Annotated in this window: 64 protein-coding genes (2 of these 64 only partly in view); 39 read left to right on the top strand and 25 right to left on the bottom strand. The window is 64.7% G+C overall.

Annotated features, from left to right (window positions below; all coding sequences use genetic code 11):
• Positions 1-1,509, bottom strand: partial view of a monovalent cation:proton antiporter family protein gene (locus ACODRW_RS03275; RefSeq protein ID WP_107798249.1) — the 5' portion only. It extends 465 nt beyond the left edge of the window; 1,509 of the gene's 1,974 nt are visible here — the first part of the coding sequence; its start codon is at positions 1,507-1,509; its stop codon lies beyond the left edge, outside the window.
• Positions 1,510-1,628: 119 nt separating this feature from the next.
• Here ACODRW_RS03275 and ACODRW_RS03270 point away from each other — a divergent pair, with 119 nt between their 5' ends.
• From ACODRW_RS03270 to ACODRW_RS03200, 15 genes are all read left to right on the top strand, one after another.
• Entirely contained in the window at positions 1,629-2,609 is a 981-nt protein-coding gene (locus tag ACODRW_RS03270) for a KpsF/GutQ family sugar-phosphate isomerase (RefSeq protein WP_227107058.1), read from the top strand.
• Positions 2,610-2,634: 25 nt separating this feature from the next.
• Complete coding sequence (locus tag ACODRW_RS03265; RefSeq protein WP_107798247.1) at positions 2,635-3,159, top strand: KdsC family phosphatase; 525 nt, start codon at positions 2,635-2,637, stop codon at positions 3,157-3,159.
• The gene (gene lptC / locus ACODRW_RS03260; protein ID WP_107798246.1) at positions 3,156-3,725 is read left to right on the top strand and encodes an LPS export ABC transporter periplasmic protein LptC; all 570 of its coding nucleotides are present in this window, start codon (positions 3,156-3,158) and stop codon (positions 3,723-3,725) included. The genes ACODRW_RS03265 and lptC overlap by 4 nt, the downstream gene beginning before the upstream one ends.
• Entirely contained in the window at positions 3,715-4,269 is a 555-nt protein-coding gene (lptA, locus tag ACODRW_RS03255) for a lipopolysaccharide transport periplasmic protein LptA (protein WP_107798245.1), read from the top strand. The genes lptC and lptA overlap by 11 nt, the downstream gene beginning before the upstream one ends.
• Positions 4,266-4,994, top strand: a complete 729-nt coding sequence (gene lptB, locus ACODRW_RS03250) for an LPS export ABC transporter ATP-binding protein (RefSeq protein WP_227107056.1) — start codon at positions 4,266-4,268, stop codon at positions 4,992-4,994. The genes lptA and lptB overlap by 4 nt, the downstream gene beginning before the upstream one ends.
• 3 nt (positions 4,995-4,997) lie before the next feature.
• Positions 4,998-6,419, top strand: a complete 1,422-nt coding sequence (locus tag ACODRW_RS03245) for an RNA polymerase factor sigma-54 (protein WP_235084266.1) — start codon at positions 4,998-5,000, stop codon at positions 6,417-6,419.
• Between the two features lie 67 nt (positions 6,420-6,486).
• Positions 6,487-6,801: a ribosome hibernation-promoting factor, HPF/YfiA family gene (gene hpf, locus ACODRW_RS03240; protein WP_019104259.1), complete on the top strand. Its 315-nt coding sequence runs from the start codon at positions 6,487-6,489 to the stop codon at positions 6,799-6,801.
• Positions 6,802-6,922: 121 nt separating this feature from the next.
• Positions 6,923-7,384: a PTS IIA-like nitrogen regulatory protein PtsN gene (ptsN, locus tag ACODRW_RS03235; RefSeq protein ID WP_107798242.1), complete on the top strand. Its 462-nt coding sequence runs from the start codon at positions 6,923-6,925 to the stop codon at positions 7,382-7,384.
• A complete protein-coding gene (hprK, locus tag ACODRW_RS03230; RefSeq protein ID WP_019104261.1) occupies positions 7,377-8,333 on the top strand; it encodes an HPr(Ser) kinase/phosphatase in 957 nt (318 codons plus the stop codon). The genes ptsN and hprK overlap by 8 nt, the downstream gene beginning before the upstream one ends.
• A complete protein-coding gene (rapZ, locus tag ACODRW_RS03225; RefSeq protein WP_107798241.1) occupies positions 8,314-9,156 on the top strand; it encodes an RNase adapter RapZ in 843 nt (280 codons plus the stop codon). Before hprK ends, rapZ begins: the two co-directional genes overlap by 20 nt.
• A gap of 34 nt (positions 9,157-9,190) precedes the next feature.
• Positions 9,191-9,826 carry a flavin prenyltransferase UbiX gene (locus ACODRW_RS03220; protein WP_107798240.1) on the top strand — a complete coding sequence of 212 codons (636 nt, stop codon included), beginning with the start codon at positions 9,191-9,193 and terminating at the stop codon, positions 9,824-9,826.
• Between the two features lie 45 nt (positions 9,827-9,871).
• On the top strand, positions 9,872-11,362 hold the full coding sequence (locus ACODRW_RS03215; protein WP_488905155.1) for an NAD(P)H-hydrate dehydratase: 1,491 nt from the start codon (positions 9,872-9,874) through the stop codon (positions 11,360-11,362).
• A 115-nt stretch (positions 11,363-11,477) separates the two neighbouring features.
• Entirely contained in the window at positions 11,478-12,395 is a 918-nt protein-coding gene (locus tag ACODRW_RS03210) for a DMT family transporter (protein WP_107798238.1), read from the top strand.
• Between the two features lie 77 nt (positions 12,396-12,472).
• Complete coding sequence (locus ACODRW_RS03205; RefSeq protein ID WP_488905154.1) at positions 12,473-14,017, top strand: sensor histidine kinase; 1,545 nt, start codon at positions 12,473-12,475, stop codon at positions 14,015-14,017.
• Positions 14,014-15,612, top strand: coding sequence for a DUF3369 domain-containing protein (locus ACODRW_RS03200; protein WP_107798236.1), 1,599 nt, complete (start codon positions 14,014-14,016; stop codon positions 15,610-15,612). Before ACODRW_RS03205 ends, ACODRW_RS03200 begins: the two co-directional genes overlap by 4 nt.
• Before the next feature lie 108 nt (positions 15,613-15,720).
• Here the strand turns inward: ACODRW_RS03200 and trhA are convergent, their stop codons facing one another.
• The 7 genes from trhA to ACODRW_RS03165 all read right to left on the bottom strand — a co-directional run bounded on the left by trhA (position 15,721) and on the right by ACODRW_RS03165 (position 20,244).
• The gene (gene trhA, locus ACODRW_RS03195) at positions 15,721-16,338 is read right to left on the bottom strand and encodes a PAQR family membrane homeostasis protein TrhA (protein WP_019100472.1); all 618 of its coding nucleotides are present in this window, start codon (positions 16,336-16,338) and stop codon (positions 15,721-15,723) included.
• A gap of 179 nt (positions 16,339-16,517) precedes the next feature.
• A complete protein-coding gene (adk, locus tag ACODRW_RS03190) occupies positions 16,518-17,174 on the bottom strand; it encodes an adenylate kinase (RefSeq protein WP_107798235.1) in 657 nt (218 codons plus the stop codon).
• 70 nt (positions 17,175-17,244) lie between these two features.
• Complete coding sequence (gene kdsB, locus ACODRW_RS03185) at positions 17,245-18,018, bottom strand: 3-deoxy-manno-octulosonate cytidylyltransferase (protein WP_486636578.1); 774 nt, start codon at positions 18,016-18,018, stop codon at positions 17,245-17,247.
• Complete coding sequence (locus tag ACODRW_RS03180; protein ID WP_048408720.1) at positions 18,015-18,197, bottom strand: Trm112 family protein; 183 nt, start codon at positions 18,195-18,197, stop codon at positions 18,015-18,017. The genes kdsB and ACODRW_RS03180 overlap by 4 nt, the downstream gene beginning before the upstream one ends.
• On the bottom strand, positions 18,187-19,209 hold the full coding sequence (gene lpxK / locus ACODRW_RS03175) for a tetraacyldisaccharide 4'-kinase (protein WP_488905153.1): 1,023 nt from the start codon (positions 19,207-19,209) through the stop codon (positions 18,187-18,189). The genes ACODRW_RS03180 and lpxK overlap by 11 nt, the downstream gene beginning before the upstream one ends.
• 4 nt (positions 19,210-19,213) lie before the next feature.
• Entirely contained in the window at positions 19,214-19,627 is a 414-nt protein-coding gene (locus ACODRW_RS03170; RefSeq protein ID WP_107798232.1) for an ExbD/TolR family protein, read from the bottom strand.
• A 2-nt stretch (positions 19,628-19,629) separates the two neighbouring features.
• Positions 19,630-20,244, bottom strand: a complete 615-nt coding sequence (locus tag ACODRW_RS03165; protein ID WP_107798231.1) for a MotA/TolQ/ExbB proton channel family protein — start codon at positions 20,242-20,244, stop codon at positions 19,630-19,632.
• On the opposite strand from ACODRW_RS03165, the gene ACODRW_RS03160 reads away from it, so the two are divergent.
• Complete coding sequence (locus ACODRW_RS03160) at positions 20,231-20,542, top strand: hypothetical protein (protein ID WP_488905152.1); 312 nt, start codon at positions 20,231-20,233, stop codon at positions 20,540-20,542. The two genes, ACODRW_RS03165 and ACODRW_RS03160, sit on opposite strands and share 14 nt — an antisense overlap.
• An 89-nt stretch (positions 20,543-20,631) precedes the next feature.
• Here the strand turns inward: ACODRW_RS03160 and ACODRW_RS03155 are convergent, their stop codons facing one another.
• Genes ACODRW_RS03155 through ACODRW_RS03145 form a run of 3 tightly spaced genes read right to left on the bottom strand, consistent with a single transcriptional unit; the run spans position 20,632 to position 23,097 of the window.
• Entirely contained in the window at positions 20,632-21,321 is a 690-nt protein-coding gene (locus ACODRW_RS03155; protein ID WP_488905151.1) for a histidinol-phosphatase, read from the bottom strand.
• Entirely contained in the window at positions 21,318-21,992 is a 675-nt protein-coding gene (gene hda / locus ACODRW_RS03150; protein WP_043591991.1) for a DnaA regulatory inactivator Hda, read from the bottom strand. Before hda ends, ACODRW_RS03155 begins: the two co-directional genes overlap by 4 nt.
• 10 nt (positions 21,993-22,002) lie before the next feature.
• Positions 22,003-23,097: an AI-2E family transporter gene (locus tag ACODRW_RS03145; RefSeq protein WP_488905150.1), complete on the bottom strand. Its 1,095-nt coding sequence runs from the start codon at positions 23,095-23,097 to the stop codon at positions 22,003-22,005.
• Between the two features lie 86 nt (positions 23,098-23,183).
• On the opposite strand from ACODRW_RS03145, the gene purM reads away from it, so the two are divergent.
• The 11 genes from purM (at position 23,184) to ACODRW_RS03090 (ending at position 32,891) form a co-directional block, all read left to right on the top strand.
• Positions 23,184-24,221 carry a phosphoribosylformylglycinamidine cyclo-ligase gene (gene purM / locus ACODRW_RS03140; protein ID WP_488905149.1) on the top strand — a complete coding sequence of 346 codons (1,038 nt, stop codon included), beginning with the start codon at positions 23,184-23,186 and terminating at the stop codon, positions 24,219-24,221.
• Positions 24,190-24,417: a hypothetical protein gene (locus tag ACODRW_RS03135; RefSeq protein WP_146176566.1), complete on the top strand. Its 228-nt coding sequence runs from the start codon at positions 24,190-24,192 to the stop codon at positions 24,415-24,417. The genes purM and ACODRW_RS03135 overlap by 32 nt, the downstream gene beginning before the upstream one ends.
• Entirely contained in the window at positions 24,414-25,043 is a 630-nt protein-coding gene (purN, locus tag ACODRW_RS03130; RefSeq protein ID WP_107798226.1) for a phosphoribosylglycinamide formyltransferase, read from the top strand. The genes ACODRW_RS03135 and purN overlap by 4 nt, the downstream gene beginning before the upstream one ends.
• Positions 25,044-25,047: 4 nt before the next feature.
• A complete protein-coding gene (locus ACODRW_RS03125) occupies positions 25,048-26,217 on the top strand; it encodes a DUF3108 domain-containing protein (RefSeq protein ID WP_488905148.1) in 1,170 nt (389 codons plus the stop codon).
• On the top strand, positions 26,213-27,463 hold the full coding sequence (locus ACODRW_RS03120) for an RsmB/NOP family class I SAM-dependent RNA methyltransferase (RefSeq protein WP_370445212.1): 1,251 nt from the start codon (positions 26,213-26,215) through the stop codon (positions 27,461-27,463). Before ACODRW_RS03125 ends, ACODRW_RS03120 begins: the two co-directional genes overlap by 5 nt.
• Positions 27,464-27,574: 111 nt before the next feature.
• Positions 27,575-28,957, top strand: a complete 1,383-nt coding sequence (locus ACODRW_RS03115; protein ID WP_107798223.1) for a chloride channel protein — start codon at positions 27,575-27,577, stop codon at positions 28,955-28,957.
• A gap of 79 nt (positions 28,958-29,036) precedes the next feature.
• Positions 29,037-29,348, top strand: coding sequence for a Grx4 family monothiol glutaredoxin (gene grxD / locus ACODRW_RS03110; RefSeq protein ID WP_107798222.1), 312 nt, complete (start codon positions 29,037-29,039; stop codon positions 29,346-29,348).
• Positions 29,349-29,472: 124 nt separating this feature from the next.
• Complete coding sequence (locus ACODRW_RS03105; RefSeq protein WP_107798221.1) at positions 29,473-30,285, top strand: EAL domain-containing protein; 813 nt, start codon at positions 29,473-29,475, stop codon at positions 30,283-30,285.
• A gap of 137 nt (positions 30,286-30,422) precedes the next feature.
• Positions 30,423-31,055 (top strand): uracil phosphoribosyltransferase, encoded by a 633-nt coding sequence (gene upp, locus ACODRW_RS03100; protein WP_227107045.1) that lies wholly within the window; start codon positions 30,423-30,425, stop codon positions 31,053-31,055.
• 74 nt (positions 31,056-31,129) lie between these two features.
• The gene (locus ACODRW_RS03095) at positions 31,130-31,642 is read left to right on the top strand and encodes a GNAT family N-acetyltransferase (RefSeq protein WP_488905147.1); all 513 of its coding nucleotides are present in this window, start codon (positions 31,130-31,132) and stop codon (positions 31,640-31,642) included.
• A gap of 4 nt (positions 31,643-31,646) precedes the next feature.
• The gene (locus tag ACODRW_RS03090) at positions 31,647-32,891 is read left to right on the top strand and encodes a uracil-xanthine permease family protein (RefSeq protein ID WP_253313838.1); all 1,245 of its coding nucleotides are present in this window, start codon (positions 31,647-31,649) and stop codon (positions 32,889-32,891) included.
• Between the two features lie 201 nt (positions 32,892-33,092).
• Here ACODRW_RS03090 and ACODRW_RS03085 read toward each other — a convergent pair whose 3' ends face one another.
• Positions 33,093-33,992 (bottom strand): LysR family transcriptional regulator, encoded by a 900-nt coding sequence (locus tag ACODRW_RS03085; protein WP_227107041.1) that lies wholly within the window; start codon positions 33,990-33,992, stop codon positions 33,093-33,095.
• A 194-nt stretch (positions 33,993-34,186) separates the two neighbouring features.
• Here ACODRW_RS03085 and ACODRW_RS03080 point away from each other — a divergent pair, with 194 nt between their 5' ends.
• From ACODRW_RS03080 to ACODRW_RS03065, 4 genes are all read left to right on the top strand, one after another.
• Positions 34,187-34,354, top strand: a complete 168-nt coding sequence (locus ACODRW_RS03080) for a hypothetical protein (protein WP_199225799.1) — start codon at positions 34,187-34,189, stop codon at positions 34,352-34,354.
• A gap of 32 nt (positions 34,355-34,386) precedes the next feature.
• Positions 34,387-34,557, top strand: coding sequence for a hypothetical protein (locus ACODRW_RS03075; protein ID WP_199225798.1), 171 nt, complete (start codon positions 34,387-34,389; stop codon positions 34,555-34,557).
• A gap of 152 nt (positions 34,558-34,709) precedes the next feature.
• Positions 34,710-34,895 carry a hypothetical protein gene (locus ACODRW_RS03070; RefSeq protein WP_227107036.1) on the top strand — a complete coding sequence of 62 codons (186 nt, stop codon included), beginning with the start codon at positions 34,710-34,712 and terminating at the stop codon, positions 34,893-34,895.
• Positions 34,896-35,138: 243 nt separating this feature from the next.
• Positions 35,139-35,303: a hypothetical protein gene (locus tag ACODRW_RS03065; protein WP_199225797.1), complete on the top strand. Its 165-nt coding sequence runs from the start codon at positions 35,139-35,141 to the stop codon at positions 35,301-35,303.
• A gap of 40 nt (positions 35,304-35,343) precedes the next feature.
• Here the strand turns inward: ACODRW_RS03065 and ACODRW_RS03060 are convergent, their stop codons facing one another.
• On the bottom strand, positions 35,344-35,847 hold the full coding sequence (locus ACODRW_RS03060; RefSeq protein ID WP_488905146.1) for a GNAT family N-acetyltransferase: 504 nt from the start codon (positions 35,845-35,847) through the stop codon (positions 35,344-35,346).
• 170 nt (positions 35,848-36,017) lie between these two features.
• Here ACODRW_RS03060 and ACODRW_RS03055 point away from each other — a divergent pair, with 170 nt between their 5' ends.
• Both ACODRW_RS03055 and ACODRW_RS03050 read left to right on the top strand, forming a co-directional pair.
• Entirely contained in the window at positions 36,018-36,569 is a 552-nt protein-coding gene (locus tag ACODRW_RS03055; protein WP_227107033.1) for a hydrolase, read from the top strand.
• 465 nt (positions 36,570-37,034) lie between these two features.
• A complete protein-coding gene (locus tag ACODRW_RS03050) occupies positions 37,035-37,370 on the top strand; it encodes a DUF2322 family protein (protein ID WP_227107032.1) in 336 nt (111 codons plus the stop codon).
• Positions 37,371-37,450: 80 nt separating this feature from the next.
• Here the strand turns inward: ACODRW_RS03050 and rplI are convergent, their stop codons facing one another.
• The 9 genes from rplI to ACODRW_RS03005 all read right to left on the bottom strand — a co-directional run bounded on the left by rplI (position 37,451) and on the right by ACODRW_RS03005 (position 45,626).
• Positions 37,451-37,900, bottom strand: a complete 450-nt coding sequence (gene rplI, locus ACODRW_RS03045; protein ID WP_048410928.1) for a 50S ribosomal protein L9 — start codon at positions 37,898-37,900, stop codon at positions 37,451-37,453.
• Positions 37,901-37,922: 22 nt separating this feature from the next.
• Positions 37,923-38,150 carry a 30S ribosomal protein S18 gene (rpsR, locus tag ACODRW_RS03040; RefSeq protein ID WP_011137185.1) on the bottom strand — a complete coding sequence of 76 codons (228 nt, stop codon included), beginning with the start codon at positions 38,148-38,150 and terminating at the stop codon, positions 37,923-37,925.
• A gap of 5 nt (positions 38,151-38,155) precedes the next feature.
• Positions 38,156-38,455 (bottom strand): primosomal replication protein N, encoded by a 300-nt coding sequence (gene priB, locus ACODRW_RS03035; RefSeq protein WP_048415985.1) that lies wholly within the window; start codon positions 38,453-38,455, stop codon positions 38,156-38,158.
• 17 nt (positions 38,456-38,472) lie between these two features.
• Entirely contained in the window at positions 38,473-38,850 is a 378-nt protein-coding gene (gene rpsF / locus ACODRW_RS03030) for a 30S ribosomal protein S6 (protein WP_048410930.1), read from the bottom strand.
• A gap of 312 nt (positions 38,851-39,162) precedes the next feature.
• Positions 39,163-39,465 (bottom strand): hypothetical protein, encoded by a 303-nt coding sequence (locus ACODRW_RS03025; protein ID WP_048415984.1) that lies wholly within the window; start codon positions 39,463-39,465, stop codon positions 39,163-39,165.
• 25 nt (positions 39,466-39,490) lie between these two features.
• Positions 39,491-39,817: a metal-sensitive transcriptional regulator gene (locus tag ACODRW_RS03020; RefSeq protein WP_043632821.1), complete on the bottom strand. Its 327-nt coding sequence runs from the start codon at positions 39,815-39,817 to the stop codon at positions 39,491-39,493.
• A 91-nt stretch (positions 39,818-39,908) separates the two neighbouring features.
• Entirely contained in the window at positions 39,909-41,411 is a 1,503-nt protein-coding gene (locus ACODRW_RS03015; protein ID WP_488905145.1) for a multicopper oxidase family protein, read from the bottom strand.
• A gap of 178 nt (positions 41,412-41,589) precedes the next feature.
• The gene (gene rlmB, locus ACODRW_RS03010) at positions 41,590-42,345 is read right to left on the bottom strand and encodes a 23S rRNA (guanosine(2251)-2'-O)-methyltransferase RlmB (RefSeq protein WP_107798213.1); all 756 of its coding nucleotides are present in this window, start codon (positions 42,343-42,345) and stop codon (positions 41,590-41,592) included.
• 68 nt (positions 42,346-42,413) lie between these two features.
• On the bottom strand, positions 42,414-45,626 hold the full coding sequence (locus ACODRW_RS03005; RefSeq protein WP_233246642.1) for a sensor domain-containing protein: 3,213 nt from the start codon (positions 45,624-45,626) through the stop codon (positions 42,414-42,416).
• A 363-nt stretch (positions 45,627-45,989) separates the two neighbouring features.
• Here ACODRW_RS03005 and mfd point away from each other — a divergent pair, with 363 nt between their 5' ends.
• Positions 45,990-49,394, top strand: a complete 3,405-nt coding sequence (gene mfd / locus ACODRW_RS03000; RefSeq protein ID WP_235084306.1) for a transcription-repair coupling factor — start codon at positions 45,990-45,992, stop codon at positions 49,392-49,394.
• A gap of 87 nt (positions 49,395-49,481) precedes the next feature.
• On the opposite strand, the gene ACODRW_RS02995 is transcribed toward mfd, so the two are convergent.
• Positions 49,482-49,766: a hypothetical protein gene (locus ACODRW_RS02995; RefSeq protein WP_486636567.1), complete on the bottom strand. Its 285-nt coding sequence runs from the start codon at positions 49,764-49,766 to the stop codon at positions 49,482-49,484.
• 2 nt (positions 49,767-49,768) lie between these two features.
• Here ACODRW_RS02995 and ACODRW_RS02990 point away from each other — a divergent pair, with 2 nt between their 5' ends.
• On the top strand, positions 49,769-49,939 hold the full coding sequence (locus ACODRW_RS02990) for a hypothetical protein (protein ID WP_158274226.1): 171 nt from the start codon (positions 49,769-49,771) through the stop codon (positions 49,937-49,939).
• Positions 49,940-49,944: 5 nt separating this feature from the next.
• A complete protein-coding gene (xseA, locus tag ACODRW_RS02985) occupies positions 49,945-51,297 on the top strand; it encodes an exodeoxyribonuclease VII large subunit (protein ID WP_253313831.1) in 1,353 nt (450 codons plus the stop codon).
• Between the two features lie 64 nt (positions 51,298-51,361).
• On the opposite strand, the gene ACODRW_RS02980 is transcribed toward xseA, so the two are convergent.
• Positions 51,362-51,919 (bottom strand): GNAT family N-acetyltransferase, encoded by a 558-nt coding sequence (locus ACODRW_RS02980; protein ID WP_488905144.1) that lies wholly within the window; start codon positions 51,917-51,919, stop codon positions 51,362-51,364.
• 151 nt (positions 51,920-52,070) lie between these two features.
• On the opposite strand from ACODRW_RS02980, the gene ACODRW_RS02975 reads away from it, so the two are divergent.
• Together ACODRW_RS02975 and ACODRW_RS02970 are read left to right on the top strand one after the other, a co-directional pair.
• Positions 52,071-52,838, top strand: coding sequence for a hypothetical protein (locus ACODRW_RS02975; RefSeq protein WP_227107023.1), 768 nt, complete (start codon positions 52,071-52,073; stop codon positions 52,836-52,838).
• Positions 52,839-52,880: 42 nt separating this feature from the next.
• Complete coding sequence (locus tag ACODRW_RS02970; RefSeq protein ID WP_227107021.1) at positions 52,881-53,222, top strand: hypothetical protein; 342 nt, start codon at positions 52,881-52,883, stop codon at positions 53,220-53,222.
• 88 nt (positions 53,223-53,310) lie between these two features.
• Here the strand turns inward: ACODRW_RS02970 and ACODRW_RS02965 are convergent, their stop codons facing one another.
• Positions 53,311-53,652, bottom strand: coding sequence for a DUF6616 family protein (locus tag ACODRW_RS02965; protein ID WP_227107020.1), 342 nt, complete (start codon positions 53,650-53,652; stop codon positions 53,311-53,313).
• A 420-nt stretch (positions 53,653-54,072) separates the two neighbouring features.
• On the opposite strand from ACODRW_RS02965, the gene ACODRW_RS02960 reads away from it, so the two are divergent.
• Positions 54,073-54,162: the 5' end (the start) of a hypothetical protein gene (locus ACODRW_RS02960; protein ID WP_227107018.1), read on the top strand. The gene runs 354 nt beyond the window's last position; 90 of the gene's 444 nt are visible here — the first part of the coding sequence; it begins with the start codon at positions 54,073-54,075; its stop codon lies beyond the right edge, outside the window.

Below are 54,162 nucleotides of genomic sequence, written 5' to 3'. Positions count from 1 at the left end.
GCGCACAATCACCGGCAGCCCCGGCCGCGCATGCTCCACCGAACTCAAGATGCGCAAGGCCGCGTGGGTGTCGGCGAAAGTCACCACCACCGCCTTGGCGCGCATCAGGCCGGCCGCCACTAGCACTTCGTGCTTGCCGGCGTCGCCGAACACCACCGGATCGCCGGCCTCGCCGGCCTCGCGCACCCGCTCCGGGTCCATGTCCAGCGCGAAGAACGGGATCTCCTCCGCCTCCAGCAAGCGCGCCAGCGCCTGACCGCTGCGGCCGTAGCCGCAGATCACCACGTGGTCGCTCTTGGACATGCTCTCCACCAGCATATGGTGCAGGTCCAGCGCCTGGAACATCCAATCCTGCTTGATCAGACGGCGGGTGATCTTGTCCCCGTACAGGATCAGGAAGGGCGCGATCAGCATCGAGATCAGAATCGCGGCGATCGCCGCCTGAGCGGTGCCGGCCGGCACCAGATGCAGGTTCAAGGCCAGCGCCAGCAGCACAAAGCCGAACTCGCCGCCCTGAGCCAGGGCCAGCGCGGCGCGCATGGATTCATTGGACTTGTGGCGGAAGCCGCGCGCCACGCCGAACACCACCGCCACCTTGATCGGCAGCAACAGGGCCAGCATCAGCAGCACTTCGCCGAAACGCTCGAACAACACCGTCAGTTCCAGCTTCATGCCCACGGTGACAAAGAAGAAGCCCAGCAGGATGTCGCGGAACGGCCGGATGTCCTCCTCCACCTGATAGCGGTATTCGGTTTCCGAAATCAACATGCCGGCGACGAAGGCGCCCAAGGCCAGCGACAGGCCGGACAGCTCGGTCAGCCAGGCCACGCCCAGCGTCACCAGCAGCACATTGATCATGAACAGCTCGCCCGAGCGCTGGCGCGCCACCAGATGGAACCACGGCCGCAGCAGGCGCTGGCCGAAGAACAGCAGCAAGGCCAGCACCACCACCACCTTCAGCGCCGCCAGGCCCAGGTCCATCCACAAGGTGTCGCTGCCGCCGGCGAAGGCCGGGAACAGAATCAGCAAGGGCACCACCGCGATGTCCTGGAACAACAGCACGCCAATGGCCAGCTGGCCATGGGCCTGGTTCAGCTCCAGACGCTCGTTCAGCAATTTGCTGACGATGGCGGTGGACGACATCGCCAGCGCGCCGCCGACGGCGAAACCGGTCAGCGGACTGCCGCTGAGCCAGCCCACCGCCAGGCCCACCAGCAACATGGTGGCCGCCACCTGACCGAAGCCGACGCCGAACACCAGCTGCCGCATCGCGCGCAGCTTGGGCAGGGAAAACTCCAGGCCGATGGAGAACATCATGAAGACAATGCCGATCTCGCCGAGAAAGGCGGTTTCCTCGCCTTGCGGAATCAGATTCATCACGCCGGGGCCGGCCAGAAAGCCCACCACCAGATAACCGAGCATGGCCGGCACTTTCAGGCTGCGGCACAAGGTCACCGACAACACCGCGGCCAGCAGAACCAAGACGATAGGGGCTAGTGACGAATGCATCGCGCGGCGGGGCTCCTGAAGCGAGAGAAAGGAAAAAGACTGCAATTTTTAACACATGCCAAGCAAAAGATGCACCAGCCTGCGTTCAGCGATTATAACCTTTGATATACTTTCGAATTATGGAAAAAGTACAAGCTCCGTCCCGGCTCCAATTGGCCCGGGAAGTCCTGCAGATAGAGTCCGAAGCCCTCACCGCGCTGTCGCGCAGCCTGAACGGCGACTTTCTCGCCGCCGTGGACCTGATCCTGGCCAGCGCCGGCCGTCTGGTGATCACCGGCATGGGCAAGTCCGGCCACGTGGCGCGCAAGATCGCCGCCACGCTGGCCAGCACCGGCACGCCGGCCTTCTTCGTTCACCCGGGCGAGGCCGCCCACGGCGATCTGGGCATGATCACCGCCCAGGACATCGTGCTGGCGCTGTCCAACTCCGGCGAAAGCGACGAAATCATCGCCCTGCTGCCGGCCTTGAAGCGCAAGGGCGTGCGCTTGATCTGCATGACCGGACGCGAAAGCTCCACCATGGCGCAGGAGGCCGACATCCACCTGGACGCCCGCGTGGAGAAGGAAGCCTGCCCGCTGGGCCTGGCCCCCACCACCAGCACCACGGTGCAGATGGCGCTGGGCGACGCGCTGGCGGTCACGCTGATGGACGCGCGCGGCTTCGGCCAGGGCGATTTCGCGCTGTCGCATCCGGGCGGCAGCCTGGGGCGCAAGCTGCTGGTCCACGTGTCCGACATCATGCACAGCGGCGAGGAATTGCCGCGGGTGGCGCCGGGCACGCCGCTGAAGGACGCCTTGCTGGAACTGTCCCGCAAGCGCCTGGGCATGCTGGCCGTCTGCGCCGCCGACGACGCCCTGCTGGGCGTCTACACCGACGGCGACCTGCGCCGCACACTGGAACGTTCCGCCAACCTTTACGATCTGACCATCGATCAGGTGATGAGCCGCTCGCCGCGCACCATCAGCCCCAAAAAGCTGGCCACCGAGGCGGTGTTCCTGATGGAGCAGAACAAGATCACCAGCCTGCTGGTCGTAGATGAAAGCAACAAATTGATAGGCGCGCTGCATCTGCACGATCTATTCAAGGCCGGCGTGATCTGAGTCGCCGGCATTAGCAAGGACAAGCATGCAAAGCATTTTTGAGCAGGCCCGCAAGGTCAAGCTGCTGATCATGGACGTGGACGGCGTGATGACCGACGGCCGCATCTACTACAACGCCCACGGCGAAGAAAGCAAATCCTTCAATGTGCAGGACGGCCTGGGCCTGCGCCTGCTGCAATCCACCGGGGTCCAGCTGGCCATCATCTCCGGCCGCGCCGACCGCTGCGTCGAGCATCGCGCCCAGGCGCTGCACATCGACCACTACTACGGCGGCGTGCACGACAAGAAACTGGCCTTGGGCGAACTGCTGGAACTCACCGGCCTGACGGCCGAGGAATGCGCCTTCATCGGCGACGATCTGATCGACCTGCCCATCATCACCCGCGTCGGCCTGGCCGTCGCGGTGCCGGAAGCGCCGGCCCTGGTGCGCCAGCGCGCCCACTACGTGACCGGCTGCTCCGGCGGCAAGGGCGCGGTGCGCGAGCTGGCCGAGCTGATCATGCAGGCCCAGGGTTCCTTCGACGCCATCCTGGCCAGGTATCTGGCATGATCCGCCTGCTGCGCTCCCACCGCCTGTTCCCGCTGCTGCTGGTGGGCCTGACCGGCCTGTTGACCGTGTGGCTGGACCAGGTCTCGCGCTGGGACAGCAACCGCCGCGAACTGGACCCGGACAAGCCCGAGTACGTGGCCGAACACCTGATCGCCACCCGCTTCGACCCGCAAGGCAAGCTCTACGAGCGGCTGATCGCCTCGCGCATGTGGCAATACCCGGGCAAGGACGACGCCTTCTTCGAAAACCCCGAGCTCTACCAGTACCAGCAAGGCGCGCTGCAATACCAGTTGATCGGCGACGTCGGCCGTTACAACAACAAGACCCAGCAAGCCTATTTCGACAAGAAGGCGACCATGATCCAGCCCGCCGCCGCGGACAAGCCGGAGACCAAGGTCGTCACCAGCGCCATGCATGTCGACACCGGCAAGAAAATCGCCCGCTCCGCCGCGCCCACCGTATTCTTTCAGGGCAAATCGCACGGCAACTCCGTGGGCTTCGTCTACCAGCAACAGACAGGTTTGTTGAACCTGCTGTCTCACACCAAGATCATTTATGAAAAATAAGCTCCGTCTCCTGCTGGCCGGCCTGGCGCTGGCCGCCGCCTCCGTCGCCCACGCCGAACAGGCCGACCGCACCAAGCCGATGGAAATCACCAGCGACAACGGCTGCACCATGGACCAGATCAAGGGCGTCTCCACTTGCGAAGGCAATGTGGTGATCATCCAGGGCACCTTGCGGCTCAACGCCGACAAAGTCGTCGCCACCCAGGACAAGCAAGGCAACCAGACCCTGGTGGCCACCGGCCGCATCGTCACCTTCCGCCAGAAAATGGACGGCAAGAACGAATGGGTGGAAGGCCAGTCCAGCCGCCTCGACTACAGCAGCGCGGCCAACCTCGCGGTGCTGACCGGCAACGCCCGGGTCAAGCGCGAAGGCGACCTGGTGGTGGGCAATGTGATCACCTACAACACCCAGAACGAAACCTACCAAGTGACGGGCGGCACCGCCACCGGCCCCAACAAGGGCCGCGTCACCGTGATCCTGCAGCCCAAGAACACCGCCTCCCAGCCGGCGACGGCCAAACCCGCCAGCGGAGCCGCCAAATGACGCAAAGCGTGCTCAAGGTGGAGCGCCTGCGCAAACGCTTCAAGAAACGCACCGTGGTCAAGGACGTGGCGCTGGAAATCGCCAGCGGCGAAGTGGTGGGCCTGCTCGGCCCCAACGGCGCCGGCAAGACCACCAGCTTCTACATGATCGTCGGCCTGATCGGCGCCGACGACGGCGAGATTCGCCTGGACGATCAGGTGATCACCCACTACCCCATCCACCAGCGCGCGCGCCTGGGCCTCGGCTATCTGCCGCAGGAAGCCTCCATCTTCCGCCGCATGACGGTGGAGGAGAACATCGCCGCCATCCTGGAAGTGTCCGGCCTCAAAGGCAAGGAACTGGACAAGGAACTGGACCTGCTGCTGGACGACCTCAATATCGGCCACCTGCGCGACAGCAGCGCGCTGTCGCTGTCCGGCGGCGAACGCCGCCGCGTGGAGATCGCCCGCGTGCTGGCCACCCGGCCGCGCTTCATCCTGCTGGACGAACCCTTCGCCGGCGTCGATCCGATCGCGGTGATCGACATCCAGAAAATCATCTCCTTCCTGAAGGAACGCGGCATCGGCGTGCTGATCACCGACCACAATGTGCGTGAAACCCTGCGCATCTGCGACCGCGCCTACATCATCAGCGAAGGCTCGGTGCTCGCCTCCGGCGAGCCGGAAGAACTGGTCAACAACGAGAAGGTGCGCGAAGTTTACCTTGGCGAACACTTCCACCTGTAAGCGATGAAACAGACACTTCAGCTCAAGGTATCGCAGCAGCTGACCCTGACGCCGCAGCTGCAGCAATCGATCAAGCTGCTGCAGATGTCCACCCTCGACCTGCAGACCGAAGTCGAGCGCTTCTTGCTGGACAATCCCTTGCTGGAGCGCGGCGACGAAGCGCCGCAGGGCGAGGCGCCGGACGCCGCCGCCCAGGAACCGGAGGCCCCGGCGGAAAGCCGCGACGACGCCTCCGGCGACGACGGCGAACGCGGCGCGGAGACCGGCGAACTGAGCGACTGGGGCAGCGGCGGACGCCGCGGCGACGGCGACGACGAGCTGGACCCGATGCTGAACGTGCCCTGTCCTATCAGCCTGCGCGAGCACCTGCTGGCGCAGTTGGGCGAAGTGGCGCTGCCTACGCGCGATCAGGCCATCGTCCAGCTGCTGATTGAAGAGCTGGACGACGACGGCTATCTGGGCCAGACGCTGGAAGACATCGCCAGCCACCTGCCGCTGGAACTGGAAATCGAGGCCGACGAGCTGATGATAGGCCTGCGCCTGCTGCAGCAGTTCGACCCGCCCGGCGTCGGCGCGCGTTCGCTGCCGGAAGCGCTGGCACTGCAATTGCAGCGGCTGGACCCGGACGAGCCGCAGCGCGGCCTGGCGCTGGCCATCGTTCGCGACCACCTGGCCTTGCTGGGCAACCGCGACTACACCCGGCTGAAAAAACAGCTGGGCGTGGACGACGCCGCGCTGCGCGCCGCCCAGGCGCTGATCGCCCGCCTCAACCCCCGCCCCACCGCCGGTTTCGGCGCCAGCGACACCCAGTACGTGATCCCCGACGTCTCGGTCAGAAAACGCAAGGGACGCTGGGTGGCCGCCCTCAACGGCGGCGCCGTGCCTCGCTTGCGCGTCAACCAGATGTACGCGCGGCTGCTGGCGGAAAACCGCGGCGGCAACGGCGAAATGTCCTCGCGGCTGCAGGAGGCCAAATGGCTGGTGAAGAACATCCAGCAGCGATTTGACACTATCCTGAAAGTGGCGGAAGCTATCGTTGAACGGCAGCAATCGTTCTTTGAACACGGCGAAGTGGCCATGCGCCCGCTGATTCTGCGCGACATCGCGGACGAGCTGGGCCTGCATGAATCCACGGTGTCCCGGGTCACCACCCAGAAATACCTGCTCTGCCCGCGCGGCCTGTTCGAGCTCAAGTATTTCTTCGGCAGCGCGCTGGAAACCGACAGCGGCGGCGAGTGCTCCGCCACCGCGATCAAGGCCCACATCCGCAGCCTGATCGACGCCGAATCGCCGAGCAAACCGCTGTCCGACAGCGCCCTGGTCGAAGCGCTGGCCAAACAGGGAATACAAGTTGCCAGACGCACGATAGCCAAGTATCGTGAAGCCATGCAGATACCGCCGGTCAACCAGCGCAAGACGCTGTGACCCAGGCGGCGGAATACAGCGATCCGGCCGACCCGACCGGACTGTCAACACCAGAAGGAGCTAGGGTATGAACCTCAAAGTAACTGGACTGCATCTGGAAGTAACTCCCGCCCTGCGCGAATACGTTGAAACCAAAATGGAGCGCGTTACTCGACATGTCGACCATGTGATCGACATTTCCGTTACTCTGTCTGTTGATAAACTGGTGCAAAAGGCCGAAGTCAACGTGCATCTGTCCGGCAAGGACATCCACGTGGAAGCCACCGAATCCGATATGTACGCCGCCATCGATCTGCTGATCGACAAGCTGGACCGTCAAGTGCTGAAACACAAGGAAAAGCAGTCTGAACACCGTGCTCCGGCGCCTGAAGCCAGCCTGTAATCCCTTGAATTGGAAGGCGGGGGCCTGCGGGTTCCCGCTTTTCTTTGCACTTGCCCGTTTTCAGTACTATCAAGGCAACGTAGAATTGCCGGGTTTTTCTCAGCCGCATGCATAATCCAATATGAACCTCATCGGCAAAATCCTGACACCCGAACACGTCCTGCTGGATCTGGACGTCGCCAGCAAGAAGCGCGTGTTCGAGCAAGTCGGCCTCTTGGTTGAAAATACCCGGGGCATCGCGCGCAGCGAAATCTTCGATTGCCTGTTCGCCCGCGAAAAGCTCGGCTCCACCGGCCTTGGCCAGGGAGTGGCGATTCCGCACGGCCGCGCGCGCGGCCTCAAGGACGCGATGGGCGTATTCATCCGTCTGAAGACCCCGATTCCCTTCGACGCGCCCGACGGCAAGCCGGTGCAGTGCCTGTTCGTGCTGCTGGTGCCGGAACAGGCCACGGACCTGCACCTGCAAGTGCTGTCCGAACTGGCGCAGCTGTTCTCCAGCCGCCAGATGCGCGAGCAGATGCTGGGCATCCCCCTGCGCGACGAGCTCTATCAGCTGCTCAATAATTGGGTGCCCAATGCCTAGCATCAGCGTCCGCCGGCTGTACCAGGAAAACCAGCAGAAGCTCAACCTGACCTGGGTCGCAGGCACCGGCGGCGCCGACAATATGATAGGCAACGACGAACAGCGCCCCACGCAGGCGCTGGTCGGCCACCTCAATTTCATCCACCCCAACCGGGTCCAGGTGCTGGGTCTCGCCGAGGTGGACTACCTGAACCGGCTGGAGCAGTCCGCCGCCAAGACCGCGCTGGACCAGCTGTTCCACAAGAGCATGTCGGTGGTGATGGTGGCCAACGACCAGCCGGTGCCCAAGCTGCTGCGCGACTACTGCCACACCCACAACGTCCCGCTGATGACCACCAAGCTGGAAAGCCCCTACCTGATGGATGTGCTGCGCATCTATCTGGCGCGGGCGCTGGCGGTGTCCACCGTGCTGCACGGCGTCTTCCTCGACGTGTTCGAGATCGGCGTGCTGATCATGGGCGATTCGGCGATGGGCAAGAGCGAGCTGGCGCTGGAACTGATTTCCCGCGGCCACGGCATGGTGGCCGACGACGCGGTCGAGCTGTACCGCATCGGCCCCGACACGCTGGAAGGCCGCTGCCCGCCCTTGCTGCGCGACTTCCTGGAAGTGCGCGGCCTGGGCATCCTCAACATCCGCACCATCTTCGGCGAAACCGCCGTGCGGCCGAAGAAGGTGCTGCGGCTGATCATCCACCTGGTCAAGGCCAACGACCAGGCGATGCAGGCGCTGGACCGCCTCAACATCCAGTCGGAAACCCAGGACATCATCGGCGTCACCATCCGCAAAGTGGTGCTGCCGGTGGCCGCCGGCCGCAACCTGGCGGTGCTGGTGGAGGCCGCGGTGCGCAACTACATCCTGCAGCTGCGCGGCATAGACAGCACCCGCGAATTCATCGAACGCCACACCAACTTCCTCAGAGACCAGGAAAATGCGCCTGATATTGATTAGCGGCCTGTCCGGTTCCGGCAAGTCGGTGGCGCTGCGCGCGCTGGAAGACGCCGGCTTCTACTGCGTGGACAATCTGCCGGCCACCATGCTGCACGAGGCGATGTCGCTGTACGCCGACTACGGCTACGAACAGATCGCCATCAGCGTGGACACCCGCTCCGGCCCGTCGCTGGGCGCCTTGCCGGCGGAAATGGAAAAGCTGCGGGCTCAGCATGTGGACGTGCGCCTGCTGTTCCTGGAAGCCACGCCCGCCACCCTGGTCAAGCGCTTCTCCGAAACCCGCCGCCGCCACCCGCTGTCCGGCGCCGACGTCACGGTGGAGGAAAGCATTCTGCTGGAACAGGACATGCTGGCCGAGATCATGGAGCTGGGCACCCGCATCGACACCAGCGAACTGTCCGCCAACGCGCTGCGCAGCTGGGTGCGCGAGCTGGTGGACGCCGACAGCAGCCGGCTGACCCTGATCTTCGAATCCTTCGGCTTCAAGCACGGCCTGCCGCGGGACGCCGACTTCGTTTTCGACGTCCGCTGCCTGCCCAATCCCTATTACGACCCGCAGCTGCGCCCGTTCACCGGCCGCGACCAGCCCATCATCGACTTCTTCCAGCAAACGCCGGAAGTGCAGCAGATGGTGGACGACATCCAGCAGCTGGTCAGTAAATGGCTGCCCTGTTTCAGCATGGAAAACCGCAGCTATCTGACCGTCGCCGTCGGCTGTACCGGCGGTCAGCACCGCTCGGTCTACATCACGGAACGCCTTGCCCGCCTGTTCGCCGCCGAACAGGTGCTGGTGCGCCATCGCCAGCTCTACCGCCAGAACTGAACGCATTCGGGCCGCCCGCCTACAGGAGACATTCATGCGCCCGATCCAAACCGTCACCGTCGCCCTGACCGGCGCCTCCGGACTGCCCTACGGCCTGCGGCTGATCGATTGCCTGATCGCCGCCGGCGTTCGCGTCTGGGTGCTGTATTCGCAGGCCGCGCAAGTGGTGGCCAAACAGGAAATGGACCTGACCCTGCCCTCGCGCCCGGCCGAAGCCCGGCAATGGCTGATGCAACGCAGCGGCGCGCGCGACGGCCAGCTGGCGGTCTTCGGCCGCGAAGAGTGGTTCGCGCCGGTGGCCTCAGGCTCCAACCCGGCCGACGCCATGGTGGTCTGCCCGTGCTCGATGGGCACGCTGGCCGCCATCGCCCAGGGCAGCAGCGACAATCTGATCGAACGCGCCGCCGACGTCAGCATCAAGGAACAGCGCAAGCTGGTGCTGGTGCCGCGCGAGGCGCCGTTCTCCGCCATCCATCTGGAAAACATGCTCAAGCTGGCTCGTCTCGGCGTTGTCATCCTGCCGCCGTCTCCGGGGTTCTATACTCATCCCAAGACCGTGGACGATATGATCGACTTCGTGGTGGCGCGAATTCTGGATCAGCTCCGCATCGACAATCAATTGACGCCGCGCTGGGGCGAGCCCGCCCCGGACCGCCCCGCGGCCCCCTAGCCAGCCGCCGCGCCGCTTGCGGCCCGGTCAAAGAGGAATCTTGGGATGCCGACACAAGACCAAAGCATTCTCAGCCTGGACGCCTTGCGCCAACTGGAGCGCCAAGCCACCGACGCCGGCTACAACCTGATGCAGCGCGCGGCGATGGCCACCGCGGACTGGGTCAGCCACCACCTGCCCAGCGCGTCCCGGCTGTTGATTTGCGCCGGCCCCGGCAATAACGGCGGCGACGCGCTGTACGCGGCGCTGGAACTGATGCGCCGTCGTTTCCGCGTCGACGTGCTGGTGCCCACCCAGCCCACTAGCCCCGCCACCTCGGAAGCCCTGCATGAGCTGGAGCAGGCCCAGGGCCATGTGATGTTCGATCTGCCGCGCGACTACCGCGCGCCGCAACTGGTCATAGACGGCTTGTTCGGCGTGGGCCTGAGCCGGGACTTCGACCTGGAATGGACCACGCTGATCGACCGCATCAACCAGCTGGGCAGCCCCATTCTGGCGCTGGACTGCCCCAGCGGCCTGGACGCCTATACCGGCGTGCCGGCCAACACCGCGATCCAGGCCAGCCACACCCTGACCTTTTTGTGCCAGAAGCCCGGTCTGTTCAGCGCCTCCGGCGCCGATCTGGCCGGCAATGTGGAACTGGAACTGCTGGACTGCCCGCCCAGATTGATCCCCGCGGCGGACGGCAGCATCAACCAGCCGGACGTCCGCGCGCTGCTGCGGCCGCGCAACAGCCACAAGGGCCTGTTCGGCACCGTCTGCGTGATAGGCGGCGCGCCGGGCATGCTGGGCGCGGCGCTGCTGGCCGGGCGCAGCGCCTTGGCCTGCGGCGCCGGCAAAGTCCATGTCTGCCCGCTGGACGACCGGCTGCCGGTGGACCCGGTGGTGCCGGAGCTGATGATTTCCGCGCTGGACGAAGCGGCCGGCTTGCCCGACGCCGACGTACTGGCCGTCGGCCCCGGCCTGGGCCTGCAAGAACGGGCCGGCCGCCTGCTGGACCAAGTCATCCAGCTGCCGCAGGCGCTGGTCTTGGACGCCGACGCGCTGAACCTGCTGGCCAACGACCACGCCGCCGCCGCCCTGATCGCCAAACGCCAGGCCGGCACCGTGCTGACCCCGCATCCGGCGGAAGCCGCTCGCCTGCTGGGACAAAGCACCGAGACGGTGCAAAAGGACAGGCTGATGGCCGCGCGCCGGCTGGCCAACCACTTCAACTGCGTGGTGGTGCTCAAGGGCGCCGGCAGCCTGATCGTCGGCCCGGACGGCTTCTACCATCTGAACACCAGCGGCGGCCCGGCGCTGGCGGTGGCCGGCCAGGGCGACGTCCTGACCGGCATCATCGCCGCGCTGCTGGCCCAGCGCATGGAGCCGTTCGAAGCCGCCAGCCTGGCCGTGCACATCCATGGCCTGGCCGGCGACGATTTCGAAATGGAAACCGGCGGCCCCATCGGCCTGTCCGCCTCCGACACCGCCTGGCGCGCCAGCCTGATGCTGAACCGCCTGATCCAGGAACGCGCGCAGGAACAGGCCACCTAGATCCAAAACCCTGCAAGCCCCCGGGGAAATCCATTTGCATTAGAATGGGTCATCGGCGCGCGGGCCGGCGGCATGGCCGTCCCGCGGCCCCTCATCCGTCACCCTGGGGATTACCTTGCAGTCACAATCTAAAGCTTACGCCTACGGACTCGCCGCCGTCCTGGCCTGGTCCACGGTGGCCAGCGCCTTCAAGATCAGTCTCGCCCACCTCAGCCCGGCCCAGCTGGTGCTCTACGCCAGCGCCGCCTCTCTCTTCTGCCTGCTGGGACTGCTCGCCGTCCAGGGCAGGCTGCCGGAGCTCGCCCCGGCCCTGCGCCGCCACTGGCGCGCCTCCCTGATCTTCGGCGCCGTCAATCCGGCGCTGTATTATCTGATTCTGTTCCAGGCCTACGCGCTGCTGCCCGCGCAGGAGGCCCAGGCCATCAACTACACCTGGGCCTTGACCATGAGCTTGCTGGCGGTGCCGCTGCTCAAACAAAAGCTGCAACGCCGCGATATCGCCGCCGCGCTGGTCTGCTATCTGGGCGTGCTGGTGATAGGCACCCGCGGCCAGGTGCTGGAACTGCGCTTTTCCGACTCGCTGGGCGTGGCGCTGGCGCTGGCCTCCACCCTGCTGTGGGCCGGCTACTGGATTTTCAACGCCCGCGACGCGCGCGAGCCGGTGATAGGCCTGACGCTCAATTTCGCCTTCTCGCTGCCGCTGAGCCTGGCCTGGTGCGCCTATACCGGACAGCTGGGCCCGGTGGCCTGGCAGGGCCTGGCCGGCGCCGCCTATGTCGGCGCCTTCGAGATGGGCTTCACCTTTGTCCTGTGGCTGACGGCGATGAAGCTGACGCCGAGCACCGCCCGCATCGCCAACCTGATTTTCCTGTCGCCGCTGCTGTCGCTGGCGCTGATTCATTTCCTGATCGGAGAGGCCATCCTGCCCTCCACCCTGGTCGGTCTGGGCCTGATCCTGAGCGGGCTGGCGCTGCAAAAACTGGCCCCGCGCGCCAAGCCCGCCGCGGCGCTGAGCGCCGACGGCGGCGGCTAGCTCCGCGCGCATCCGGATTTGGTATTCGCGCCAGAACTGCCTAGGATTCAGTGTGGGCACTTGGAACTGTGAACATAATGAAAAGCATAAAAACCAAATTGATGTTCTGGTTGATGGCCTGGATCACCGCCATTCTGGGGACGACGGGCCTGTTTTCCTATTTGCACAACCAGGAACGCAATGAGGCCGATTACCAATCCCAACGCGCCGCGGTCAAAGCCCGCCTGGCGATGTCGCTGCCGCACAGCGTCTGGCAGCTGGACGATGAAAACGTCAGGCTGACGCTGGACAGCGAGCTGAGCTGGCCGTCCATCATCGCCATCAGCGTCAAGGGGGAATCCGGGCTCAGCCTGGGCCGCAACCATGACAGCGACGGCAGCATCCGCGACATGCCGCCGTCGGAGGAGCCGCGTTCCGACGACATGCTCAACATTCCCATCGTCTACCAGGGCAAGGAGCACTTGGGCAACGCCACCGTCTATCTGTCGCGCCAGGCGCTGGCCAAGCATCAGCGCGACCAGTTGATCGAACTGTCCGCCCAGATCCTGCTGCTGGACGTGATGATCTTCATGATCATGTCCTTCAATCTGCAACGCTTCCTGTTCCAGCCGCTGGCGCGGCTGCAGCAGGCCTTGAACACCGCCATCCGCGCGCCGGACGCCAGCGGCGCCCAAGTCACCCACGTCGCCGACGACGAGATCGGCGGCATCGTCAACGGCTTCAACCGCATCGTGGCCCGCACCGCCGGCGATCTGGCCAAGCGCACCGAGGCCGAAGCGGTGGCCCGCGCCGAGCGCGACCGCGCGGAAGAAGCTTACCGCCAGTTGATGGAAGCGCAGCAAACCCTGGTGGAAACCGAGAAGATGGCCTCGCTGGGCAGCCTGGTGGCCGGCGTCGCCCACGAGATCAACACCCCGGTGGGCATCACCCTGACCACCGCCTCCCACCTGGGCACCGCCACCAGCCACATCATAGAAAAGGTGGACGGCGGCACCGTCAAGAAAAGCGACTTCCAGGCTTATCTGGACACCGCCAAGGAATGCAGCGATCTGATCCTGTCCAACGCCGAGCGCGCGGCCAACCTGATCCACAGCTTCAAGCAGGTCGCGGTGGATCAGACCAGCGAGGCGCGGCGCAGCTTCCAGTTGCAGGATTATCTGAACGAGGTGATCACCAGCCTGAAGCCGCGCTTCAAGCACGCCAACACCACCATCAGCGTGCAGTGCGAGGAAGACATCCTGCTGGACAGCTATCCGGGCTCCTTCGCCCAGGTGGTCACCAATCTGATGGTCAACTCCCTGGTGCACGGCTTTGAAAACCGCAGCAGCGGCAAAATCCTGATCGAGGCCAGGCGCAACAATCCGCATTACATCACGCTGACGCTCAGCGACGACGGCAAGGGCATTCCGCCGGAAAACCTGAGCCGCGTGTTCGACCCCTTCTTCACCACCCGCCGCGGCAGCGGCGGCAGCGGTCTTGGGCTCAACATCGTCTACAACATCGTACGGCAACGCCTGGGCGGGTCGATCGAGGTGCACAGCGAAGTGAACAAAGGCACCACCTTCACCATCACCATGCCCTGCTCCGCCCCGGTCAATCAGAGCAAGGAGAACATAGCATGAGCGACATCACCAACCAGGAAGACGACTGGCTGCTGGACGATGATGACGCTCCGTCTGCGTCCTCCCCAGCCTCCGCCGCCGGCGACGGCCGCCACCCGTGGAAAATCCTGATCGTCGACGATGAAAAGGACGTGCACACCGCCACCCGCATCGCGCTGCGCAACATCCGCTACAAAGAGCGGCCGCTGGAACTGCTCAGCGCCCACTCCGGCAAGGAAGCCTACGAAGTGGTGCGCCAGCACCCGGACATCGCGCTGATCATGCTGGACGTGGTGATGGAGAGCGAGGACGCCGGCCTGAAGCTGGTGCACCAGATCCGCCAGGACCTGAAGAACGGCCTGGTGCGCATCGTGCTGCGCACCGGCCAGCCTGGACAGGCGCCGGAGCAGGAAGTCATCCTCAACTACGATATCAACGACTACAAGACCAAGACCGAGCTGACGGTGCAAAAGCTGTTCACCACCATCATCTCCTCGCTGCGCGCCTACGAAAACCTGCTGTCGCTGGAGAAGAACCGCCAAGGCCTGTCCAAGATCCTGGAAAGCGCGTCCGACCTGTACCAGCTGTATTCGCTGCGCGAGTTCGCCTCCGGCGTGCTGCGCCAGATCAGCGCGCTGCTGGACATCGGCAGCGACGGCATCCTCTGCGTGCGCAACGACAGCAGCAACGGCCGGCCGGAACTGGAAATCCTGGCCGCCTCCGGCAATTACGAACCGCTGGGGCAAAGCGGCGACCTGAGTCCCTTCCCCGAGCTGGAGCAGGTGATCCTGCGCTCCTTCGCCGAGAAGCGCAGCATCTACCAACACCCTTACGACGTGCTCTACATCACCTCGCGCAACGGCCGCGAGTTCATCATCCACTTCACCCCGCAATGGCCGCTGGAAGAAGTGGAACGCGATCTGCTCGACGTGTTCTGCCAACGCATTTCCGCCGCTTACGACAATCTCTACCTCTACAGCCAGCTGCGCAGCGCGCAGGAGGCCACGGTGGTGGCGCTGGCGGATCTGGCGGAATTCCGCGACACCGACACCGGCAATCACGTGCTGCGCGTGCAGCGGCTGACCGACGCCATCGCCGGGCAGATGCGGGACAACGGCGCTTATCCGGAACTGATGGGCAAGGAATTCATGGACATGGTGGGCATGGCCAGCATCCTGCACGATGTCGGCAAGGTGGGCACGCCGGACCACATCCTGTTCAAACCGGGCAAGCTGGACCCGGACGAGCGGGTGATCATGGAGCAGCACGCCACCATAGGCGCGCAGATTCTGGCCAGATCGGCCAGCATGGTGGAGGGGATGAGTTATCTGTCCCTGGGCTCGGAAATCGCCGGCGGCCACCACGAGCACTTCGACGGCAACGGCTACCCCAGGAAACAGAAAGCGCACGAAATCCCGCTGTCGGCGCGCATCGTCGCGGTGGTGGACGTATTCGATGCCCTGCTCAACAAACGGCCCTACAAGGAGCCGTGGACGCTACACGACACCATGGAATACATTTCCGGCCGCTCCGGCAGCCAGTTCGATCCCGAAGTGGTGCGCGCGCTGGAAACCCTGGTCAAGGAGCGCCGGCTGCAGGACTTGCCGGACGCCTGAGCGAGCGCCAGCGTCCACGCCGCGATAAAACAGGGCGAAAGCAGCGTTTGCGCTGGTTTCGCCCTTCTTCTTCGTCCCGCCGCGGCGCGGAGGACTTCAAGCCTCGGCTCAGGCCACGTAGAACAAGACGCTGACAAACTGGCAGACGCTGCCGCCCAGCACGAACAAATGCCAGATGCCGTGGCCGTGGCGGATTTTCTCGTCGTTGAGAAACCAATAGATGCCGACGCTGTACAGAATCCCGCCCAAGGCCAGCCAGAACAGGCCGCCGCTGGGCAAGGACTCGATCAAGGGCGGCAAGGCCACCAGCACCAGCCAGCCCATCACCACGTAAAGAATCATCGACAGCAAGCGGGTGCGCCGCCCCAGGGTCAGTTCCTGGATGATGCCGAACACGGCCAGGCCCCAGCTGACGCCGAACAGGCTCCAGCCCCAGGCGCCGCGCAAAGTCACCAACGCGAACGGCGTGTAGCTGCCGGCGATCAGCAGATAGATCGCCGAATGGTCGCACTTCTGCAGCACCGCCTTGGCGCGGCCGCGGAAGCTGTGATACAGCGTGGAAATCAGATACAAGGCCACCAGCGTGGCACCGTACAGGCTGAAGCTGACCACCTTCCAGGGGTCGCCCTCGCGCGCGGCCATGGTCACCAGCACCACCAGGCCGGTAATGGCCAGCAAAGTGCCGATCAAATGGGAAATCCCGTTGAAACGTTCCCCGTGATACATAGGTATTATCCTTGCGCCGGCATCGCGCCGGCTTGACGCACAAAAACTTTTGGAGCCGCTCACGGGCTTCGGGTTCAATTGTCCGCCTGTTGCCGCCGCCGCGCCAGCCCTTTCTCTACACGTCAAAAGAAAAGCGGGCCAGGGCCCGCTTGTCTTCTTGGAGAACCCGGAACAGGTTCTCAGGCGCCCAGCGCCTTCAGCACCTCGTCACGCACCACTTCCACCGCGCGGGTGCCGTCGATCTTGACGTATTTCGGCGCCTTGGCGTCGCCGCTGGCGGCGCGCTCGCCGTAGAAGCCCACCAGCACCGCGGTCTGTTCGTGGTAAACCGACAAACGCTTCTTCACGGTTTCTTCGCGGTCGTCGTCGCGCTGGACCAGCTCTTCGCCGGTCACATCGTCCTTGCCGGCCACTTTCGGCGGATTGAAGCTGATGTGGTAGGTGCGGCCGGAGGCCATATGCACGCGGCGGCCGGCCATGCGCTCGACGATGGCCGCGTCCGGCACGTCGATCTCCACCACGTAATCGATGTCCACGCCGGCGGCGATCATCGCCTCGGCTTGCGGAATGGTGCGCGGGAAGCCGTCGAACAGGAAACCGTTGGCGCAATCCGCGTCGGCGATGCGCTCCTTGACCAGGCCGATGATGATGTCGTCGCGCACCAGGCCGCCGGCGTCCATGATCGCCTTGGCTTCCAGGCCCAGCGGCGTGCCGGCCTTGACCGCGGCGCGCAGCATGTCGCCGGTGGAGATTTGCGGGATGCCGAATTTTTCCTTGATGAAATTGGCCTGGGTGCCTTTGCCGGCGCCAGGCGCCCCCAACAGGATCAGTCGCATGAAGATCGCTCCGTCAATTTGAATAAGATGATTTGATATCGAAATCCGGGCCGCGCCGACGCGGCCCGGCTTATGAGTTCCGTCCGGCGCCCAGCAAACGGCGCACCCGCTCCAGGTCCTCCGGCGTATCCACGCCGGCCGGCGGCGCGGACTCGACCACCGCCACCTTGATGGCGAAGCCGTGCCACAACACCCGCAACTGCTCCAGCGCTTCGAAACGCTCCAGCGGCGCCGGTTCCAAACGGTTATAGGTCTTCAGAAAACCCGCCTGATAGGCGTACATGCCGATATGCCGCAGCACCGGTAGGTCCGCGGGCAGCGCGCTCGCATCCTGTGCGAAGGCGTCGCGGGCATAGGGAATCGGCGCGCGGCTGAAATACAATGCGCGGCCGGCGTGGTCCAGCACCGTCTTGACCACATTGGGATTGAACATGTCGGCGGCGTCGCGGAACGGATGCGCCAGCGTCGCCACCGGCGCGTCGCCGGCGGCCAGGAGCGCCGCCAGCTGATCGATCAGCGCCGGATCGATCAGCGGCTCGTCGCCCTGGACATTGACCACGATCTCATCGTCGGCCAGGTTCAAGGCCTGCGCCACTTCGGCCAGCCGGTCCGTGCCGCTGGCGTGGTCGGCGCGCGTCATCAACGCCTCGACGCCGTGAGCGCGACAAGCGTCCAGCACATCGGCGTGGTCGGTGGCCACGATCACCCGCGTCGCGCCGCTCTTGGCCGCCTGCTCGGCGACCCGCGCCACCATGGGCTTGCCGGCGAGATCGGCCAGCGGCTTGCCCGGCAAGCGGCTGGACGCCAGACGCGCCGGGATCACCACGCAAAAGCCGCGGCTCATTTTATTTCTTCTTCCGGCGCCAGCTCGCGGGCTTCGGCTTCCAGCATCATCGGGATGCCGTCCTTGATCGGGTAAGCCAGTCGGTCGCCCTTGCAGACCAGTTCCTGCTTGGCCTTGTCGAAAACCAGCGGGCCCTTGCACAGCGGGCACACCAGAATATCCAGGAATTTAGCGTCCATGTTTTATCTTCAGTCGATCCAGAATCCAAGCGCTCAGATCAGGCTCCAACTCCGCCTGAACCGGCAAAACCCATAGTCTAGCACGCTGCGCTGCATCATGAATCACCCGCCGCAGCTTGACCGCGTCCTTGCTGGTGACGATCACCGCGTCCATGTCAGCCGGCAGGTCCGCCGCGGCGAATTGATGATGGTCGGGCCAGGCCAGGCAAAGCTCAGGCCGCAGGCCCAAGCCGGCCAGCGTGTCGAAGAAGCGCTGCGGGTGGCCGATGCCGGCCATCGCCGCCAGCCTCAGCCCGGCGAAATCCGCCGCCGCCCGCGTCTCCTCGGGCCGGTCCAGCCGCTGCAGCGCGGCCGGACGCAAACGCATGGCAAAACGCCGCGGCCCGGCCGGCAAGGCCAGGCCGGCGGCGTCCCCGCCATTGATCACCACCGCGCCGACGGAGCGCAGCCTAGACCACGGCTCGCGCAGCGGACCGGCCGGCAGCAGCCGCCCGTTGCCGCCGCCGCGCGCACCGTCCAGCACCACGATCTCCAGATCGCGGCTTAAGCGGTAATGCTGCAGACCGTCGTCGGTCAGTATCAATTCCAAATCGGGATGCAGCGCCAGCAGATGACGGCCGGCAGCGACCCGGTCTCGCCCCACCACCACCGGCGCGCCGGCGGCGGCCAGCAAGAGCGGCTCGTCGCCCACTTCTTCCGGTGAGCTGTCCGGCCGCACCAGCGTGGGCTGGCGGTGGCTGCCGCCGTAACCGCGGCTGATCACCCCCGCCTTGACGCCGCCTTGTTGCAAATCACGCAACAGGGCCAGGGTCAGCGGCGTCTTGCCGACGCCGCCCACATTGATGTTGCCGATCACCGCCACCGGCGCGGCCAGGCGCTCCGCGCGCAGCCAGCCGCGGCGGTAAGCCAGCCGCCTGACCGCCGCCGACAGGGCAAACAGCCCTTCCAGCGGAGCCAGAAGGGCCGTCAGCCACCAGCGCGGCCGATACCATTGCCGTTCTATCCAATGCATGCGGCTATTGCGAACGGGTGGCGAAAGTCAGCTGGTTCAGACCGGCCTCGCGCGCCGCCTCCATCACCGTCACCACCGATTGGTGGGTGGCTTTGGCGTCGGCGTTGACGATAACGATCACATCGCTCTTGCCCGCGGCGTCGTCCTTCAGCTTGCTCAACAGCGCCGCCTTGTCGCCGGCGGCCAACTTGGCCTCGCCCACCGCCATTTCGCCGTTGGCGGCCACCGCCACGGTGATTTCCGACGACTTGGTCTTGGCCTGCTCGCCCTGGGCGGCCGGCAGATTGATCTTGAGTTCGGCGAACTTGGAATAAGTGGTGGTGACCATCAGGAAGATCAGGATCACCAGCAGCACGTCGATCAGGGGAATGAAGTTGATCTCGGGCTCTTCGCGGCTGCGGCCTCGGCGGAAATTCATGCTCAACCCCCGTTTTTACGCTCGCCGTGCAGCACTTCCACCAGCTTGACCGCTTGGGACTCCATCTCCACCAGCAGACCGTCCACCTTGGAGCGGAAATGGCGATAGAACATCATGCTGGGAATGGCGACGATCAGGCCGAAGGCGGTGTTGTACAGCGCGATGGAAATGCCGTGCGCCAATGCTTGCGGGTTGTTGCCCGCCGGCGACTGCGAACCGAAGATCTCGATCATGCCGATCACCGTGCCCAGCAGGCCCAGCAAGGGCGCCATCGCGGCGATGGTGCCCAGCGTGGTCAGCAAGCGCTCCAGTTGATGCGCCACCACGCGGCCCTCGTCCTCGATCGCTTCCTTCATCACTTCGCGATTGCCGCCGACATTGCGCAGGCCGGCGCAGAACAGGCGGCCCAGCGGCGAATGCTCCTGCAGCTTGCGCAACAGCTCCTCGCTGGCGCCGGCGCGGCGGTACTCCTGCAAAGCCTGCCCCAGCAGGCCCTCCGGCGCCACGCTGCTCTTCCTCAGGCTGAACAGGCGTTCAAAGATAATCGCCAGCGACACGACCGAGGCGGCGATGATGGTCCAGATCGGCCAGCCGGCCGCTTCAATGATTGACCACACGAGGAGGTTCTCCGAAAAACGATTGCAAACGCTGAACTTTAGCGGCATCCATGCCGGTTCAGCAACCGGCTCCGCTGCGCGCCGCCGCCGCCGCGCCCTCAAACAGGCGCTTAGCGGCGAAAACTACGCAGAGTTGTCAACAAAGCCGTCTAAACCCATCTTTTATAAAGGCTTTCGAATGCCGGCCCCATTTCATCGGCGCCGCTCGAAACTCAAGCCGGCGAAAGCCGCGCCAGGCAAGGCTTTCAACCCAGACTATCAAGATCCGCGCCATGATTGGAGGCTGCCGCTTTTTTAACCTTTGCCAGCAAAAGCCAAGCCCTGGCAAGCGATCCACACAGTTATCCACAAGGTTATTCAGCCGCCGCTGTGGATAATTGCCGCGCCTCAATCGCGCAGCGAAATCACCCGCCAGCCCTCTTGCTCGGCGTGGGCGCGCAGGGTGTCGTCCGGGTCCACCGCCACTGGATGATCCACCAGCTTCAGCAAGGGCAGGTCATTGTGCGAATCGCTGTAGAAAAAGCTCTGACCGTAGCTGTCCATGCTCAGGCCGCGCTCGTCCAGCCACTGCTGCAAACGGGTGATCTTGCCCTGCTGAAAGCTGGGCACGCCGCTGACGCGGCCGGTGAAGCGGCCCTGCTCGTCTTCCTCCAGCTCGATGGCGATCAGATGCTCCACGCCCAGCTCGCGGGCGATAGGCCCGGTAATAAAGCGGTTGGTGGCGGTGATGATGATGATCTCGTCGCCCTGGGCCGCATGCGCGGCCAGCAATTCGCGCGCCTTGCGGGTGATGATGGGCTTGATGTGCTGTTCCAGGTAGTCGGCGTGCAAGGCGTCCAGTTCGGCGCGGCTGAAACGCTTCAAGGGCTCCAGCGCGAACACCAGGTATTCGTGGATGTCCAGCGTGCCCTGCTGATACTGCCGGTAGAAATAATTGTTGCGCTCGTCGTAATGCGCCTGCTCCAGAATGCCGCGATGGATCAGGAAGCGCGGCCATTCGAAATCGGAATCGCCGGCGATCAGGGTGTGGTCTAGGTCGAACAGCGCCAGATTGCGCAATGCAGAAGTGTCGGTCATGGTTCCGGGCTTGCGGTTTGCAAAACGTTTTTCACCAGCGGCACGGTGATCGGCCGCCTCATGGCCAGAGAATAGCGGTCCAATATGTCAATCATGCCGATCAGGCTGGACAGGTCGCGCCGCCAATGGGTCAGCAGGTAGCGGTAGACATCGTCCGGAATCGACAGCTGGCGGCTGGCGGCGTGGCTGCGCAAGGCGGCCAGCTTGTCCTCGTCCGACAGCGCCTTGACTTCGAACACCAGGCCCCAGCCCAGGCGGGTGCGCAGATCGTCGCGCACCGCCAAGGCCATCGGCGGCTGGCGGCCGGCCATCAACAGCCGCGACTCCCCGCTCTCTTTCAGCGAGTTGTAGAAGGAAAACAGAGTGATCTGGTCGTCCGGCGCCAGGTCGTCGACATGGTCGACGGCGATGAAGCTGGCTTCGCGCGCGAAGTCCGGCAGATGCTCGGTCTTGCCGTCCAGATAGATGGAGGCGCGCCCCAGCCGCTCGGCGTGGGCGATCCAGGCCTGCAACAGATGCGTCTTGCCGCAGCCGGGCTCGCCCCACAGATAGATGAAGCGCTCGCCGGCCTCGGCCGTCAGCGCGGTAATCACCTCGCGGTTGCGTTCGGCCAGGAAATTGTCGAAGGCCGGCAAGGGGGTGGGCGTCAAATCAAGTATTAACTGGTCCAAGTGAAGGCGATCAAACTAGGTTTTGATGTCTATTCCTGATTTTACGCTGATAAAAGCGTGTGTTGAAATAAGCGCGCGCCAGAAAGCGGCAGATCACCAAGGTGGCGGCCGCCATCGGCAAGGCCAGCAGCAGGCCGGCGAAGCCCAATAACTGCCCGAAGGCGAGCAGGGAAAAGATCACCGCCACCGGCGACAGGCCGATGCGCTCGCCCACCAGCCAAGGCGTGATCAGCAGGCTTTCCAGCAATTGTCCGGCGCCGAACACGCCCAGCACCAGCAGCACCTCGCCGGCGGAATCGAACTGCAGCGCGGCGGCCAGGCCCGCCAGCGCGAAACCGAGAAAAGTGCCCAGATAGGGAATGAACACCAGCAGGCCGGCCACCACGCCGATGGCGATGCCGGACTCCAGGCCCAGCAAGGCCAGGCTGGACGCGAAGATCACCGCCATGATCAGCATCACCGACAGCTGGCCGCGCAGAAATTCGCCCAGCACCCTATCCAGCTCCCGCGCCAGGGCCGCCACCTCGTCCGCCCAGCGCCGCGGCACCAGCGTGGCCAGCGTCGCCGCCATCCGCGGCCCGTCCTGCAGGAAATAAAACAGCAGCACCGGCAGCAACAAGAGATTGAACAACAGGCCGGCCAGCATGACGCCGCTCTGGGTGGCGCGCAGGGCCACCGCCGACAGCGCGCTCTTCAAGGCGCCGGCGTTGGCGGCCAGCACCCGCTTCCAGCCGGCGGCGTCCAGCTCCAGCTGGATGGCGAACTCGGCGCGCAGCCAGGGCAGCACCCGGCCCTGGGTGAAGTCCACCAAGACCGGCAGGCGGTCGATCAGGCCCTGGGTCTGCTTGAACAGCATGGGCGCCACCACCAGCAGCAAGGCAAAGGTGGCGGCCATGCCGGCCAGCGTCACCAAGCCGGCGGCCAACGGCCGCGGCAGGCCTTTGCCGGCCAGGTAGCGCATCGCGGGATTGAGCACATAGGCCAGCACCGCGGCCACCGCGAACGGCGTCAGCGCGGCCGCCAACTGCTGCAACAGCCAGCCGGCGAACAGCAGGGCTGTTGCGCCGATGACCCAGGGAATCAGACGGTTTTGGGAGCGTTTCATCGCGACTTCAGTTAAAATGTGCTGCTTTCGCGTCGGCGAAAGCTTGATGTAAAAATACTTCAAGATTTGCAGAAAGCGAGTTTACCTTGAACACCACTTCCCTCAGTTACCGTGATGCCGGCGTCGACATTGATGCCGGCGACGCGCTGGTCGAGAACATCAAGCCTTATGCCAAGCGCACCATGCGCCCGGAGGTGATCGGCGGCATCGGCGGTTTCGGCGCACTGGTGGAGATTTCCAAGAAATACAAGGAGCCGGTGCTGGTTTCCGGCACCGACGGCGTCGGCACCAAGCTGAAACTGGCCTTCGACTGGAATCGTCACGATACCGTGGGCATCGACCTGGTGGCAATGAGCGTCAACGACATCCTGGTGCAAGGGGCGGAACCGCTGTTCTTCCTCGACTATTTCGCCTGCGGCAAACTGGACGTGCCCCAAGCCACCGACGTGATCAAAGGCATCGCCGCCGGTTGCGAACAGGCCGGCTGCGCGCTGATCGGCGGCGAGACCGCGGAAATGCCCGGCATGTACCCGACCGGCGAATACGATCTGGCGGGCTTCGCCGTCGGCGTAGTGGAGAAGAGCGCCGTGATCAGCGGCCGCGACATCGCCCCGGGCGACGTGGTGCTGGGCCTGAAATCCAACGGCGTGCACTCCAACGGCTACTCGCTGGTGCGCAAGATCATCGACCGCGCCCAGCCGGACCTGGACGCGCCGTTCGAGGACGGCCGCAGCCTGCGCGACGCCGTCATCGCCCCCACCCGCATCTATGTGAAGCCTCTGCTCAAGCTGATGCAGGCGCTGCCGGTCAAAGGCATGGCCCACATCACCGGCGGCGGCATCACCGAGAACACGCCGCGCGTGCTGCCGGAACATGTCGTCGCCCAGATCGACGCCGCGGCCTGGCCGCAGCCCAAACTGTTCCAGTGGCTGCAACAGGAAGGCAAGGTCGATAGCCAGGAAATGTACCGGACCTTCAACTGCGGCATCGGCATGGTGGTGATCGTGGCGGCGGAACAGGCGGAACAGGCCATCGCCCTGCTGCAGGCCGAAGGCGAGACCGCATACCGGATCGGCGCGGTGCGCGCCCGCAATGGAGACGAACATCAAACTCAGATCGCCTAAAGCGCTGCGTTGGATGCTACTGGCGCCGCTGGCCCTGCTGGCGGCGTTTGTCATTTATCGCGAGGCCGCCATCCTGGCCGACCTCGATCGCTGCCTGGACTTGGGCGGCGGCTGGCACGAACAAGAGTTGCGCTGCATCACCGATGCCGCCGACTGGGAACACTATCTGGCAAAGTCTCCGTCGATTCCATCATGAAGAATATCGTCATCCTGATTTCAGGCCGCGGCTCCAATATGCAGGCCATCGTCGACGCCAAGATCGCCGGCGCGCGCATCGCCGCGGTGATCTCCAACCGACCCGACGCCGCCGGCCTCGCCTGGGCGGCCGAGCGCGGCATCGCCACCGCGGCGCTGGACCATAAAGCCTTCGCCAGCCGCGAAGACTTCGACGCCGCGCTGGCGCAGCTGATAGACGGCCACCAGCCGGACCTGGTGGTGCTGGCCGGCTTCATGCGCATTCTCAGCGCCGGCTTCACCCGCCGCTACGAAGGCCGCATGCTGAACGTGCACCCCTCGCTGCTGCCGGCCTTCACCGGCCTCAACACCCACCAGCGCGCGCTGGAAATGGGCTGCAAGGTGGCCGGCTGCACCGTGCACTTCGTCACCGCCGAGCTGGACCACGGCCCCATCGTCGCCCAGGGCGTGGTGGAAGTGCTGGACGGCGACAGCGCCGACACGCTGGCCGAACGCGTGCTGCAACTGGAACACCAACTCTACCCGGCCGCAGTGCGCCGCTTCGTCGCCGGCGAGCTGAACATCGTCGCCGGCAAGATCGCCAGCCGCGCCGCGCTTGCCGGCAGCCTGATGGCGCCCGCGCCCTGAACCCATGAAAAGCCGTCGCCTGATCCTGCTGGCCCTGGCCCTGTCGCTCGCCCTGCATCTGGGCGTGCTGGGCTCCGGCCTGCTGCCGGAAGCGGCTTTGGAACTGCCGCCGGATCAGGACTTGCGCAGCATCAGCATCAAGATGCAGGCGCTGGACGCCGATGAGCCGGCGGCCAAGCCGGAGCCGCAAGGCGCGGTGGCCCAATTGCGGCCGGCCGCGCCCAAACCGGCGCCGGCCAAGCCCAAGCCCGCCGCCCAAAAGGCGGAAGCCTCGGCGCCGCAGGCGGCGTCGGAGCCGATGGCCGCCCAGGCGCGGCCAAGCAAGGACAGCAGCGCGCCGCTGGCGGAGGCCAAGTCCGATGCCTCCATGCCCAGTGTGGAGGAAAAGCTCGCTTCGTCGGCGCCGGTCGCGGACAATATGGCGGCGAACGACAAGGACGAGGCCAGCGCGCCGGCGGCCGAAACCGCCGCAGCGGACGACGGCTACCTCCACCCCAAGAGCAAGTTGCGCGGCTTTCCGCGCCAGGCCACACTGGGCTACCAAGTGTTCTGGGGTTCGGTCATGGCCGGCACCGGCACGCTGGAATGGAGCCGCGGCAACGGCGGCTATCGCCTAGACATCAGCGCCACCCCCTTCATCGGCCCGAAGCTGCGCTATCTTTCCGAGGGCGGCTTCCAGCTAAAAAACGGGTTGCGGCCGGACAGCCTGCAGGCCTGGCGCGGCGAGCAAGCCAAAGAGTCCGCGCATTTCGACTACAATGCGGGTCAGCTGCGCTACGGCGACCAAGGCGACAAGCTGCTGGACCTGAAGCCCGGCGCGCAGGACGTATTCAGCCTGGCTTTCCAGCTGGGGCTGAAAGGCGGCGAACTGGGACCGGAAGCGATCCAGATCACCACCGGCAAAAAAGTGTACGAGTACCCGATGCGCCCCAGCGGCGAAGCCGTTTACGACACCGGCGCGGGCAAGATCCGGGTCATCGTGTTCCGCGCCCAGGGCGACGGCGACATTAATGAATTCTGGCTGGCGCCGGAATTCTCCAATCTGCCGGTGCGCATCAAGCGCATCGACAAGGATAAGCGGATCGACCTCAGAGCCGTCCGCATCGACGTGAACGGCGCGCCGCAATGGAAGCTGCCGCCGCAACCCACGAGAAAACACAAGAATGACTATTAATCACCATCAACTGAAACATATCGAAACCGTCATCGGCCAGATGATCCGCTTCGACCGCCCGGCCGACGCGGTGCTGTCGGCCTATTTCCGCGAACACAGCAAACTGGGCGCCAACGACCGCCACATCATCGCCGAAACCGCCTTCGGCGCGCTGCGCCGCCTCTTGCAGCTGCGCGCGCTGATCGCGCCGGACAAGGCCACCCCGCGCCGGCTGGCCCTGGTGGCCCTGCTGAAAATACACAGACTCAACGTCAAGGAGCTGGGCGACGCCGCCAGCGCCGGCGAAAAGGAATGGCTGGGCCAGATCAAGGGCAAGGCGCTGCCGGCCAGCCTGGAAGTGGACGCCGAACTGCCGCAATGGGTGATAGAGCGCCTGGGCGAACAGACGCCGGAACAGGTGATCGCGCTGGGCAAGGGCCTGGCCGAAGGCGCGCCGCTGGATCTGCGCGTCAACACCATGAAGATGAAGCGCGACGAATTGCTGGGCCGGCTGCAGGCCGACGGCCTCGAGTGCGAAGCCACGCCCTACTCTCCGCTGGGCATCCGTCTCAAAACCAAGCCCTCGCTGGCCAAGCACGAGCTGTTCAAGGCCGGCGTGTTCGAGGTGCAGGACGAAGGCAGCCAGCTGCTGGGCCTGATCACCGGCGCGCGCCGCGGTGAAATGGTCGTCGACTTCTGCGCCGGCGCCGGCGGCAAGACCTTGCTGCTGGGCGCGCAGATGGCTTCCAGCGGCCGCTTGTACGCCTTCGACGTTTCGGAAAAGCGCTTGGCCAAGCTGAAACCACGCCAGGCGCGTTCCGGCCTGTCCAACGTCCACCCGCAGCTGCTGGCCTCGGAGAACGACACCAAGGTCAAGCGCCTGGCCGGCAAGGCCGACCGCGTGCTGGTGGACGCGCCCTGCTCCGGCCTGGGCACGCTGCGCCGCAATCCGGACCTGAAATTCCGCCAGAGCCCGGAGAGCGTGGCCGAGCTGAACGCCAAACAGGCGTCCATCCTGGCCTCCGCCGCCCGCCTGGTACGCGCCGGCGGCCGCCTGGTCTACGCCACCTGCAGCCTGTTGCCGCAGGAGAATCAGGACATCGTCGCCGCCTTCCTGGCCGATCACCCCGAGTTCAAGCTGGTGAAAATGGACGAGGTGCTGGCGGAGCAGAAGATCTCGCTGCAAATGGGCGATTATCTGGAACTGAAACCGCAGTTGCACAATACCGACGGCTTCTTCGCCGCGGTGCTGGAAAAAAACGCCTGAGCATGCTCAAACCCCGGCCCTTGATGCGGCCGGGGTTTGTCATTCCGGGCAATACGCCTTACCATTGAATATTAGAAAAATCTCACATATTCATTCGCAAAGGCCGGCTCCATGCCAGACACCCCCACTGCCAGACAAGTCCGCAGCCGCGTCCAGCGCCGCCTGCGTTACCTCTACTTGTCCGCAGTCCTGTGGCGCCGCCACATCCCGATCTGGACCGCCGCCATTCTGATTGGCCTGATGGCCAGCGTCTTCGCCAACGGCAGCCATCTGTCGCACGCCATCTTCACCCGCATCTACGACAACTCGCCGTACTGGAGCCTGCTGATCACTCCGGCCGGCCTCGCCCTGGCCATCTGGCTGATGCGCCATTACTTTCCCGGCTCCGCCGGCGGCGGCATCCCGCAGTCCATCGCCGCGCTGGAAGGCGGCATGCAGGCGCTGCGCGAGCGCATCCTGACCATACGCGCCGCCATCGGCAAAATGCTGCTAACCCTGATCGGCATCAGCTCCGGCGCCACCTTCGGCTATGAAGGCCCCATCGTGCAGGTGGGCGCGGCCATCAAATACTCGCTGAACCGCCACGCGGCGCTGCGCCACGAGGGCGCGGCGCGCAGCTTCATCCTGGCCGGCGGCGCCGCCGGCGTGGCCGCCGCCTTCAACGCGCCGCTGGCCGGCATCGTGTTCGCCATCGAGGAAATGGGCCGCACCTTCGATTTGCGCGCCAGCTCCACCATCCTGCTGTCCGTGATCGTCTCCGGCCTGACCGCCACCGCCATCCTCGGCAATTACAGCTACTTCGGCATGGTGTCGGTGAATATGGAACTGGAGCAGTCCTGGCTGGCCATCCCGGTCTGCGGCATCATCGGCGGCCTGCTCGGCGGCGTCTGCTGCCGCATCATGCTGGCGCTGACCCAGCGCCTGCCCGGCCCGCTGCACGGCTGGCGGCTGCAAAAACCGGTGCTGTTCGCCGCCGGCTGCGGTCTGGCGCTGGCGGTGATCGGCATCGCCAGCGACGGCGTCACCTTCGGCACCGGCTATTTCCGCGCCCGCGAAATCATCGAGGGCAGCGGCGCCGGCATGCAGGGCTACGGCCTGCTCAAACTGCTCAGCATGTTCATCAGCTTCATCAGCGCGGTGCCCGGCGGCATGTTCGCGCCGTCGCTGGCGGTGGGCGCCGGTTTCGGCCTGAACATGGCCAATCTGCTGCCCTTCCTGCCGCAGACCCTGATCGTGCTCTTGGGCATGGTGGGCTTCTTCGCCGGCATGACCCGCGCGCCGATGACCGGCTTCATCATCGTGATGGAGATGACCGACTCCTCGGCGATGATCATCCCCTTGATGGCCACCGCGCTGCTGGCGTCCAATGTGTCGCGGCTGATTACCCGCCGCGCGCTCTACGACGGCCAGGTGCACATCTTTCTGCGGCAATGGCACGCCGCGCAGGCGGCGCCCGCTGCGAAGCAAATTGACCCGCGGGCGGCCGAAAAGTAAAATAACCCATTGAAACGCTCGGGTATTTCGCCGCAGGCGGCCCCGCAGCCACATTGACGATCCAAGCAAGGACCACTGAATGAGCGCGCAACAAACCATCCAGCAAACCGTGACCGACAACCCGGTAGTGCTGTTCATGAAGGGCTCGGCCCAATTCCCGCAATGCGGCTTCTCCTCCCGCGCGGTGCAAATCCTCAAGGCCTGTGGCCTTGAACAGTTCGCGACCGTGGACGTGCTGCAAGACGCCGACATCCGCCAGGGCATCAAGGACTTCTCCAACTGGCCGACCATTCCGCAGCTCTACGTCAAAGGCGAGTTCGTCGGCGGCTCCGACATCATGTATGAAATGTTCCAAAACGGTGAATTGCAAGAGCTGCTGAAAGACCTGTAAGCTCCTCTCCCAGGTCCCGGCCATGGCCGGGACCTTTGTTTTTGAAGCGGAATTTAGCGTTTCGAAAACACTCGCCATGTCATACAATCAGGGTGACATCCGCTTGCCCGACCCAAATCGCCCCATGCCGACACATCAGGAAACCAAAGCCGCCCTCAGCCCCGCCAGCGCCATGCCCATCGAAGAGATCTGGCGCGCCTTGGTCAACGATCAGCTCATTCCCTGGTTTCAGCCGATAGTCGAAATCTCCAGCCGCAAAGTGATCGCCGCCGAGGCGCTGGCGCGCTGGCAGCACCCGGCGCTTGGCGTGCTGTCCCCGGTCAGCTTCGTGCCGGCAATGGAAGAGCGCGGCATGATTCGCGAACTCACTGAACTGATCCTGGAAAAATCGCTGTACGCCTGCAGCGACTGGCAGGAGCGCGGCCACGACATTCCGGTCACCATCAACCTGACCTCGATGTCGCTGGACGATGAAAGCCTGTGCGAGCAATTGCTGCAGAAAGTGCGCATCCTGGGCCTGGAGCCGGCCAAGCTGACGCTGGAATTCTCCGAATCCACGCTGCGCCAGCACTGGCAGAAGGCCGACGCGCAGCTGTCCCAGTTGCGCGCCGCCGGCTTCGGCATCGGCATAGACGAGTTCGGCATCGGCGTCACCCTGACCGATAAGCTGTTGATCAGCCATTTCAGCCTGCTGAAAGTGGACCGCGCCTTCGTGCAGGGCGTCAGCTCCAATCAGCATCTGCAAGCCATCCTGCGCGAAGACATCGGCCTGGCCAAGGCCTCCGGCCTCACCACGGTGGCCATAGGCGTGGAGGACAGCGCCGACTTGGCCACGCTGGCCGAGCTGGGCTGCGACGCGGTGCAAGGCTATATCTGCAGCCCGCCGCGGGCCGCCGCCGAATTCTTGCAGTGGATTTCGGAATGGGAAAAGGGGTAAAATACCGCCCCATACCAAATACCCCGCACCGGCAGCCCGAGATCACCGAAGGCTGCTGGCTTCATAATTAATACCAAGAGCTGCTTTTGGCGCGCCCGCGCCGAAAGCAGCTCTTTGCCAAGGTATGGGAACGTCTCATGAACATCACCGTCGTCCAGCATCCGCTGGTGCAACACAAGCTCGGCCTGCTGCGCGAAGCCGACACCAGCACCATGAAATTCCGTCAGCTGACCCAAGAGCTGGCGCGCCTGCTCGCCTATGAAGCCACCCGCGACTTCGAACTGGAAAGCGTCACCATAGACGGCTGGTGCGGCAAGATCGACGTCCAGCAGATCAAGGGCAAGAAGGTCACCGTGGTGCCCATCCTGCGCGCCGGCATCGGCATGCTGGACGGCGTGCTGGACCTGGTGCCCTCGGCCAAGATCAGCGTGGTCGGCCTGGCCCGCAACGAAGAAACGCTGGAACCGGTGTCCTATTTCGAGAAGTTCGTCGGCAATCTGGACGAGCGCATCGCCATCATCATCGACCCGATGCTGGCCACCGGCGGCTCCCTAGTCGCCACCATAGACCTGCTCAAGCGCAATGGCTGCAGACAGATCAAGGCCGTGGTGATGGTGGCCGCGCCCGAAGGCGTGAAGATCGTCAACGACGCCCACCCGGACGTGCAGATCTACGCCGCCTCGCTCGACAGCCACCTGAACGAGCACGGCTACATCATCCCCGGCCTGGGCGACGCCGGCGACAAGATCTTCGGCACCAAGCAAGCCTGATCATGAGCCCGTCCAGCGCCGCTGCTCCCACTCCGGAAGCGGCGCTTTTTTGCGCGCCCAGCCCGGCCCCAAGCATGAAAATACGTCCCGCTGCCGCAAGCGACCTCGCGGCGATCTGCCGCCTGGCCGACGAGATCAACCTGCAGCACCATCGCGCGCTGCCGCACATCTTCGCCGCCAACGGCGCCGCCGACCGCGACCGCGCGTTCTGGGCCGGCCTGCTGGACGCGCCCGGCGGCGCGCTGCTGCTGGCTGAATCCGGCGGAGAGGCCAGCGCTTTCATCGCCCTGTCCCTGCTGGAACTCACCCTGCCCTTCCTGCGGCCGCGCCGCATCTGCCGCGTCACCACCCTGGTGGTGACGGCGGCTGAGCGCGGGCAAGGCCAAGGCAGCGCGCTGCTGGCGGCGGCCGAAGACTGGGCGCGGCGGCATTCGGCCGACGAGATCCGCCTGGAGGTGAAGGACTTCAATCAGGCCGCGCTGAATTTCTACCTGCGTCGCGGCCTGGAACCGCAGTCGCGCATTCTGGGCAAGCGGCTGGACCAGGCCCCCGCCCCCCATTCAGACCAAGACGAGCCAAAAGGTTAAAACCATGTTCCAACAACTCAAGCTGGCCGTGTCCGGCGCCCAGATCCTGTTCGTCGCCTTCGGCGCGCTGGTGCTGGTGCCGCTGCTGACCGGCCTCAATCCGGCGATGGCGCTGCTGGGCGCCGGCGTCGGCACCCTGCTGTTCCAGCTGTACACCGGGCGCCAGGTGCCGATCTTCCTCGGCTCCTCCTTCGCCTTCATCGGCCCCATCATTTATTCCATGCACACCTGGGGCCAGGGCGCGACGCAGTTCGGCCTGTTCTGCGCCGGCTTCATGTACTTCCTGTTTTCCGCCGTGGTCCGCTGGCGCGGCATGGCCTTCGTCAACCGGCTGCTGCCCCCGGTGGTGATCGGCCCGGTGATCATGATCATCGGCCTGTCGGTGGCCTCCGCGGCCTCCGGCATGGCGATGGGCATCGCCGGCGGCAAGCAGGTGACGCCTTACGCGGTGTCCATGCTGCTGGCGGCGATCTCGCTGGCCACCACCGTCATCGTGTCCATCTACGCGCGCGGCCTGTTCAAGCTGGTGCCCATTCTGGCCGGCGTCATCGTCGGCTACATCGCCGCCGCCCTGCTCGGCGTGGTGGACTTCGCCAAGCTGGCCGCCGCGCCGTGGTTCGCGATGCCCGCCTTCCACAGCCCGGAAGTCAATTGGGCCGCCGCGCTGTTCATGCTGCCGGTGGCGATTGCGCCGGCCATCGAGCACATCGGCGGCGTGATGGCGATAGGCGGCGTCACCGGCAAGGACTACACCAAGTCGCCCGGTCTGCACCGCACCCTGTCCGGCGACGGCCTGGGCGTCTGCGTGGCCGGCCTGATCGGCGGCCCGCCGGTCACCACCTACGCCGAAGTCACCGGCGCGGTGATGATCACCCGCAACTTCAACCCGGTCACCATGACCTGGGCCGCGCTGTTCGCCATCGCCATGGCCTTCTTCGGCAAGTTCAACGCGCTGCTGCAGTCCATCCCGCTGCCGGTGATGGGCGGCATCATGGTGCTCTTGTTCGGCACCATCGCCTCCATCGGCCTGAAGACCCTGATCGAGGCCAAGGTGGACTTGATGGAACCGCGCAATCTGGTGATCATCTCGGTGGTGCTGACCTCCGGCATCGGCGGCCTCAGTCTGAAGCTGGGGGATTTCGAGCTGGCCGGCGTCGGCCTGTGCTCGCTGTTGGCCATCGTGCTGAACCTCTTGCTGCCCAAGCGCGCCGCCAGCCATGACGGCATCGTCGAGGGCCAGGACGTGTAAGAAGCTGTTTACGATCTGCTGCGCTTCATGAGGCGTGGCACGGCGAGTACGCCTTCGAAATGCTCATATACCACGTGTACATTCCGCTTTCTCAGCCGTTTTCGCCTTGTCTCGCCTTAGCTCGCGGGATCGTAAACACGCTCTAAGCACCCCCACGCAATTGAGCCTATCCGGCCGGCCTCCTCGCGGACGCCGGCTTTTTCACGGCCGCAGCTCGCCCGCCTCCACCGCCTGCTCCAGCCGCTGAATGAACCACTGCAAAGCCTTGCCCGGCTGCGCCTGCTTCCAGGCGAAACACATCTGGTGATCCGGGCTGTCTTCGGCCACCTCCTTGGCCACCAAGTCCCCGCTGGCCAGATAAGGCCCCACCATGGAGCGCGGCAGATAACCGCTGCCCAGGCCGGCCAGGATCACGTCCAGCTTGGCGCGGCTGCTGTGCACGGTCAGCACGTCCTGGCCGTCCAGCAAACCGCCGGTGCGCGGCTGCAAGCGCCGCGAGGTGTCGCCTATCGCCACCGCGCGGTGCTGGCGCAACACATGCGGCGGCAGCGGCTTATCCTCCGCCGCCAGCGGATGGCCGGCGGCCACCACCAAGACAAAATCGTAACTGCCTATGGTGCGAGTGAAATAATCCCCGGGCGGCGGCATATTGGGCGCGCCTATCACCAGATCGGCGCGGTCGTCGTACAGCGCGTCCCAGGTGCCGCCGAAAATCTCGCTGCGGAAAATCAGCCGCGTGGCCGAGGCCAGCTGATCGAATTCCGCGATCAAGGGAATCACCTGGGCGAAATCCACCAGGTCTCCGATCACGATGCGCAACTGGTGTTCCCAGCCCTGAGCCTGCTTGCTGACCCGCAGCTCCAGCTGACGCGCCGCGTCCAGCAGATGCCGGCCGTCCTTGAGTAGGCGCTCGCCGGCCGGCGTCAGCCGGGCGCGGTGGCCGCTGCGGTCGTAGATCTGCACGCCCAGACTCTGCTCCAGTTTCTGCACGGTATAGGTGACCGCGGACGGCACCCGGAACAGGGCGTCCGCGGCGGCGGCGAAGCTGCCGTGATTATCGATGGCGTCCAGCACCAGCAAAGCGTCGAGAGATAGTTTCATATTCAAATTTACTGATGGTTCAGTGCAAATCATTCCGCTATCTGCGGCGAAAAAACATCCTTAATATTCAGTCACTAAGTCGCACAGCCCGCCAGAGCAGGCTAAGCGACTCCTTAGCGGAGCGCCGGATCGATTCTAGCATTTTGAACATCCTCGCCGCCGCCAAGCCACTCAATCACACAAGGATTTTGACCATGTTGAAGCAAACTCTTATCGCCGCCCTGTCTCTGATCGTTCTGTCCGGCGCCGCCGCCGCCGGCGGCGAGGGCGCCGGCAACGCTCGTGAAATGCGCGAACGCATGCAAGCCCAGATCGACGCCAAGCAGGCCCAAACCCCGGCCCAGGCTCCGCAAGCCAAATAAGCGCCCGTCCCACACTTTACAAGGAATTCACCATGTTGAAACACAGCCTTATCGCAGCCCTGTCCCTGATCGTTCTGTCCGGCGCCGCCACGGCCGGCGGCGAAGGCGCCGGCAACGCCCGTGAAATGCGCGAACGCATGAACGCCCAGATCGCCGCCAAGCAAGCGCCGACAGCGCCTCAAACCAGCCAGGCCGGCCGGTAATCCGGCTTTGTAAACGCCGTCAAAACTCATTAGCACACGCTCACAATCGTTTACCGCACTGCGGCAAAGCCCGCCATAGAATGTCGACTCAAGCCCTGCCGCCGGACGCAGCAAGTCCGGCCCCGGCCAGATCGCAATGAAAGGAAACCATCATGAAAAAGACCGTACTCACCGCGCTGTCCCTGATCATTCTGTCCGGCGCCGCCATGGCCGGCGGCGAAGGCGCCAGCAACGCCCGTGAAATGCGCGAGCGCATGGAGGCCCAGATCGCCGCCAAGCAAACCGCCGCGCAGCCAAGCGCGGCAGCCGGCGCTCAGACCAGCCAATCCGCCAGCTAAGATGGCGAACCGCCCCCTCCCGCCCGCGCTCCGCGGCGGGAGGCCAGGCCCCGCGAAACGCGATTCACACTCGTTTGCAAATTGATCACCGCCATGGCCGGACAAAGTCCCTGCCTTCACTAGAATTCAATGGCGATGCAGGCCGCCCAAACAGCGACAGGCTTCGCCAGGCCCGCAGCCGACCTCCGTCGACGCCCTGCGCCGAGCCGGTCGACCGGTCGATTTGCCATGAAAGGAAACATCATGCTGAAGAAAACCGTACTGACCACCCTGTCCCTGATCCTGCTGTCCGGCGCCGCGATGGCCGGCGAAGGATTGTCCAATATGTGGGAAATGCGCGCGCGCATGGACGCTCAGCTGCAAACGCAGCAGCCGGCGCCGCAAGCGCAGGACGCCGCAGCCAAATAAGCGCGCAGCCGCGCCAGCGCCCGCCCACGCGGGCGCTTCGTCATACCGGCCGGCGCAAACGCGCCATGATCAAGGTGTCTTCATAACGGCCGGCGCGCAGTTGTTCCATCCGCCGCCTCCCTTCCAGTTCGAAACCGAATTTGCGATACAGGGCGATCGCCGGCTCGTTGTCGTGCACCACCGCCAGCTCCACCCGCAACAATCCCAACCAGTTGTCGGCCAGCTCCAGCAGCGCCCGCAACAAGGCGGAGCCCACGCCGCGGCCGTGCCAATCCGGATGCACGACGATGAACAGGCTGGCCGCGTGCCGGATGCGCGGACGCTCGTCGCCTATCAGGCCGGCATTGCCTATCACCCGCCCTTCGGCGTTGCAGGCCACCAGGGAATGCACGTGCGGCGGCGTGTGCGCCAGCTTCCGCCGCCAGTCCTCAACCGATTGGTAGGGCAGTTGCAAAGTATTGGCCACCACCTCCTCCAACACCATCATCGCCGCCAAGACGGGCGCGTCTTCCGGCTCCACCTTGCGGATATGCAGTCCATCCACGATTCACCTCCTGTCGATTATTGCGATTCGGCCTTTGAGTCATCATCAACGGAACGGGATGAGGCCGGCAAGCGAAAATGACAAAAGGATTTCAGCGCGGCGCAAGCCCGCGTCAAAACAGGTATCCTGAATGCTGCGACAAACCCCTCACACGCCCCAAGGAGCGCATTATGCTGATGCACAAGGAGTTGGCCAGCCTGCTGGTGGTGGACGTCCAGGAAAAACTCGCGCCGGCGGTCGTCGACGCGGCAGGCATGGCGGCGCGCTGCCGCTGGCTGATCAGCGTGGCCGGCGACCACGGCCTGCCGGTGGTGTTTTCGGAGCAATATCCGCGCGGCCTGGGCCACACCCTGCCCGAGCTGCTCGCCCAGGCGCCGGAACCCAAGGTGGTCGAGAAGACCCATTTTTCCTGCGTCGCCGCCCACTGTCTGCCGGACGCCGTGCTGGCCCGGCCGCAAGTCATCGTCTGCGGCATGGAAGCGCATGTTTGCGTGCTGCAAACCGTGCTGGAACTGCTGGAGCTGGATAAGCGGGTCTTCGTGGTGGCTGACGCGGTGTCCAGCCGCAAGGCGTCCGACATCGAACTGGGCTTGCAAAGGATGCGCGACGCCGGGGCCGTCATCGTCAGCAAGGAGATGGTACTGTTCGAATGCTTGCGCCAGGCCGGCAGCGAGCACTTCAAGCGGATGAGCCAGCGCTATCTGGTGGGCGAGCAGCCCTGATGCGCTGAAAATGAAACGGGGTCGCCGGCTTCGCCGATCGACCCCGATCCAAGGCGGCTTTGCCGCTCTCTTATCCCCTTTGGAGACTGGCGCGAGACGCCGGGCCATGCCCTGACGTCACCAGATCGCTTTATAGTTAGCAATTGCCGTGCCAAGTTAACAATCACAGGCCAAGCCTTTGATTCATTAACAAATCCGCAACACAAAATCATCCAAAGCATGGTGTAATGAAGAGCTGTCGGCATACATTGCACCAAATCAAGGCAAGACGGCCGAGCGGCCGCACCAAAAATGTGCAATGCGCGGCAGCCGGCTGAACTTTCTCAGCCGGCCCGCCGCCTAATACCCGGCCACACTGGAACGGTCTTGCATCCGGCCCGGCCCGACGCCGCGGCCCATGCGCAACGCCCCCCTCAACGGGCCGCCCCGGCGGCCCGCCACGATAACGACAATAGGAAACACATCATGCAAGCAAGCGCTTTCAAGGACATCCTCAACACCCTGCCCGCCGTCGACGACATTCGCGCCATCGTGCTGCTGGACGCCAGCGGCGAGCCGGTCGGCCGGCTGGACAATCAGCCCGGCACCGCCGGCTCGGTGCGCGTCTACCACGCCCTGATCAAGACCCACGGCCATATCGACCGCAAGGCCGCGCGCGAGGGACTGGCGCTTTACGCCGAACACACGCCGGACGCGCGCGCCAATCCGGGCAAACACCCCAATATCGACCGCCTGCTGTCCATCGCCGAGGCCGACGCGCCCGGCTTGCGCGCGCGCCTGGTGCTGAGCCAGGACGATTGATCCGCGCCCCGGCGCGCGCCCAAACAAAAAGCCCGCTCGAATGAGCGGGCTTTTTGATAAAGCGTTCCTGAAAACAGGAATTAAGCTTCGGCAACCACCACGATCTTGATCGGGGTCACGACGTCGTGATGCAGAGCGATCTCGATGTCGTACTCGCCGATGGCCTTGAACGGGCCGTTCGGCAGGCGAACTTCGGTGCGCTTAACCGCAACGCCGAAGGCGGTCACGGCTTCAGCCACGTCGGCGTTGGTCACGGAACCGAACAGACGGCCGTCAACGCCGGCTTTCTGAGCGATGGTGACAACGGCTTCGTTCAGCTTCTCGGCGCGGACCTTGGCGTCGGCCAGGATCTCGGCTTGCTTGGCTTCCAGTTCGGCGCGACGAGCTTCGAACTGTTTCAGGTTGGCTTCGGTAGCGCGCTTGGCTTTGCCTTGCGGGATCAGGAAGTTACGACCGTAACCATCCTTGACTTTAACCACATCACCCAGTTGACCCAGGTTGGCAACTTTTTCGAGCAGAATGATTTGCATCTTTTAAGTTCCTTTTCCCGGCTTAGTGCTGGTCGGTGTACGGCAGGAAGGCCAGGAAGCGAGCACGCTTGATAGCGGTGGTCAGCTGACGCTGGTAGCGGGCCTTGGTGCCGGTGATGCGAGCCGGAATGATTTTGCCGTTTTCGGCGATGAAGTCTTTCAGGAGATCAACGGATTTGTAGTCGATTTCCTTGATGCCTTCTGCCGTGAAGCGGCAGAACTTCTTGCGCTTGAAGAGTTGACGAGCCATTTTGACTAACCTTTTACAAATTCAACATATTCGATATTGAGCACTAACCGCGGATTCCTGAGGCTGCGCTGGGACAGAAAGCCGGTGAGATTCACCGTGTTTCCCGCCAGTTTCCCGGAAAACTTCCGGGCGTCTTCGCCTATCAGCACGGCCTGTATTTCGCAGGCCACATCCCGATCAAAACCGTGAGCTGTCTGTCTGGACTGATGCTTGAGCCACATTTCCAACACCGGCAAGCCGGCGGGCGTGTATCTCAGCGCATCCTCTCGGTCGACCGTGGCGGTCAGCGCCAGACGGTTCTGCAAGACTTTGCTCCGGCCAATTAGGCGGAAGCTTCAGCCTCGGCTGCCGGCTGCTGGGCGTCCAGCAGGTTCTTGGCCTTTTCGTCCTTCATCATCGGGGACGCTTCGGTAACCGCGCGCTCCAGCTTGATGGTCAGGTGACGCAGAACAGCGTCGTTGAACTTGAAGGCGTGTTCGATTTCGGCCAGGGTCTCGGACTGGCACTCTACGTTCATCAGAACGTAGTGAGCCTTGTGCAGCTTCTGGATCGGGTAAGCCAGTTGACGGCGGCCCCAGTCTTCCAGACGGTGGATCTTGCCCTCAGCGGCCAGAACCATGCCCTTGTAGCGCTCGATCATGGCCGGAACCTGTTCGCTCTGGTCCGGGTGGACGATGAACACGATTTCGTAATGACGCATGTTAACTCCTTGTGGCTATTGAAGCCTTTTGCCATGCAGTTGCAAAAGGCAAGGGGTTGAAACCGCAGCATTCTACGCGCTTAGCCGGCGGCAGGCAAATAAATCAGGGGCTTCCGCGCGGAACGGCGGCAAGGCTGTGGCGAAGACGGGATTCGGAATCCGCCCCAAGTCGCGGTTCAAAGCCTCTCAAGCGAGGGCGAGACAAGGCGAAAACGAGCGAAAAAGCGGAATGCACGAGGGGGTACATGAGCATTCTGAACTCGTACTCGCCGTACAACGCTTCACGACGCGCAGCAGACTTTGAACAGGTTCTCAGAGCTTTTTGTCGCGGGAGATATCCACCACCACCCCATTACTCAGCGTCACCGTGGTGGTATAGGGCACGGCGTCGTTGGCGAGCCAGGACAGCGAGCGGGTGCTGGTTTCCACCACCGCGTTGGCGTCCTTGGTTTTGACCGTGGGGCCGTTGCTGCTGTAATCGGGCGCGCCGGCCTGGGACACCAGTTCGGCCTCGGACATGCCCTTGTGCAGCTTGATGTAGACCTCGAACGGAATCGGCCCCGCCGCGGCCAGCGCGGAAGCGAGGGACAACAGGACGGCGAGCGGGGTTTTCATGTGCATTCCTTTGCGGCGACGCGGCTCAGCGCACTTTTTTGACCACGTCTATCAGTTCGGTGACCATGCCGGTGGCGTCGCCCTGATGCAGCGCGCGCGCCACGCAGCCTTTCATGTGATTTTCCAGCAATTGCATCGACACCGCGTCCAGCGCCGATTTGACCGCGGCCACCTGGGTCAGGATGTCCACGCAATAACGGTCCGCCTCCACCATGCCGCTGATGCCGCGCACCTGACCCTCGATGCGCGCCAAACGCTTGATCAGCGCGCTCTTGCCCGGCTGCACCACGGTTTTGTCGGAAAGCGGGGCCGCTGCGTCGCAACAGCCGTCCTGCGGTTTTTCTTGCGTCATGTCCATCCTAATCCAAGCGGGTTCAAAGCGAGCCCGGCCGCCGTCCGGCGGGCCGGGCTGCGGCCATTGTGACGCAGTTGCGCGCGGCCGCCTAGGCCTCCACTCGCAGCATGCCCATCATCCCCGCGTCTTCGTGCTCGAGGATGTGGCAATGGAACATGCGCAGGCCCGGCATGTCCTGGCGGAAACGCAGCCGCAGCGTCTCGCCGGCGGAGACGTTGGCCACGTCGCGCCAGGCCAGGAACGGTTCTTCGCGCCAGACGCCGTCCTTGCGGCGCGCCAGCGCCTGGAACTGGGTGCCGTGAATGTGGAAGGGGTGGTCCATATCGGCCTCGTTCACGATATCCCACTCCTCCACCGCCCCCACCTTGCCCAGGAAGTCCGCCCGCTCCATGTCGAAGGTCTTGCCGTTGATCAGGAACATCGCGGCGGGATTGGCCATGTCTTCGGACAGCACCACCCTGCGCCGCACCGCCGGCGCGCCCAGGGGCCGGATTTCGCGCAGCCGCTCAGGCAGCGGCGCCGTGGCTTTGGCGACGGCGCCCCGGCGCAGCTCCAGCAGCGTCAGGCTCGCGTCCTGCTCGGCCGACATCATCTTGCCGCGCCGATACGGCAGGGCCAGCAGGCCGGCGCCGTGGCCGGGCGCGAAGCGTCCGGTCACCACCAGCTCGGCGCGGGCGCCGGGCGGCAGCGTCAGGCTGTCGATGCGTCGCGGCCGCTGCAGCAGGCCGCCGTCGCTGCCCACCAGTTCCAGTTCGTGGCCGGGCAGGGCCAGCTTGAGCACGCGCGCGCTGCTGGCGTTCCAGACCCGCCAGCGCTGGCGCTCGCCGACGCCCAGCGTCAGATGCGGCCGCCAGGCGCCGTTGACCAGCAGAAACTGGCCTTCGCGGCCGTCCATGCGATCGGCTTCGCTATTGGCCGCGATCTTGCCGTCGGCGTCCAGCTTCAGGTCCGACAACACCAGTCTTTGCTCCGGCAGATGCGCCAGCGGATCGCTGCGGCTCTTGACCACGAACACGCCGGCCAGCCCCCTATACACCTGCTCGGCGGTATGTCCGTGCGGGTGCGGGTGATACCAGTAACTGCCGGCGCAGCCCTGCGGCAAGGTAAAGCGGTATTCGCGGCTCCCTCCCGGCGGCACCGGGTCTTGCGGATTGCCGTCCTGGTCAGCCGGAATCGGCAAGCCGTGCCAATGAATGGTGGTGGGCTGGGACAGGCGGTTTTCGAAATGCAGCCGCAATTCGTCGCCTTCGAACACCTCTATCGTCGGCCCCGGCACCTGGCCGTTATAGCTCCAGAACACGGTGGCGGGCTTGCCGGGCAACAGCGGCAGCGCCTGCGCGCCGGCGCTGAGCGCCGCGCTGAACACGCCGGGCAAGGCGCTCTGGTTGCGCAACAGCGGCAGGGCCGGCAAAGCCAGGCCCGCCGGCAGGCCCAAAGCGGCCGCGGCCGGCATCGTCTCCGCCGCCGCGCCCATGCCGCCATGTCCCATCGCCGCGTGATCGACGGCGGGCGGCTGCGCCGCCCAGGCCTGCCGCAACAACGGAACCAGAGCCAACGCCGCGCCGGCGCCGATGAATCCACGTCTATCCATCACTGCACTCCCCTCTCGCAAATAGGATACCCAGGTAAGGTATCAACAAGACTGCAGCGGCGCCAGATCGGTTCCGTATTCTGTCTACTTTTTTAGGCTCGCATCTGATTACAGTCAAACCCCGCGCCCAAGAAAAAGCCCCCGAGGACGGGGGCTTGGCGGTGCGGGCGGCCAGGGCTCAATCGGCCTTGGCCTGCGCCAGCGTGCGCTGGCGGCGGCTTTCCGACAGCACCATGCCGGCGGACACCGACACGTTCAGGCTTTCCACCGTGCCGAACATCGGGATGGACACCAGCACGTCGCAGTGCTCGCGGGTCAAGCGGCGCATGCCCTCGCCTTCCGAGCCCATCACCCAGGCCAGCGGGCCGGCGGCGTCGCAGTGGTAGAGGTCGGTATCCGCTTCCATGGTGGTGCCGGCGATCCAGATCCCGGCGTCTTTCAAGTCGCGCAGCGTGCGCGCCAGATTGGTGACCGTGAGATAGGGAATCACCTCGGCGGCGCCGCACGCCACCTTGGACACGGTGGCGTTGAGGCCGGCGGAACGGTCCTTGGGCGCGATCACCGCGTGCGCGCCCATCGCGTCCGCCACCCGCAGGCAGGCGCCCAGATTGTGCGGATCAGTGACGCCGTCCAGGATCAGCAACAAGGGCGGTTCGCTCAGATTGTCCAGCACGTCGTCCAGGTGCACGAAGTTGCGGCTGGCGTCTATCATCGCCGCCACGCCCTGGTGACGGGCGTTGCCGCTCATGCTGTCCAGGCGTTCCTTGTCGACGATGTGCAGCTTGATGCCCTCCTCGGCGGCCTTGTCCAGCACCGCCTTGGCGCGGGCGTCGTGGCGGCCGCCGGCCAGCCAGACTTCCAGCAGGCTCTTGGGGTTCTGCCACAGACGGGCATTGATGGCGTGAAAGCCGTGGATCAGGCGTTTGTTGCTCATGGCGATTCTCTAATGACAATCCCGCCATTTTAGAGCGCGCGGCGGTTCAGGGCAAAACCGGCTTGCGTTCAGCTGCCCAGCACCTCCACGCCGGACATCAGCCCGAGCTGCCGCTGCTCGCCCACGGCGACGATGCCGGCCAGCAAGGCGGGCAACTCCGCCGCCGGCACCGGGCGGCCGAAGTGATAGCCCTGCAGCAAGGCGCAGCCCTTGCTGGTGAGGAATTGCGCCTGGCGCTCGCTCTCCACGCCCTCCGCCACCACCTGGAACTGCAGCTTGCGCGCCATCGCCAGAATGGCTTCGGCGATGGCGGCGTTGTCGCCGTCGTCCGGCAGGCCTTCGACGAAGGATTGATCGATCTTCAAGGTATCCAGCGGAAAACGCTTCAGATGGGACAGCGAGGAGTAACCGGTGCCGAAATCGTCGATGGACAGGCCCACGCCCAGCGCCTTCAATTCGCCCAGCTGGCGCACCGCCTCGCCGGGGTTGAGCATGATCATGCTTTCGGTGATCTCCAGCTCCAGCCGCGCCGCGGACAGGCCCGCCGCCCGCAACGCCTCCGCCACCTTGAGCGGCAGCAGCTGCTGTTCGAACTGGCGCGCGGACAAATTCACCGCCAGCCGCGGCACCGCCACGCCCTGACGGTCCCAGACCGCCAATTGGCGGCAGGCTTCCTGCAGCACCCAGTCGCCTATGGGCTTGATCAGGCCGGTTTCCTCCGCCAGCGGGATGAAGCGGCCCGGCGGCACCAGGCCCAGTTGCGGATGGCGCCAGCGGATCAGCGCTTCCGCGCCCAGCACCCGGCGGCTGACCGCGTCCACCTGCGGCTGGTAATGCAGTTCCAGCTCGCCGCGCTCCAGCGCCAGCCTCAGGCCGTTCTCCAGCAATAGGCGTTCGAAGGTCTGGGTGTTCATTTCCGCGGCGAAGAACTGGTAAGTGTTCTTGCCTGCTTCCTTGGCGCGGTACATCGCCACATCGGCGTTCTTGAGCAGGGTCTGGGCGTCGGTGCCGTCATTGGGGTAGACGCTGATGCCTATGCTGCCGGTGACGTAGACTTCGTGGTTTTCCAGCCGCAGCGGCTGGCCCAGCGCCGCCAGCGTGTCCTCGGCGGCGGTCACCAGCGCGGCGGCGTCCTTGAAGCCGGTCATCACCAGGGTGAACTCGTCGCCGCCCAGCCGCGCCAGCAGGCCGCGCCCCCCCACCGCCCGCTGCAGGCGCAGCGCCGTCTCCCGCAACAACTCGTCGCCGGCCTGATGGCCGAAGGAATCGTTGATCAGTTTGAAACGGTCCAGGTCGATGAACATCACCGCCAGCGAGCCGCTGGCGCAATCCAGGCTGATGATGGCCTCGTCCAGACGCGTGGTCAGGCTGCTGCGGTTGGGCAGCTGCGTCAGCGGATCGTGATTGGCCAGAAACTGCAGACGTTCCTCGGACTGCTTGCGCAGGGTGATGTCGGAGAACACCGCCACGTAATTGCTGAGCGCGCCGCCAGCGTCGCGCACCGCCGAGATCGCCAGTTCGGCCGGATACCACTCGCCGCTCTTGCGGCGGTCCAGCATCTCGCCCTGCCAATGGCCGCCGCCCGCCAGCGCCTCCAGCATCGCCTGCCGGCTCAGCTGTTTCTGATCGCCAAAAATGCGCGACACCTTGCCCAGCGCCTCGGCCTCGGCGTAACCGGTGATGCCGCTGAAGGCGTGGTTGACCGCGATGATACGCGCCTCGGCGTCCATCAGCAGAATGCCTTCCGCCGAGTTTTCGAACACCTTGGCCGCCAGCCGCAGATTGGCGTCCGCCGCCAGCCGTTCGGAAACATCCATCACCACGCCGATGATGGCCTTCTTGCCCTCGTAGTCGAACAGCCGGCTGTGGATTTCCACGTCCACCACCACGCCGTCCTGGCGCACCGCGCGGGTGCCGTATTGCAGCACCGCGATGTTCTCGCGGTAGCGCTTGACGATTTGCTGGCGGATGCGCGCGGCCTCGCCCGGCACCAGCAGTTGCTCCAGACCCATGCCCTCCATTTCCTTGGGCTGATAACCGATGATGGCGGCCAGCTTGGGGTTGGCGTAGATCAGCTTCTCATCCTGCAGGATGTAGATGCCCACCAGCGATTGCTCCACCAGCGCGCGGTAACGCTCCTCCGTTTCGCGCTTGGCTTTCTGCTCCTGACGGGTTTGGGTGATGTCGGTGTCCACGCTGCCCACCCCGGCCGGGCGGCCATGGGCGTCGAACAAGGGAAACTTGGTGACCAGCAAATGGCTGAGCACGCCGTTGAACAGAAAGCTCTCCTCGAACTGGCGCGGCTCCAGGCAGGACAGCACCACCGCGTCCTGCTCGCGGATCTGGGCGGCATCCTGCTCGTCGAACAGCTCCTCCACCGTTAGACCCTGCATGCCCTGAGGCGCGCGCCCCACCCGGCGCGCATAGGCGGCGTTGGCCAGCAGAAACCGGCCGTCCAGCCCTTTAAGCGACATCATATTGGGACTGTTGTTGACCAGGGACTCCACCCGCGCGCGAAACTCGCGCAGCGCGCTCTCGTTCTGACGATGGCCGTCGGCCAAGACCGACACCAGCAGGGTGGCGCAACTCAAGGCCAGGGTCAGCGCCACCTCGCTGGCGCCGTTGAGCACGCTGGCGTGCATGGTCAGCTCCGGCGCCAGCACGTATAGCGACAGCAAGCCGAGCACCCAGGCCCCCACCAACGCCGCGCCGCGGAAACCGACGCGGAAGGCCGCCCACAGCATCAGCGGAAAAAACAGCAATTGGCAGGGCAGCGAATAGGCGACGCTGCTGCCCAGCAGGCTGAACCACATCACGCTGGCCAGGGCCAGGATCAGGGCGGTTTCCAAGACCTGGCGCCGCGTCGGCGGCGCGCCGGACGCGTACAAGGCCGGCGGCGCGCACAAGGACAGGGCAAGGCCGGACACGCCCCAGGCCTGCGCCGCCCACGACCACAAGCCCTCCATGCCGAACCAGCGCCAGCCGGCGCCGGCGGCCAGGCCGGCCAAAAGCACCGAGGGATAGCAGGCGAGCCGCAGCAGCAGCCGCAGCAAGTCCGCCGGCTGACGCACCGCCAGCCCCCCACGCAGGCCGGCCGCGTACAGGCCGGGCGCCAGCGCGTACAGGCTGATCAGCAGCAGGGCCGCCCATTGCGGCGGCGACCATTGCGCCGCCAGCGCGGCGGCGGCCAGCGGCCACCACCAGGACTGGCGCCAGCCGCGACGCAAAAAACGATAGCTCCATACACCGTGGGCGAGGAAGGCCGCCAGCGAAAATCCCAATACCGGCTCGCGCGGCCAAAAAGCCGTGCACGCCAAAAACCCCAGAAACACCGCCGCGTCCCGGCAAGCCGATCCGACTGTCACGCCACCCCGCCCCCATTCGCGCCGGCGCCCCGCCGCGCGCCGAAATTAATTTTGCATTAACAAATCAAGCGCATATATGCCAAACGAAAAACAAAATCACCCGGCTGACATACAATATATGCAATTGCCGGATGCAGCCAGACAATGACGATGAAAATATTCACCCCGCTGGACACAAGCGACGCCCGCCCAGCGCAAGCCGGGTAAACGGCGCGCGCCGGACGGCTGCTATAATCCCGAAACCGCCAAGCCCGAAACCGCCAAAACTAGTGAAGCAGCATGCTGGATAACCTCCCGCGGATCCCTCCCGCCAGTCAGAAAACTCGTCACGGACGCCTGCCCGCCGGGCTGGACGCCAACATCGTCGCCCGCCTCGCCGCAGAGCGGCGTCCGCTGCTCATCCTCGCCGCCGACGCGCAATCGGCACAGCGCCTGCAAGCCGAGGCTCCGTTCTTCGCGCCCTCGCTGCGCGTGGCGCTGCTGCCGGACTGGGAGACCCTGCCCTACGACCATTTCTCCCCTCACGGCGAACTGGTCAGCGAGCGGCTGGCCACCTTGTGGCAGATCCATCAGCGCGAATGCGATGTGATCATCGCCCCGGTCAGCACCGCGATGACGCGGCTGGCGCCGATCGGCTATCTGCTGGGACGCACCTTCTTCCTGCAGGCCAAACAGCGGCTGGATGTGGAGCAGCTGCGCGCCAATATGGTCACCGCCGGTTACCACCACGTCACCCAGGTAATGGCCCCGGGCGAATTCTCCATCCGCGGCGGTCTGATCGACCTCTTCCCGATGGGATCGGCGCTGCCCTACCGCATCGATCTGTTCGACGACGAAATCGACAGCCTGCGCACCTTCGACCCGGACAATCAGCGCACCCTTTACCCGGTGCCGGAAATCCGCCTGCTGCCGGCGCGGGAGTATCCGGCGGATGAAAGCGGCGTCACCGCCTTCCGCCAGCGCTACCGCGAACGCATCGAAGGCGACCCCAGCAAGAGCCGCATTTACAAAGACGTCTCCCAGGGCCTGTGGCCGGCCGGCATCGAATACTTCCTGCCGCTGTTCTTCGACGACACCGCGACTCTGTTCGACTACCTGGGCGAAGACGCGCTGATCGTGTTGCACCACGATGTGCAACAGGCCGCCCAGGTCTTCTGGCAAGACGTGGAAAGCCGCTACGACATGGCGCGCGGCGACACCGAGCGCCCGGTGCTGCCGCCGGCCGACATCTTCCTGCGCCCGGACGAACTGATGGCGCGGCTCAAGCCTTACGCCCGCGTGGAACTGGCCGGCGACGGCGAACTGGCGGAAGGCTGCGCCCCGCTGCCGGAACTGGCGGTGGAGCGCCGCGCCGAACAACCGCTGCACAAGCTGGACGCCTTCATCCGCAGCGGCGGGCAACGCATCCTGATCACCGTGGAAAGCCTGGGCCGCCGCGAAACCGTCCACCAGTTCCTGCAAGAGCACGGCATCAAGCCGCGCCCGGTGGACGGCTGGGCCGAGTTCATCGCCGGCGACATGCCGCTGGCGCTGAGCGTGGCCCCGCTCTACACCGGCTTCGCCCTGCCCGGCGCCGGCATCGCCGTGGTCACCGAATCCGAGCTCTACCAGCATGTGGCCCGCAGCCACACCCGCCGCAAGAGCGCGCGCGCCGGCTCCGACTCCATGCTGCGCGACCTGGCCGAGGTCAAGGCCGGCGACCCGGTGGTGCACGAACAGCACGGCATCGGCCGCTACGTCGGCCTGGTGTCCATGGACCTGGGCGAAGGCGAAACCGAGCTGATGCAGCTGGAGTACGCCGACAGCGCCACCCTCTACGTGCCGGTCAGCCAGCTGCATCTGATTTCCCGTTACGCCGGCGGCGCGGCGGACCAGATCCACCTGCACAAGCTGGGCAATCCGGCCTGGGAGAAAGCCAAGAAGCGCGCCGCGGAAAAAGCCCGCGACACCGCCGCCGAGCTGCTCAACCTCTACGCCCAGCGCGCCGCGCGCGAAGGCCACAGCTTCAGCCTGTCCCACCACGACTACGAAGCCTTCGCCGCCGGCTTCGGCTTCGAGGAAACCCCGGACCAGGCCAGCGCCATCGAAGCCGTGGTGCAGGACATGTGCTCCGGCAAGCCGATGGACCGCCTGGTCTGCGGCGACGTCGGCTTCGGCAAGACCGAAGTCGCGCTGCGCGCCGCCTTCGTCGCCGTCCTCGGCGGCAAACAGGTGGCGGTGCTGGTGCCCACCACCTTGCTGGCGGAACAGCACTTCCAGAACTTCTCCGACCGCTTCGCCGACTGGCCGGTGAAAATCGCCGAACTGTCCCGCTTCCGCAGCGCCAAGGAAAGCAAGGCCGCGCTGGCCGGCCTGGCCGACGGCGGCGTGGACATCGTCATCGGCACCCACAAGCTGGTGCAGCCGGACATCCAGTTCAAGAACCTGGGCCTGGTCATCATCGACGAGGAACATCGTTTCGGCGTGCGCCAGAAAGAACAGCTGAAGCGGCTGCGCGCCAATGTGGACGTGCTGACGCTGACCGCGACGCCGATTCCGCGCACGCTGTCGATGGCGCTGGAAGGCCTGCGCGACTTCTCCGTCATCGCCACCGCCCCCAGCCGCCGGCTGGCGGTGAAAACCTTCGTCAGCCCGATGGCCAACGGCGTGATCCGCGAAGCGGTGCTGCGCGAACTCAAACGCGGCGGCCAGGTGTTCTTCCTGCACAACGAGGTGGACACCATAGAAAACATGCGGGAAAAGCTGGCGGAGCTGGTGCCGGAAGCCCGCATCGGCGTGGCCCACGGCCAGCTGCGCGAACGCGAGCTGGAACAAGTGATGCGCGACTTCCTGCAGCAGCGCTTCAATGTGCTGCTGTGCTCCACCATTATTGAAACCGGCATCGACATCCCCAACGCCAACACCATCCTGATCAACCGCGCCGATAAGTTCGGCCTGGCCCAGCTGCACCAGCTGCGCGGCCGCGTAGGCCGCAGCCACCATCAGGCCTACGCCTATCTGCTGACGCCGGACGGCATCACCAAGGACGCGATGAAACGGCTGGAAGCCATCCAGATGTCCGAGGAACTGGGCGCCGGCTTCTACCTGGCGATGCACGATCTGGAAATCCGCGGCGCCGGCGAAGTGCTGGGCGAAGGCCAGTCCGGCGAGATGCAGGAAGTGGGCTTCTCCCTGTTCACCGAAATGCTCAAGCAGGCGGTGCGCGATCTCAAGAAAGGCCGCACCCCGGACCTGGACGCGCCGCTGGGCGTCACCACCGAAATCAATATGCACAGCCCGGCCCTGCTGCCGGACGGCTATTGCCCCGACGTGCACGAGCGCCTGGTGCTCTACAAGCGGCTGGCCACTTGCGAGAGCGAACAGGAAATCGACGATATCCACGAAGAACTGATAGACCGCTTCGGCCTGCCGCCGCAAACCGTCAAGACCCTGATAGACAGCCACCGCCTGCGTCTGCTGGCCAAGCCCTTGGGCGTGCAAAAGCTGGACGCCAGCGAAGTGGCCATCCAGGTCCACTTCGCCAAGAACCCGCCGATAGACCCGATGAAAATCATCCAGCTGCTGCAAACCAAGCGCAACTACAGGCTGGCGGGACAGGACAAGCTGCGCGTGGAGGCCGATATTCAGGATGTGGCGCTGCGCGTGGTCAGGGTCAAGGAACTGTTGAAGGAGTTGAGCTCCTAAAGTCTGTCGCGCGGCCTCGCGCAACGGCGAGGGCCGGGCAATGCCCATGCGCCAAACACGCATGCCGCTTTCCCGGTCCCGGCGCCTTTATCGCTCAGGCTCGCAAGAGGCGACACCCGCTTTGGGATGGCAAACGCCCGGCTCAGCCAGGCGGCCGGCAAGCCAATCCAAAGGCATAATGAAGCGACAATGCCAAGCCTTCGGCATGGCCTGCGGACGAAAGAAGAAAGCGCTTACTTGAGCAACATCAAGATAAACGAGGACAGCGACTCTGAGGCAAAAAGCCTTGCCCCTTGTTTTTACAGGAAAAAATAGCGTCACAGGATTGAAACCGAAAACCCTGTGGATAACTTTGTTGATAAAACTGTGCAAATATGCTCTCAAGCCAAGCGCCAAGCCGTTTTGAGCTGAAAGCCGCCCTGGATAAGAAAACAATCAAGTTATTGATTTTATTGATTTTTTTAGAGATATCAAACGCTACGCAAGCCAAGTTGCAACTCGCTTTAGCTGAAAATATTTTCCACCCACCGCTGTGGATCACTTGACAATCATGTTTTTTACCGCACCCCAGAACGACGTCATCAGCGTCTCCTCCCTCAACCGCATGGCGCGCGATCTGCTGGAAAGCGGACTGCCGCCGATGTGGATAGGCGGCGAAATTTCCAACCTCACCCTGGCCGCGTCCGGGCACGCCTATTTCTCCCTGAAAGACGGCGGCGCCCAAGTGCGCTGCGTGATGTTCCGCGGCAAAGTGTCGCAACTGCCCTTCCGCCCGGCGGAAGGCATGCAGGTGGAGCTCAAGGGCACCGTCACCCTGTACGAGGCCCGCGGCGACTTCCAGATCAACGTCGATCAGATGCGCTCCGCCGGCCTGGGCCGTTTGTACGAGGCTTTTGAAAAACTCAAGGCCAAGCTGCAGGCGGAAGGCTTGTTCAACCCGGCGAGCAAACGTCCGCTGCCGGCCCACCCCGCCGCCATCGGCATCGTCACCTCGCCCGCCGCCGCCGCGCTGCGCGACGTGGTCAGCACGCTGCGCCGGCGCATGCCCTCCATCCCGCTGATTCTCTACCCGGCCCAGGTGCAGGGCGAAGGCTCGGCCCAGCAAGTGGCCGACGCCATCCGCCGCGCCGGCGAACGGCGCGAGGTGGACGTGCTCATCGTCTGCCGCGGCGGCGGCAGCATCGAGGACTTGTGGTCGTTCAACGAGGAAATCGTCGCCCGCGCGGTGGCCGCCAGCCCCATTCCCACCGTCAGCGGCGTCGGCCACGAAACCGACTTCACCATCTGCGACTTCGTCGCCGACAAACGCGCGCCCACGCCCACAGCCGCCGCGGAACTGGTGTCCCCCAGCCGCGAGCACCTGAACGCTCAGCTCGAAACCGCCAAGCGCGGCCTGGAGCGCGCGCTCGGCCGCCTGCTGACCGACAAATCCCAGCAGCTGGACTATCTGGCGCGCCGGCTGGCCCACCCCGGCGAAAAGCTGCAACGCCAGCGCGAAGCGCTGCAGCGCCAGCAAGAGCGGCTGCAACGCCGGCTGGGCAGCCTGTTCGAACAACGGCGTTGGGCGCTGCAACTGGCGGACAGCAAGCTGCAGCGCCGTCGGCCGGACTTGGCCCAAACCGCGCAAACGCTGGACCGGCTGCAAACCCGGCTGCAGCGCGCGCGTCGGGATCTGCTCAACCGGCAGGCCCAGAAACTGGACACCCTGGCGGCCACCCTGCTGGCGCTCAATCCGGAAGCGGTGCTGGCCCGCGGCTACGCCATCGTGCAAAAACAGGACGGCACCGCGGTCAAATCCCCGGCGGAACTGCGCGACCGCGAACGCGTCAGCCTACGCCTGGCCGAAGGCAGCACCGAGGCCGTGATCGACCATCCGCAAGGCGCTCAGCCCAGCTTGTTCTGACGCCGCCGGCGCCCGCGCAGGCCGGCGTCGGCGGAAAGCCGCACGTCCCCATTGCCGCTTCCGATCAGAAATATCCAAGAGGACGCTCAGCCAGCGCCAGCATGGCGTCGTCCCACAGCTCCGACGCGCATAGCATCATCCCCAGCGCATCGCCGCGCGCTTGCGAAGCCTCAGGCAAGACTCGGAAGCCAAAGCGTCGATAAAACTCGCAGTGGATATCGGCGTACAGCAAAAACACCTCCGCCAAACTTTGTTCTCGGTAGGCGCTCAACACTTCCTTCAAAAATAGGCTGGCAAAGCCCTGACCACGCCTGGCGGGCGCCGTGGCGATCGAACCGATGCCAACTGCCTCCCGTTCCGCCAGCGACGGCAAGCGATAGGCAATCGCCGAACACAGCAAGCTTCCATCCGTATCCGCCAACACATGCCAGCTGCCGCGTCGATACTTATGCGAATCCCGGCAGATTCGCAAATACTCGGCCTCGGAGCAGCCCTCGCCCCAAACATCCCGGCCCATCAGATAAACCGCCTCCATCTCCTCCGCAACCGCCGCCCGCAAGAGCAGACCGTTGCCATGCCGGGCCGGCAATGCCGGCGCCGGGCTTAAAGCTTCAAGCGCCATCCTCTCCCCCAATCAATGCTGGCCGGACATGACCAAAGTCTCGCAGGCCCAAGCAATTTATGCGCTTGGACTCAAGCTATGCTAGCATCCGGCCCCTAGCGCGGCCCGCGCCCGCAACCATCCCCCCTCCAGCCACCGCCAGGGAAGCCCCATGTCGCCAGTACACAAATGGGAAATCACCGTCGCCGCCGGCGGCTACTATCCCGATCTCGCTCATCATTTCTTCGGCAACGACATCGATCTGGGCTACGAGAACGACCACATCGGCATGCAGTTCTACGCCTATTCGCGCCACATCGACGAACTGGACGATCCCGATCACGTATCCGAACGCCTCTACAGCCTGCAACTGCTGCTCAACGGCGCCTTGCGCGCCGCCGCCGGCTGCGTGAGCAGTATGCCCATCCAGTTTCTGGGCTTCAGCGCTTATGAGAACGGCTGCAGCTATCCCGTCAGCGCGCACCGGATCGAAGAAGACCCGTTCAGCCGCAACCCCAGGATCGACCAGATCCACACCCGTTACGAAGATCCGCGCCAGCGCTACCCGTCCTACCTGCTCTACCTGGCCAAGCGCGACCCCTGTCTGCGCGATCTGCTCTTCCTGCTGGGCCTGATTTCCACCAACACCACGCTGGAAAAAGTGCTGGCCTGGAGCACGCTGTACAAGATACTGGACAGCGTCAAACACTACGCCAAGGAGATCGACGCCGGCATCGACGCCTTCGCGGATCCGGAACAGCTCAGCCTGTTCACCGCCGCCTGCAACAACACCAGCATCCTGGGCATCTACGCCCGCCACGGCGCGTCGGAAAACCCGCCGCCCAAGCGCGCGCTCACCAATATCGACGACGCCAGCGCGCTGATCGCGGGCATGACCGCCCGCTTCTGCCGCTGCTATATCGCCGCCAAATATCCCTGAGCCGCGCAAGCCGCGCGCCATGCCCACCGCCCGCGGCCGCAGGTGCGCGACGACGCCGATCCCCATGAGGAGATCGCTTACCAGATCCACCTGAACAACGTGTCGGTCAGCGCTGACATCCCGCCCAATGAACCACGGTCTATTCCGCGGATTGAAAACGGCAAGGGCATCGCCACCTTCGCCGGCCTGCTGCCCGGCGGCACATGGTCGGTGGCCGTGGCTGGCGGCGAGCGGCCTAAACCGCTGCAAGAAGGCATGACCGTCACCATCGCCGGCACCAATGTCGCCACCGGCAAGCCCTTCCACATTCCGGCGGTCTTCGAGACCAAGGAAACCGGCGATCCCGCCGAGTTCGTGGAGTGGCGCGTGCTGCGGGAACGGTAAGCGGAACGGCCGGCTGTCCGCCGGCCGCCCTTGACGTCTCTTTGCGGACGACAGCCCAAGCTGCCGTCCGCAACGGTTTCCAAAGCGCTTACTTGACTTGCAGCAGGTCCGCCAGATGCACGTCCACGCCGCCGGCCGCGCCCACCGCGTTGACGTGATCGAAATAATCGTACCAGCCGCTGGCGCGGATGCCGGCCAGCATCCCCTCACAGGCCTCTTGGTCAGGCAGGCTCCACACGCCCAGGAAGCGATAGGGCGCCGCCTGATCGGCGTCGGCCGCGATCTGGCTCAAGGTCAGCAGTTGAATGCCCAGGCCGGGCAGCGCCTCGATATTGCTTTTGACCTGATCCAGGAAGTCGGTGCGGTGCAAAAAACTCAAGGCCAGCCAAGCCGGCTTCGGGCTGTACAATTCCACCAGATAATGCGCCATAGAAAATCTCCGTGAGTGTGAACGGCCTAAGAACCGGTTTACGATCTGCTGCGCGTCGTGGAGCCTTACACGGCGAGCACACCTTCGAAATGCTCATGTACCACGTGTACATTCCGCTTTCTCAGCCGTTTTCGCCTTGCCTCGCCTTAGCTCGCGAGATCGTAAACAGGTTCTAAGCCGCGGCCTGCTGATTAAGCCGCGCGCCGCTTCGCCTGTCATTGCATCTTATTGCCAGCTGAAAAACTTTAATGTTATAAAAAGCATCCGCCCGCTCCCATTGAAATTTACAGGAGCGGCGTTCAGCCACCGCGGCCACGGCCGCGCCAGCCAATTCCCCCAACAAGAGCATTCCGCGCGCCCCTCCCTGCCTGGCAGCAGCCGGGCGCCAGCGGCATTGCCACCGCAGGACAAAGATCCATCATGCAGTGTAGACACGCCCTATTGCTGTCGCTGGCCGCCTTGAGCGCGAGCCTGGCGGCGGCGCCTCTGCCTTCTTACGACTTCGCCGTC

Source organism: Chromobacterium sp. FG89 (assembly GCF_057808735.1).
The sequence above is the reverse complement of the archived record's forward strand: the minus strand, read 5'-3'. Positions and strand labels throughout refer to the sequence as shown.

Excerpts from the sequence above, each read along its gene's own strand:
- ACODRW_RS03145 (WP_488905150.1), bottom strand. The coding sequence starts at position 23,097 with ATGAAACGCTCCCAAAACCGTCTGATTCCCTGGGTCATCGGCGCAACA.
- lpxK (WP_488905153.1), bottom strand. The coding sequence starts at position 19,209 with ATGCATTGGATAGAACGGCAATGGTATCGGCCGCGCTGGTGGCTGACG.
- ptsN (WP_107798242.1), top strand. The coding sequence starts at position 6,923 with ATGAACCTCATCGGCAAAATCCTGACACCCGAACACGTCCTGCTGGAT.
- kdsB (WP_486636578.1), bottom strand. The coding sequence starts at position 18,018 with ATGAGCCGCGGCTTTTGCGTGGTGATCCCGGCGCGTCTGGCGTCCAGC.
- purN (WP_107798226.1), top strand. The coding sequence starts at position 24,414 with ATGAAGAATATCGTCATCCTGATTTCAGGCCGCGGCTCCAATATGCAG.
- rapZ (WP_107798241.1), top strand. The coding sequence starts at position 8,314 with ATGCGCCTGATATTGATTAGCGGCCTGTCCGGTTCCGGCAAGTCGGTG.
- xseA (WP_253313831.1), top strand. The coding sequence starts at position 49,945 with ATGTTTTTTACCGCACCCCAGAACGACGTCATCAGCGTCTCCTCCCTC.
- ACODRW_RS02975 (WP_227107023.1), top strand. The coding sequence starts at position 52,071 with ATGTCGCCAGTACACAAATGGGAAATCACCGTCGCCGCCGGCGGCTAC.
- mfd (WP_235084306.1), top strand. The coding sequence starts at position 45,990 with ATGCTGGATAACCTCCCGCGGATCCCTCCCGCCAGTCAGAAAACTCGT.
- ACODRW_RS03170 (WP_107798232.1), bottom strand. The coding sequence starts at position 19,627 with ATGAATTTCCGCCGAGGCCGCAGCCGCGAAGAGCCCGAGATCAACTTC.
- ACODRW_RS03115 (WP_107798223.1), top strand. The coding sequence starts at position 27,575 with ATGCCAGACACCCCCACTGCCAGACAAGTCCGCAGCCGCGTCCAGCGC.
- ACODRW_RS03025 (WP_048415984.1), bottom strand. The coding sequence starts at position 39,465 with ATGAAAACCCCGCTCGCCGTCCTGTTGTCCCTCGCTTCCGCGCTGGCC.
- lptB (WP_227107056.1), top strand. The coding sequence starts at position 4,266 with ATGACGCAAAGCGTGCTCAAGGTGGAGCGCCTGCGCAAACGCTTCAAG.
- adk (WP_107798235.1), bottom strand. The coding sequence starts at position 17,174 with ATGCGACTGATCCTGTTGGGGGCGCCTGGCGCCGGCAAAGGCACCCAG.
- ACODRW_RS03125 (WP_488905148.1), top strand. The coding sequence starts at position 25,048 with ATGAAAAGCCGTCGCCTGATCCTGCTGGCCCTGGCCCTGTCGCTCGCC.
- ACODRW_RS03245 (WP_235084266.1), top strand. The coding sequence starts at position 4,998 with ATGAAACAGACACTTCAGCTCAAGGTATCGCAGCAGCTGACCCTGACG.
- ACODRW_RS03205 (WP_488905154.1), top strand. The coding sequence starts at position 12,473 with ATGAAAAGCATAAAAACCAAATTGATGTTCTGGTTGATGGCCTGGATC.
- lptC (WP_107798246.1), top strand. The coding sequence starts at position 3,156 with ATGATCCGCCTGCTGCGCTCCCACCGCCTGTTCCCGCTGCTGCTGGTG.
- ACODRW_RS03180 (WP_048408720.1), bottom strand. The coding sequence starts at position 18,197 with ATGGACGCTAAATTCCTGGATATTCTGGTGTGCCCGCTGTGCAAGGGC.
- ACODRW_RS03220 (WP_107798240.1), top strand. The coding sequence starts at position 9,191 with ATGCGCCCGATCCAAACCGTCACCGTCGCCCTGACCGGCGCCTCCGGA.
- ACODRW_RS03200 (WP_107798236.1), top strand. The coding sequence starts at position 14,014 with ATGAGCGACATCACCAACCAGGAAGACGACTGGCTGCTGGACGATGAT.
- ACODRW_RS03070 (WP_227107036.1), top strand. The coding sequence starts at position 34,710 with ATGAAAAAGACCGTACTCACCGCGCTGTCCCTGATCATTCTGTCCGGC.
- ACODRW_RS03270 (WP_227107058.1), top strand. The coding sequence starts at position 1,629 with ATGGAAAAAGTACAAGCTCCGTCCCGGCTCCAATTGGCCCGGGAAGTC.
- ACODRW_RS03085 (WP_227107041.1), bottom strand. The coding sequence starts at position 33,992 with ATGAAACTATCTCTCGACGCTTTGCTGGTGCTGGACGCCATCGATAAT.
- rplI (WP_048410928.1), bottom strand. The coding sequence starts at position 37,900 with ATGCAAATCATTCTGCTCGAAAAAGTTGCCAACCTGGGTCAACTGGGT.
- ACODRW_RS03265 (WP_107798247.1), top strand. The coding sequence starts at position 2,635 with ATGCAAAGCATTTTTGAGCAGGCCCGCAAGGTCAAGCTGCTGATCATG.
- ACODRW_RS03090 (WP_253313838.1), top strand. The coding sequence starts at position 31,647 with ATGTTCCAACAACTCAAGCTGGCCGTGTCCGGCGCCCAGATCCTGTTC.
- rlmB (WP_107798213.1), bottom strand. The coding sequence starts at position 42,345 with ATGAGCAACAAACGCCTGATCCACGGCTTTCACGCCATCAATGCCCGT.
- ACODRW_RS03160 (WP_488905152.1), top strand. The coding sequence starts at position 20,231 with ATGATTGACCACACGAGGAGGTTCTCCGAAAAACGATTGCAAACGCTG.
- ACODRW_RS03075 (WP_199225798.1), top strand. The coding sequence starts at position 34,387 with ATGTTGAAACACAGCCTTATCGCAGCCCTGTCCCTGATCGTTCTGTCC.
- rpsR (WP_011137185.1), bottom strand. The coding sequence starts at position 38,150 with ATGGCTCGTCAACTCTTCAAGCGCAAGAAGTTCTGCCGCTTCACGGCA.
- ACODRW_RS03095 (WP_488905147.1), top strand. The coding sequence starts at position 31,130 with ATGAAAATACGTCCCGCTGCCGCAAGCGACCTCGCGGCGATCTGCCGC.
- ACODRW_RS02980 (WP_488905144.1), bottom strand. The coding sequence starts at position 51,919 with ATGGCGCTTGAAGCTTTAAGCCCGGCGCCGGCATTGCCGGCCCGGCAT.
- ACODRW_RS03135 (WP_146176566.1), top strand. The coding sequence starts at position 24,190 with ATGGAGACGAACATCAAACTCAGATCGCCTAAAGCGCTGCGTTGGATG.
- ACODRW_RS03065 (WP_199225797.1), top strand. The coding sequence starts at position 35,139 with ATGCTGAAGAAAACCGTACTGACCACCCTGTCCCTGATCCTGCTGTCC.
- grxD (WP_107798222.1), top strand. The coding sequence starts at position 29,037 with ATGAGCGCGCAACAAACCATCCAGCAAACCGTGACCGACAACCCGGTA.
- hpf (WP_019104259.1), top strand. The coding sequence starts at position 6,487 with ATGAACCTCAAAGTAACTGGACTGCATCTGGAAGTAACTCCCGCCCTG.
- ACODRW_RS03020 (WP_043632821.1), bottom strand. The coding sequence starts at position 39,817 with ATGACGCAAGAAAAACCGCAGGACGGCTGTTGCGACGCAGCGGCCCCG.
- ACODRW_RS03055 (WP_227107033.1), top strand. The coding sequence starts at position 36,018 with ATGCTGATGCACAAGGAGTTGGCCAGCCTGCTGGTGGTGGACGTCCAG.
- rpsF (WP_048410930.1), bottom strand. The coding sequence starts at position 38,850 with ATGCGTCATTACGAAATCGTGTTCATCGTCCACCCGGACCAGAGCGAA.
- hprK (WP_019104261.1), top strand. The coding sequence starts at position 7,377 with ATGCCTAGCATCAGCGTCCGCCGGCTGTACCAGGAAAACCAGCAGAAG.
- ACODRW_RS03015 (WP_488905145.1), bottom strand. The coding sequence starts at position 41,411 with ATGGATAGACGTGGATTCATCGGCGCCGGCGCGGCGTTGGCTCTGGTT.
- ACODRW_RS03080 (WP_199225799.1), top strand. The coding sequence starts at position 34,187 with ATGTTGAAGCAAACTCTTATCGCCGCCCTGTCTCTGATCGTTCTGTCC.
- upp (WP_227107045.1), top strand. The coding sequence starts at position 30,423 with ATGAACATCACCGTCGTCCAGCATCCGCTGGTGCAACACAAGCTCGGC.
- ACODRW_RS02990 (WP_158274226.1), top strand. The coding sequence starts at position 49,769 with ATGCTCTCAAGCCAAGCGCCAAGCCGTTTTGAGCTGAAAGCCGCCCTG.
- ACODRW_RS03105 (WP_107798221.1), top strand. The coding sequence starts at position 29,473 with ATGCCGACACATCAGGAAACCAAAGCCGCCCTCAGCCCCGCCAGCGCC.
- ACODRW_RS03050 (WP_227107032.1), top strand. The coding sequence starts at position 37,035 with ATGCAAGCAAGCGCTTTCAAGGACATCCTCAACACCCTGCCCGCCGTC.
- ACODRW_RS03215 (WP_488905155.1), top strand. The coding sequence starts at position 9,872 with ATGCCGACACAAGACCAAAGCATTCTCAGCCTGGACGCCTTGCGCCAA.
- lptA (WP_107798245.1), top strand. The coding sequence starts at position 3,715 with ATGAAAAATAAGCTCCGTCTCCTGCTGGCCGGCCTGGCGCTGGCCGCC.
- trhA (WP_019100472.1), bottom strand. The coding sequence starts at position 16,338 with ATGTATCACGGGGAACGTTTCAACGGGATTTCCCATTTGATCGGCACT.
- ACODRW_RS03155 (WP_488905151.1), bottom strand. The coding sequence starts at position 21,321 with ATGACCGACACTTCTGCATTGCGCAATCTGGCGCTGTTCGACCTAGAC.
- ACODRW_RS02965 (WP_227107020.1), bottom strand. The coding sequence starts at position 53,652 with ATGGCGCATTATCTGGTGGAATTGTACAGCCCGAAGCCGGCTTGGCTG.